Genomic DNA, 56790 nt, shown 5'->3' on the forward strand with positions numbered 1-56790 from the left:
CGCTCCCCCGGGGCTCCGCGGTATCTGTTCTAAATACCCTCCCCCCTGGCGCCGCCGCGCGGGGTGCGGTGGGGGTGGGGCCGCGCGTCGCGCCGGGGGGGGGGCGTCGACCTGGCTCGGGCGGTGTCATTTCAAGCCGAGGCCGGTGCCCTGCGCCCGAGGAAACCCGACAATTACCGCCAGCCCAGGTTGGCAATCCTCCAGCGCAATCGTTGCACCATGCAAATCGGCGATGGCCCGTACCAGGCTCAAGCCCAGCCCGCTGCCGGGCGTGGTGCGCCTGGAGTCCAGCCGGTAGAGCCGCTGGAACACTTTTTCGCGCTCCTGCGCCGGGATGCCAGGGCCGTTGTCGGCGACCTCAGCCACGATGCGGTCGCCTTGCCGCCGCACCGATAGAAGGATTGCCGTGCCATCGGGGCAATGCCGCAGCGCGTTCTCAACCAGATTGGCAAACAATTGCGTCAGCAGGTCGCGGTCGCCGTGGACCAGGCATGGGGTGCCGTAGACGATCGTGGCCGACAGCGACTTGCCGTCATCCTCGGCGACACCGGCGTAGATTTCGGCAATGGCATCGATGACGCCGGTGAGGTCGAGATCGACAAAGCGCGCCTTGCGAGCGCCGGCCTCGATCTGGGCAATACGCAACAGCGCATCGAAAGTATCGTTGATCTGCAGGCTTTCCCCACGTGCCTCCGCCAGCTCATCGGCAACGGCCTCACCCCGCGCGGTCCTGTCGGCCGCAGCTTCCAAAATCATCTGCAGCCGGTTGAGCGGCGTCTTCAGATCATGCGCGATGTCGGCGCTGACCTGGCGCATGCCGTCCACCAGCGCCGCCAGCCGCTCCAGCGCGGCGTTGACCTGGCGCGAGACGCCGTCAATGTCGTCGCCATTGCCGAGCAGTGGAATGCGGGCGTCGAGCCGGCCGTTGGAGACATCGTCCATGGTGGCGGCTATGCCGTCGAGGCGGCGCTGCACGCGCGACGCCAGCAGGGCGCCGCCGGCCACCCCAAGGCCCGAAATGATCAGGGTGGCCCAGCCGAAGTTCATCAAAACGATGCGTTCCAGCTCCTCGGTTTCGGAAAGCGAAAAGGCAATTGTCAGGCTGTTGGGCCCGACCGAACCGGTCCAGGCGCGGTACATAGTGCCCGGCGCCACGCCTGGCAGGGAAGCGGCAAAATCCGAAAAGTCATCGGGGAGGTCGGCCGCGGTGAAATTGCCGGCCAGGCGATTGCCGTTGCTGTCGGTCAGCGAAAACAGCTGCTCCTTCTCGGGGCTGGCTGCCGCATGGCTGTCGACCGACAGGACCAGATCCTCCTGGTCGCTTTGCGCATAGGTGACCGCGACGACCGAATAGGTCTCCTTGATCGTCTCGTCCAGCCGCTCGGCAAGGTCGGCGCTCATCAGCTGGTAGACGATGGCGCCGGACAGGATGAAGGCAAGCACGAACAGCAAGGCAAAGGTCAGCGCCAGCCGGAACGGCGTGCTGCGCAACAAGCTCGGCCGCTCTTCAGTCATGCAAGCTGTAGCCGTTGTTGCGCACGGTGTGGATCAGCTGGACCTCGAACGGCCTGTCGATCTTGGCGCGCAGCCGGCTGATATGGGTTTCGACGACGCTGGTCCTGGGGTCGAAGTGAAAATCCCAGACCTGTTCCAGAAGCATGGTGCGGGTGATGACGCGGCCCTCGCCGCGCATCAGCACTTCGAGCAGGCTGAATTCGCGCGGCTGCAGGTCGATCGCCTGGCCCTGCCTGGTGACGCGGCGCTGGATCAGGTCCATTTCGAGGTCTGCGATGCGCAGCGTCGTCTTCTGCTCCTGCACCGCAGGGCGGCGGCCGAGCGCGTTGATGCGGGCGAGCAGTTCGGAAAAGGCGAAGGGCTTGACGAGATAGTCGTCGCCGCCGGCCTCGAGCCCTTCAACCCTGTCGTCGACGCCGCCGACCGAGGTCAGAAAGATCGCCGGCGTGCGCACGCCCGCCGCCCGCACCGCCTTGATCATCGACAGGCCGTCGAGGCCGGGCAGCATGCGGTCGACGACGATCACGTCATAGGCGTCGCGTGTCGCGGCAAACAGCGCCTCATGCCCGTCGCGCAGCAGATCGCAGACATGCCCGGCTTCGCTCAGGCCCTTGACGACATAGTCTGCGGTCCTGGGGTCATCCTCAACAAGGAGAAGTCGCATCTCTGTTCCGGTCTGTTGCCGAGGCTTTGCCAGAGCGGCATGCTAGCACCGGCGGCGGTCCGTTCCTAGAATATCCGCCGGCGCCTGGTCGCTCGTGGTCGTTGCACATGTCCATAAGTGTCATCCGACCGGATCGCGCGCAGGGACAAGCATCCTGCGCAGCACGGCGTCTTTCAGAATAAAATGATGGAAGAGTGCCGCACCGGCATGAATGCAGATCAGAACGATGAATACCGGCTTTGCCCAAGTATGGACATCGCCCAAGGCAATCGTGGTGGTTTGCAGACGGACGCCCAAATTGTCGACCAGATTGTCGGTGATCAAGGTGCCGACGACGCTGATCAGCACCACCGCCAGCCAATAGGCATGGCACATAACGCTTCTGCGCGAATTGCAGCGCCAGCGCGACGACAAGGATGCCGGTCATGATCAGCGAGGTGACGGTCAGTCCGAAGCCAAGATTGACGGCCAGATAGTCGGCCGCCGTCTCGCTAGTGGGTGGCGAGACACCGGCGCTATGAGCCCTGCCGGGGTGCAGGAACTATGATGAGCTACGCTCCCCCCAAGCCGGCAGCGAAGGCGTTCGACCAGCACAAGCGCCTGCTCGTCATACAAGTGGCGGCAGCCCTCGCCGTCATGCTGTTGCTGTTCACCAAACCCTTTCTCGTCGAAGGCTCGGACGGGCACGAATACATTGAGGCGCTGGGCATCGGCTTCGTGCTGGTCTGCTTCCTTGGCCGTCTGTGGAGCATTCTCTGTGTCGGCGGAAGGAAGAACGACGAGCTGGTCACCATCGGCCCGTTCTCGATGAGCGGGAACCCGCTCTACTTCTTTTCCACGGTCGGCGCGGCGGGCGTCGGGTTGATGTACGGCTCGGTGCTGGTGGCGGCGGCGCTGGCTCTGGTGAGCTACCTGGTGTCCCGGGTGACGGTGCGCAAGGAAGCCGAGTTCCTGTTTGGAAAGTTCGGCCCCGCCTACAGCGTCTATGCCGAACGCACGCCGCCTTTCTGGCCGAACCCGCTGCTGTTTCACGATCAAGCCGAACGCCGGTTCTCGACAAAGGCGTTGCGGCGGACATTCACGGACGGGCTCTATTTCCTGGCGCTGTTCCCGGCCATCGAGACGATTGAGCAGTTGCGGATCAGCGGCATGCTGCCGGTGTTTTTCACCCTCTACTGACCGGAGCGCCGTGCCGCGCGGCGCACGCTGTAGAGCAGGATGACGAGGCAGCCGGGCAGAAGCAGGACGCCGCCGGCAAGCGGCGGCAACGCCAGCAGCTTCACTGCCGCGGCAATCGCTACGATCAACAGCAGCGCCAGCGTCGCAAGGCTGCCGTCGTCGATGAACATGCCGACGAGCTCCTTTAGAATGAGGCGGACGACGTTCATCGAGCAACTCCTTGTTCAGCCTTGGGGTAGCTGGCGCGCAACCAGCGCACCATGGCGAAGCACGCGACGGCGATGATTGCGAAGATGGCCAGCAGCGCCAGATCGGCGCCCGGCCAGTCGGTGCCCAGGCCTTCGCCGGTCCAGAAAATGCCGAAGCTTGTCAACATCAGGCCGACGGCGAATTTGAGCGCGTTTTCCGGCACCCGCGCCAGCGGCCTGTGCACCGCAAGGCCGATGATCGTTACCAGGACGAAGGCCGCCAACGCGCCAAGGCTGGCATAGAAGGTCTGTGCATGCGCGGCGCCGACGGCAATGACGATGAACACCACCTCGACACCTTCGAGCAGCACCGCCTTGAAGGCCGCGAGCCCGGCCAGATAATCGGCGCGGCGGTCATTGGCCTGCTGCTGCAAAGCGGCGGTTTCCTTTGAAAAGGCCGCGTCCTCGTCATGCAGGGCGATGACGGCGACACTGCGCAAAATGGCCTTTCTCAACCAGCGCATGCCAAACAGGACCAGGAGCACGCCGACGACGAACTGCAGCACCGCAATGGGAATCAGCGCCAGCAGCGGTCCGAAGGCCAGCACCAGAGCCGCCAGCACCGCCAGCGCCAGCGCCGCGCCTGTCAGCGCTGGCCGCCAGCTGCGGGTGACGCCGACCGCCAGCACGATGGTGAAGGCCTCGACCACTTCGACGAAGGAGGCAAGGAACGAGGCGGTCACGGTGGAAAGTATGGGCGTCAGGCCGTTCATGAAGGTTTCCTGTCTGCGGGAATCACTAGCCTGAGAAGGATACAGCGCTCCGGCGGAAGGGAGAACGCGCCGGCATCGTCGCCATGGTCTATCTGTTGCGTCAACATCGGTGGCCCGGTCGCCGGCGTCGCTACGAGCTGCTCGGCGTCGGCGACAATTTCAAGCCGATCGTGCTAGGCCTTGTCATTGTGCTCGCCGTCATTCTGGAAGCCTATCGGGAAAAGCTGTTGAGGGTGATCCGATAAAGCGCGTCGCGCTTTTTGGTTTTTGTTTTATGGATGTCATTTTCTCAGATCCGCCGGACACTCCGGGCGACATGCACTAGGGGACAAGAAATGACGACGATTGCCGATGTCGCGCGCCATGCCGGAGTGTCGGTCGCAACCGTCTCGCATGTGATGAACCGCACGCGCCATGTCGAGCCTGAGACGGCCGAGCGCGTGCATTCGGCCATCGCCGCCTTGCGCTACAGCCCGAACACGCTGGCGCGCAGCCTGAGGCGCGGCGAGACCAAGACCATCGGCCTGCTGCTGCCGGACAATTCCAACCCGTTCTTCGCCAGCGTGGCGCGCCAGATCGAGGATGCCGGCTTCCTTGCCGGCTATACGGTGATTCTGTGCAACTCCGACGGCAGCGCCGAGAAGGAGGAGCGCTATCTCCAGGTGCTGATGGCCAAGCAGATCGACGGGCTGATCTTTGCCGGCTCGTCCGATCATGCGCGGGTGTTCTCCAGCCTTCTGCCCGGCGTCCCGGCGGTGCTGATCGACCGCGAGATCCATTCGGTCAATGTCGATTCCGTGCTGGTCGATCACGATTATGGCGGCTATCTCGCCGGTCGCTATCTGGCCGGGCTCGGTCACGAGAAGATCGGCGTCATCGGCGGCCCGCGCGATTCCAGCTCCAGCCCCGCCCGCCTGCGCGGCTTCGCCAGGGCGCTGCAGGAAGCCGGCCTCGACCTGCCGCCGGCCTCGGTGGTGGATTCCGACTATCACTTTGCCGGCGGCCGCACTGCGATGGAGCGGCTGATGGCGCAGGCGCCTGGGATCACGGCGCTGTTTGCCTGTAACGATCTGATGGCCATGGGCGCGCTGACGGTGCTGCACGGGCGCGGATTGCGGGTCCCCGACGACATATCGATGATCGGCTTCGACGACATCCCCTATGCCGTCACCACCTGGCCGCCGCTGACGACGATCGCACAGCCGGTCGAGAAGATCGGCACCCGCGCCGTCAGCCTGCTGCTCGAGCGGGTTGCCGAGCCGGCGGCGCATTCGCGCCGCGAAGTGCTCACTCCTGTGCTCGTCCAGCGGGAGAGCTGCGCGCCGTTGCGCGGCTGAAGCCCCTCAGGCGGCGGCCGGCTGCAGCGCTGCCCTGAGCAGCATGCCGAAGAGGTCGCGCGGCTCGTCGGGATCGGCGAGCAGGTCGAGCTCCTCGTAGAGGCCGGTGGCCTGAAGCTGGTCTCTGATATAGCGCAGCGCGGAAAAATCCTCGGTGGCGAAGCCGACGGAATCGAACAAGGTGATCTGTTCGGCCGTCTTGCGGCCTTCCGCCTTGCCGGTCATCACCTGCCACAACTCGGTCACCGGATGGTCGGCGTGGAGCTGCTGGATTTCGCCCTCGATGCGCGTCTGCGGCGGGAACTCGACGAAGATGTCGGAGCGCAAAAGGATGTCGCGGTGCAGTTCCGTCTTGCCGGGGCAGTCGCCACCGACCGCGTTGATGTGCACGCCGGAACCGACCATGTTGTCGGTCAGAATGGTGGCGGACAGCTTGTCGGCGGTCACCGTGGTGATGATGTCGACGCCTTCCACAGCATCCTGGCCGGTGGCGCAGATGGTGATGTCAAAGCCTTTGCCGGCGAGGTTGCGGGCGCATTTTTCCGAAGCCGAGCGGTCGATGTCGTAGAGCCGCAGCCGGTCGATGCCGAGCAGCGCTTTGAAGGCGACAGCCTGGAATTCGGACTGGGCGCCGTTGCCGATGATGGCCATCGAGCGCGCGCCTTTCGGCGCCAGATATTTGGCCGCGACAGCGGAGGTCGCCGCGGTGCGCAGCGCCGTCAGGATCGTCATTTCGGTGAGCAGCATCGGATAGCCGGAGCCGACATCGGCGAGCACGCCGAAGGCGGTGACGGTCTGGCGCCCCTCGCGCATGTTCTTGGGATGGCCGTTGACATATTTGAAGCCGTATAGCCGGCCGTCGCTGGTCGGCATCAGTTCGATGACGCCGTCATGGCTGTGCGATGCGATGCGCGGCGTCTTGTCGAACAGCTCCCAGCGGCGAAAATCCTCCTCGATATAGGCGGCGAGGTCGGTGAGGAACCGCTCGACGCCGATGGTCAGCACCAGCTTCATCATGCGGTCGACGCTGACGAAGGGGACGATGGCAAGGCGGGAAGGCTGGGTCATGCAATGCTTCCGGAATGGCTGCGGGTCGGGCGGTCCATGATGCGCCGGCCCATCAGGCTGGCGGCGAGGTCGACAATCAGCGTGGCGGTGCGGCCGCGCTCGTCGAGGAACGGGTTGAGCTCGACCAGATCGAGGCTGGAGACCAGGCCGCTGTCGGACAGCATCTCCATCACCAGATGCGCCTCGCGGAAGGTGGCGCCGCCGGGCACGGTGGTGCCGACGGCCGGCGCGATGGAGGGGTCGAGGAAGTCGACGTCGAGGCTGACATGCAGCAGGCCGTTTGCCTTTTCGACGATGGCCAGGAAGGCGCGCAGCAAAGGTGCGACGCCGTGCTCGTCAATGGTGCGCATGTCGTGCACGGTAACCCCCGCTTCGCTCAGCGCCCGGCGCTCCGCCGGATCGACGCTGCGCAGGCCCATGACGCAGATGTGGGCAGGGTCGACGGCGACAGGCAGGTCCGGGAAATAACCGTTGAAGCCCGGCCGGCCGCTGGCATAGGCGAGCGGCACGCCGTGCAGATTGCCGCTGACGGTGGTATCGAGCGTGTGGAAATCGGGATGTGCGTCGAGCCACAGCACGAAGAGCGGCCGGCCGCGTTCGGCGGCGCGGCGGGCTATGCCCGACACCGTGCCGGCCGATATCGCGTGGTCGCCGCCAAGGAAGATCGGCATGGCGTTCCGCGAAGCCGCATAGGCGGTCTCGGCTATCGCCGCCGTCCAGGCGGAAATCTCCGGTAGGGCCTTCAGCGCGAGATTGCCATGGACGATTGCGCGCACGGCGGCCGGTTGCACCGCGCCCCAGTCCTCGACCTCGTGGCCGAGTTCCGACAACACCGAGACAAGCCCGGCCGTGCGCAGCGCGCTCGGCCCCATCTCGCATCCCATCCTGCCGGCGCCGTCCTGCACCGGCGCGCCAACGATCCTGCAGCGCATGGTTCTTGTTGTCCTTGTAAATTGATTGGGCGATTGATGCGTCGAATGAACCATCTCGGCCTGGCAGTATGAACAGGCGAAATTGGCATTTCGAGAAGAATGATTTATCATTCCGATAAGTCAGTTTGGTCAAAGTGGATGGAATCATGGACTTGCTCGATGAAAGGCTGGTCACGCTGCTCAGGCATGATGCCCGGCGCAGCATCTCCGATCTCGCGGTCGATCTCGGGGTGTCGCGCGCCACGGTCAGGGCGCGCATGGAGCGGCTGGAAAAAACGGGTGAGATCATCGGCTACACGGTGGTGCTGCGCGCCGACGCGGTCGACCAGCGGATACGCGGCGTGATGATGATCGAGATCGAGGGCCATGCCGCCGACCGCGTGGTCCGGGCGCTCGGCGGCCTCGCCGAGGTTTCGACCATTCACACCACCAATGGCCGCTGGGACCTGGTGGTCGAACTCGGAACGGCGTCGCTCACCGATTTCGACGCGGTGCTTAGGCGGATACGGCTCATCCCGGGGATAACCGGCAGCGAGACAAGTCTGCTGCTGGCAACGCCGAGGACGACAAGGGCAAGGTTGGCGTAGCCGTCCTTCCGGCCGGCGTGTTCACGCAAAGCTTTGTGACGGATCTGGCGAATGGGTCGCCTGGCTGACGAATCTCATTGGGGCCGCAGCTATCCTCCACATGACGGAGCAAGCCGGATGACGCGAGATTGCACCAGCTTGAACGGTGCAAGGACCGGACGCTTGCCACAGGCCAAGGCTGATGGCAGGATAAAAGGCCGCAACGTGCGGCCTCTGGCGGCCGTTGTGTTTCGATGGATTATGAAGCATTTTCCCAAGGTGCGGGTTCTCCTCACAATGTGCGGCAGCCTCGTTTCGCCTTGGTCGCCCTTGATTTTTCGCAATGTGCGCTTTGCCTGCCTCAGGCCGCAGGGCATTTAATTCCACGGGGTCAAGCCTCATGACAGAGATTTGTGCTCGGGCCGTCTATCGTCGGCGAAGACAAGGCATGGCGCCACAATCAGCGCCCCCTGGCATTCGTGACCAGGTGAAGAATGCCGTTGCGTACCTCTCGCCCCCATGTTTCAAAACAGGTCGATAGACCCGCGAGAATGGTTTCGAAGCCTGCGGGGTTGCCCACGGTCCGGCGAGAATTCTAAAAGACGTTCACAATGACACAGCACGCAAAAGACGCACGAATTCTCATGTACAGCCACGACACGTTCGGGCTCGGCCATTTGCAGCGTTGCCGAACGATCGCTCATTCGCTGGTCGGGGATTTCCGCGGACTTCAGGTGCTAATCATTTCGGGCGCCACCATCGCCGGCGCCTTCGACTACCGCGCCCGCGTCGACTTCGTGAAGATTCCCAGCGTCATCAAGCTGCGCAACGGCGAATACACCTCGCTGGAAAAGGACATCGATCTGCACGAGACGCTAAGGATGCGGCAGTCGATTATCCGCCACACGGCCGAGAGCTTCCGGCCGGATATCTTCATCGTTGACAAGGAACCGCTGGGGCTGCGCGGTGAGATCGAGGATACGCTGTCCTACCTCAAGACGCGGGGCACCACGCTCGTGCTTGGCCTGCGCGAGGTGATGGACGCGCCGCATTTGCTCGAAGCGGAGTGGGCACGCAGGGATGTGATGCGTAAGATTGGCCTGTTCTACGACAAGGTCTGGGTCTATGGCCCGCCGGATTTCTACGATCCGTTGACCGGCCTGGACGTGCCGCCGGCGGTCAGGGCAAAGATGAAGTTCGTCGGTTTCCTGCAACGGAGCCTGCAGCAGAACCAGTTGCCCGGCCACCGGCCCGAGGGCGACTATATCCTGGTTACCACCGGTGGCGGCGGTGACGGCGCCGACCTGATCCACAACGTCATCGAGGCCTATCAGCAGGATCCGCGATTGCAGCACCGGGCGCTGATCGTGCTTGGGCCCTACATGCCGGCGCGCAAGCGCAACAAGCTGGTCCGGAAGGGGGCCAAGATCCCCTATGTCAAGATCATCGAATTCGACAACCGGATGGAAGAGCTGATTGCCGGCGCCAAGGCGGTGGTGGCGATGGGCGGTTACAACACCTATTGCGAGATACTGTCTTTCGACAAGCCGGCGCTGATCGTGCCGCGCGTCACGCCGCGCGAGGAACAGCTGATCCGGGCACGGCGCGCAGCCGAACTCGGCCTCATCGAGATGCTTTTGCCCGAGGAGGCCGAGGATGCCCAGCGGTTTGCCGATGCGCTGCAGGTTTTGCCGGGCCGGCCGCGCCCATCGCAGAGCAATGCGCATCTGACGCTGGAAGGGCTGCCTCATATTTCCGAAATCGTCGCGGAACTGCTCGACCGGCGGGCCGGCCATCACCTTTCGGTCATTGAAGGCATGAACTGAGTTGCAACACCGCAAGATCGTCGTGGTTCTGAAGGGCTACCCGCGGCTGTCGGAAACCTTCATCGCGCAGGAGCTGCTCGGTCTGGAGCGTGCGGGGTTCGACCTGATACTTTTCGCGCTCAGGCGGCCGACCGACGCAAAACGTCATCCCGTGCATGACGAGATCAAGGCCCCCGTCCATTATCTGCCGGAATATCTGCACAGAGAGCCGCTGCGCGTGCTTCGGTCGCTGTTTGCCTGTCTGCCGCGGCCTGGCTTCTGGCGCGCGCTCAAATCGCTCGCTGCCGATATCCGCCGCGACTTTACCCGCAATCGCGCGCGGCGCTTCGGGCAAGCGCTGGTGCTGGCGGCCGAATGGCCGCAAGATGCCGGATGGCTGCATGCCCATTTCGCGCACACGCCGGCATCGGTGACGCGCTATGCCAGCCAGCTTCGTGGCTTGCCCTGGAGCTGCTCAGCCCATGCCAAGGACATCTGGACGTCGGCGGACTGGGATCTGGCCGGCAAGCTTTCCTCGGCGCGCTGGACGGTCACGTGCACGAAAACCGGCTTCGACCATCTGAAAAAACTCGCCAACGGCAGTTCGTCCGTGCATCTGAGCTATCATGGGCTCGACCTTGACCGCTTCGGCAGTTTCGGCGAGGCGCGAAAACAGCGTGACGGCTCGGCGCCGGCCGAACCTGTCATCATCCTGAGTGTCGGACGCGCCGTTGAAAAGAAAGGCTATGATACGTTGCTGGAGGCTCTTGCCCTCTTGCCTGGCGATCTGGCGTGGTGTTTCGAGCATATCGGTGGCGGCGAGGAACTGAAACGGCTGAAGGCGCTGGCGCAAAGGCTCGGACTGGAGGGGCGCGTCTCCTGGAAAGGCGCGCTGGCGCAGGAGGAGGTGCTTGAGCACTACCGCAGCGCCGACATCTTCGCTTTGGCCTGCAGGATCACCGCGGATGGCGACCGGGACGGCCTGCCGAATGTTCTGGTGGAGGCGGCCAGCCAGCGGCTTGCCTGCGTGTCGACCGATATTTCCGGCGTGCCGGAGCTTTTATCGTCGGATGAAACCGGGCTGCTGATTCCCTCGGAAAACCCGACTGCCCTGGCACAGGCGCTGGAGCGCCTGATCCGCGATCCCGTCCTGCGCGCCCGCCTCGGCGACGCCGCGGAGCGGCGCGTGCGAAGCAATTTCGACCATGTGGCAGGCATTGGACAGCTCAAGGAACTGTTCGAGCGGGAGTGGCGGGCCGCCGAATGAAGCGGCTGCGCGCTTTCTTCTATGTTCAGCACCTGCTCGGCATCGGCCATCTCGCGCGCGCCAGCCGCATTGCGGCGGCTCTGGTCGATGACGGGTTCGACGTCACCGTCGTGACCGGCGGAGCGCCGATCGCGGGATTTCCGGGATCGGGTGTAAAATCCGTGACCCTGCCGCCTGTCACCTCCGGTGACGAAGGATTTTCCGGACTTGTCGACCTGCAGGGCAAAGCCATCGACGATGATTTCAAGACGCGGCGCTCGGAGATGCTGCTGCAGGCTTTCCGGGATTACAGGCCCGACATCGTCATTATCGAGGCGTTTCCCTTTGGACGCCGGCAGATGCGTTTCGAACTCTTGCCACTGATCGAGGCCATCGAAGCGACATCGCCCAGACCGCTGCTGGCGGCGTCCGTCCGCGACATCCTTCAGGAGCGCGTGAAGCCGAGCCGAAACGAAGAAACGGTCGATATCGTCAACAGGCATTTCGATCTTGTCATGGTCCATGGCGATCCGGCTTTCGCAACCATCGACAAGACATTTCCGCTGGCTGGGGCGATCAGGGCCGAGGTCGCCTACACAGGGCTCGTTGCCGCGCCGCCGGCGCAAGCGGCCTCAGAGCGCTTCGACGTTCTGGTGTCGGTTGGCGGCGGGGCGGCCGGAAAGAGCCTTGTCAGATCCACCGTCGCGGCGGCGCGAAGTGCCGATAACGCCTGGACATGGTGTTTGATCACCGGCCCAAACCTGCCGAAGGACGAGTTTGACGCGATTGCACGCGATGCCTCCCCACGCCTGTCCATCTTCCGGTTCCGCGAGGATTTCGCCAGCCTGCTGACCGGCGCCCGCCTGTCGGTCTCGCAGGCGGGTTACAACACGGTCTGCGATGTCATGCGCGCGGGGTGTCGCTCGCTGCTCGTTCCATTTGCAGCCGGCGGGGAAACCGAGCAGACGCGTCGCGCCCTGATGCTTGAAGAGCTCGGTCTTGCAACGGTGCTGACGGAACAGGACCTGACGCCTGAAGGTCTGGCGCAAGCGATCGAGCAGGCGCTTGCGGGACCGCCGCCAGCCGCGCATCGCCTCGATCTGGAAGGGGCGCGGCGCTCGGCGCAAATCCTGCGCGAGCGCTTCAAACAGTTCCGATCAGCATGAAGCGTGTATAATTTTTTGTCGGCAATTCGCCGGAGAACCTGATCTGCCGCAGCGCCGCCATGGCTTCGAAGGCCGCAAGTGACGCCACGCAGTTGATGTGCGTCGGCTCGCTGAAATAATCGTTCGACTGCAGCAGCACGTTCGTACCCCGCGGAAGCAGGGCAAGCCAGGCGCTGAGATCGGCTATGTGTTCGCAGCTCGTATTGACCACCAGGTCAGGCCCGCCGGCGGCATAGTCGAGTGTGTACATATCTGCCGTCAGCGCTTGAAACCGCTCGCCGGCTTGCCGGTTGAGTGTCCGGGCGACCGCGCCGACTTCGGGATCGATGTCGATGCTGTCGATCGCCGCGATGTCGAAGCGGGCGTCGTTGAAAAGCATCGCCGGCAATACGCCGTACCATCCACCCAGAACCCATATGCGTTCGAACCGGCCGCCGTCGCTTTCGAACAGCCTGTCGAGCGCCCACATCTTGCAGGCGACCTGCTTGTGGTTGAAGGCATTGGCGATATCGGCCTGCGGATGCTTGGCGATGACGCGCGCCAGCCCGGCCACGAGAGGGTGGTCGACGTAGGCGGCAATTCCCCGCGTGAGGTCCAGGGCTTGCTCATGCCCACCCATGCCGGCATTGCGTGGTTGCGTGACATCCATCATATTCGTCTTCTATGTTGGGATTTCCGGCGACACAACGCAATCTTGCCTCTTGCCTGTTCGACTTGCGGACGCGACTGTGCCGCAAGCCGTTTCGCCATTGCCCGGAGGAGGCCGATTGAATTTGTCCGGACCATCGGCGCCCATCCGCCTGGCGCGCAGCTGCCGCTTTGAGCTCGTCGTTGGCGGCGAAGACATGGCCGATACACCATTTGCCAGCAGGTGCCTTTACATTCCGCATCCTTCAAACTGACAATCGCATATGGAAACCAGCCTAGCCCGCTATATCTGGACGCACACCAGGAAGCAGCAGCTCTGGATATTGATGATCGTCGTGCTTTCGATGGTCCCGTATTTCATGTCGTTCGACCTGCCGAAGCTGATCGTCAACGGCCCGATCCAGGGCAAGGGGTTCGAGCAACCGGGCGCGACCCTGCCATTCATGCGGTTGCACTATAACCTGCCGTTCATCGGCGAGGTCCAGTTCTTCTCCGGTTTTCAACTGGACCGCACCTCGACCCTGCTTGCGCTCAGCCTTGTGTTCCTCTTGCTGGTCGTCATCAACGGCTTGTTCAAGCTCTACATCAACACTTACAAGGGCCGGCTCGGCGAACGCATGCTGCGGCGTATTCGTTTCGATCTGGTCGATCGTGTGCTGCGGTTTCCGCCGGTTTACTTCAAGCGGGTGAAATCCGCCGAAGTGGCGACCATGGTGAAGGACGAGGTGGAGCCGCTGGGCGGCTTCATTGGCGATGCCTTCCTGCAGCCGGTGCTGCTCGGCGGCCAGGCGCTGACGGCCATGCTGTTCATCATGGTCCAGAACGTCTGGCTCGGAATGATAGCGGTCGTGATCGTGGCGATCCAGATCGTGCTTATCCCGCGAATGCGGCGGCGGCTGCTCGTGCTCGGGCGCCAGCGGCAGTTGACGGCGCGCGCGCTTTCAGGCCGGGTTGGCGAAATCGTCGACGGCATCGGCGCGGTTCACGTCCACGATACGTCGAACTACGAGCGCGCCGACATAGCAGCCCGGCTCGGGCTCATCTTCAAAATCCGCTTCGATCTTTACCAATGGAAATTCATGGTAAAGTTCCTCAACAATTTTCTCGCGCAGCTCACGCCCTTTCTGTTTTACATGATCGGTGGCTATCTGGTCATCCAGGGGCGGTTGGATGTCGGCCAGCTCGTGGCCGTGATCGGCGCTTACAAGGACTTGCCCGGACCGATGAAGGAACTGATCGACTGGGATCAGGACCGGCAGGATGTCCAGGTCAAATATCAGCAGGTCGTCGAACAGTTCACCGTCGAGAATATCATCGCGCCGGAAATCGGAGCACTGACGGTCGACGATCCCGATCCGATGACCAAGCCGCTGTCGGCGGTCAGCCTGTCGATAGCAGACGATGGCGGCGCAATGCTCCTCAATCGCATCTCGCTCGAGGTCAAGCCGGGTGAGACGGTGGCGCTGGTCAGCACCGCAACAGGGGGAGCGGAGGCGCTTGCGGAAGCCTTTGCGCGGCTGACCTGGCCGGACAGCGGAAGGATCGTTTCGGGCTCCGATGACTTGCTCGATCTCCCCGAAGCCGTGACCGGCCGGCGCATGTCCTACGCTTCGTCGGATGTTTTCCTGTTCCAGGCAAGCCTGCGCGACAATTTGCTCTACGGGTTGAAGCATGCGCCGCTGACATCGGTGACATATGACGGCGCCGCGGCGGACCAGCACCGTTGGAATATCGACGAGGCGCGCCGGTCGGGCAATCCGGATCTCGATATCCGCAGCGATTGGATCAACTATGCCTCCGCCGGCGCCACCGGCCCGCACGACCTCTTCGAAGCCGTGCGCCGGGTGCTCGACGCGGTTCTTCTGTCGCGCGACATTCTGGATCTAGGCTTGCGCTCTTCGGCCGACCTCAAGCGCCACACGAAGCTTGCCGGGCGGATCGTCGAATTGCGTGCGGCGCTGCGAACCCGGTTGGAGGAAGAAGGCCTGAGCGCGCTGGTGGTTCCTTTTGAACCGGGCGCCTACAACAAGGAAGCGACGATCGGCCAGAACCTGCTCTTCGGCGCTGCGGCCGGCCCCGAACTGGCTCACAAGGCACTGGCGTCCAATCCCTATTTTGCTTCCGTGCTGAAGCAAGCCGGCCTCGACCGCACGCTCTACGAAATGGGCATGGAGATCGCCGAACAGGCGATCGAGCTGTTTGCCGACCTGCCGCCCGAACACCAGTTCTTCCAGCAGCTCGCCTTCATGAGCGCCGAGGAGATACCCGCCTACGAAACCTTGCTGCAACGGCTCAAGAATCGCCCCTACGATGCGGTTTCGGAGAACGACCGCGCCATGATGGTCACGTTGAGCTTTGCCTATATCGAGCCCCGGCATCGCTTCGGCCTCTTGACCGACGAGCTGATGAGCAAGATCATCGCTGCACGCAACCAGTTCTATGAAAACCTGCCGGCCGAGCTGGAGAAAGCTGTCGAACGGTTTGACCCTGCCAAATACATCGCCGCGGCCACCGTCATGGACAACGTCCTGTTCGGGCGTGTCGGCAACAACCATCCCGACGCGCCGGACCGCATTCGCTCCATCGTCTATGATATTCTTGACGAACTGGGGCTTTATGCCGAGCTTCTGGATGTCGGCCTGGACTTCAACGTCGGCGCCGCCGGCAGGCGGCTGACCGGCGGACAGCGACAGAAGCTCGATGTTGCCCGCGCCTTGCTCAAGCGTCCCGATTTCCTCATTCTCAATCGGCCGCTGTCGGCGCTCGACCAGCGCGTGCAGGACAAAGTGTTGCGGAATGTGCTCGACGAAGCCAGACGCGACGGCCATTCGCCGGCAATTGTGTGGGTGGTGACGAATCCGGCAATGGCGACGATGTTCGACCGGGTTGTGGTCTTTGACTCAGGCCAATTGGTGGAAGACGGAACACACGAGACACTCTTGGCGGGAAACGGTATCTTCAAGGAACTTGTGTCATAGTCTGGCAAACGCGAATTCAGGAAGGTTTGCGACAATGCTGCTCAAGGATGAAGTTGGAATGCTGCAACGCGTTCCCTTGTTCTCTGGCATCGAGCCGACAAAGCTCAAGCTGCTCGCGTTCACGTCCGATCGCGTGAACTACAGTGCCGGCCAGATTCTTTTCCGGCAGGGCGACGAGGCAGACGCCGCCTATGTCATCCTTTCTGGCAGCGCGGATATTCTGGTCGATTCCGACAATGGGCCGATCAAAGTTGCCGAATTGCTGCCAAATTCGATCGTTGGCGAGATTGCCATATTGTGCAACAGCTCCCGTACTGCCACCGTCAAAGCGGCAAGTGAGCTGGAGGCCTTGAGAATCCGCAAGGACCATTTCCTGAGGCTTATGAAGGAGTTTCCCGAAATGACCATCGAGATATTGCGGGTTCTTGCCGATAGGCTAAGCAGTACGACCGCGGACCTGATCGACGCACGAACGGCCGAGAGCGATTCACAGTTGCACTGAAGCGGCGAGCCGCTCTGTTTCTTTGTTTGGATGCAGTTTCCGGAACCGTGTCACACCTTTCCTGGAACGACTCTGGCAGCAGTTGGTTGGCTACGATGGGCGAAAGGGTGCATGGACGACGATTTCTTCCTTGTCAGGTTTTGGGGCGTGCGCGGCAGCATTGCGGTGTCGGGGCCAGAATTTGCTCGCTATGGCGGCAACACGATCTGCATCGAGATGCAATGCGGCAATCATACGCTTCTGTTCGACGCGGGCTCCGGCCTGCGGCCTGCCGGCAGGACGCTTCGAGCGTCGGGCGTCACCGATTTCGACCTGTTTTTTACCCATTGCCATTACGATCACATCATCGGGCTGCCGGCTTTCAAGCCTATTTATGAACGAGGCATCAAAGTTACGCTTTGGTCCGGGCATCTCGCTGGACGCATGACGACGCGGCAGATGGTCGATGAATTCATTCGGCCGCCATGGTTTCCGGTGACACTCGGTGTCTGCAAGGCGAGCCTCGACTGCCGCGATTTCGCATCCGGAGACCTGCTTCGGCCACGCGAAGGAGTTGTTGTACGAACCGGTAGTCTTACCCATCCGGGCGGCTGCATCGGCTACCGGGTCGAATGGGGGGGCCGCGTCGTGGCGGTCATCACAGACACCGAGCACGAGCCGGGCAAACTCGACCAGGCGGTGCTCGGCCTGATCAGAGATGCCGACCTCGTCATTTACGACTGCACCTACACCGAGGAGGAAATGGAGCGCTACCGCGGCAACGGGCACTCGACATGGCAACAGGGCGTCAAGCTCTGCGAGGCGGCCGGCGCGCGCGGGCTTGCGCTGTTTCACCACGATCCGGCACGCACCGACGATGAGCTGGACGAGATGGAGAAACTGGCCAAGGACAGGTTTGCCGGCGCTTTTGCGGCGCGGGATGGCCAGACGCTCACATTTCCAGTCTTGCACAAAAAGCGCTGAGCTATTTTCCGGCGCTGCGTTCGGTCAATGTGCTGATCGGAAGCCATGCGCAGGCTTCGGTCCGCGCGGTGATCGTGAACAGCCGTTCGAGGAAAAGCCATGCCGATTCATCATGGACGAGATGGTGGGTGAGCAGGCCGACCGGTTCGCCGCCGTCGAATGCACGCTGCAATTGCGCGACGATGGCCTGAACCAACAGACCATGATCGCGGCAGCCGCGCGTGCCATGCCAATCCATGATGTCGACATTGCTGTTGATGACCGCCAAGGAAGCCGGCCTTGGCGGCCCGAACACCGACAATGCCGCAAATCCTATCGATCCGAGGTCGGGTACCAGGCCGGCGTCGATCCGGTTCCAGGGCGGCACCAGCATCGGAACCGCACGTGCGCCGTGCAGGCCGGTTACACGCGACAGCCCGCCGGCCAGCTCATCCAGCACCACCTCGCGTGGCCGATGCGCGCCGAGCTCCTGCTTTTTTTGACCCTCGGGCGCATGATTTCGGTGCGCCCAGCCATGAATGGCGACCGTGGCATGCGGCGCGGCGTCAAGCCGGACGACAAGCTTCCCGTCGGTCTGGGCCGGAATGACGGCCAGAGTGACCGGAACCGCGAAGTCACCGGTGAGGTCGAGCAACCGATCGAGCGCCGGCGTAGGATCCACGGCGTCATCGTCGCGCAGCCAGAACTCTGCCTTGCGGCCCGCCCGTTGCCGGTGCGCCAGCTCGTCCACCAGGGGCTGCCAAATCGGGTCGGATGTCATGACAACGGGATCATCTTGAGAAGTTCCGCCAGACGGGCCTTTGCAGCACCGAGAGAGCGTTCTTCGAGAACGAAACGTCTGGCCTCTGCAGCCATGATGGTTCTTTCGTCATTGTTGGCCAGAAGCCTTGCAATTGCGGAAGCGAACGCCGCTACATCGCCTGGCGGGGTGAGAAACCCGGTCTGGCCATGCCGCACGACCTCCGGCACGCCGGCAACGTCCTGAGCCACCACCGGAAGGCCGGCGGCCTGTGCTTCAAGATAGGCAATGCCATAGGCCTCGCCGTAACCCGGCCAGACGTAGATTCCCCCGCGATAGAGGACATCCGGCACGGCGACCGGCTCAATCGCGCCAAGCCATTCGATACGGTCGGCGGGCAAGCCGGCGAATTGCGCCTTTACCTCGTCACGGGCAGGTCCGTCCCCGACGACCGACAGCGTCCAGGGGAGGTGGCCGATCAACCCGAGCGCCTGCGCCAGCATGCGATAGCTCAAGACCTTGTCGCCCGGGCGCATCATGGCGACGGTCACGAGGCGCGTCGGATAATCCAGTACCGGCATTTCGTAGAATGCCGATGTGTCGATGAAGGGTGAAAGCATACCGAGAGCGGCGTGGGGAACAGCATCCGCCAGCCCCTGGCGATCCCTTTGCGTGAAGCAGATGTTCAGCGCCGCCTGCTCTATGGCTCGCGCCACCAATGCCTGGCTATCGGCCCACGAACCGGCGTTGCGCCGTTCGGAATAGGAGGCTTCGGCCGTCACATAGGGGACGGCAAAGGCCAACGCCAGCTCGGGCCCGATCAGGTCGGGCGCCTTGTAGTAGGGATGATAGGAGAACCAGAGATCGGGCTTGCCGTCGCGGTCCCAAAGCCTTGTCAGTCGCGCGGCTTCGTCCCGGGCCTCGATCATGAGCGCATCGAAACTTTTCGGTTCCGGCTGGCGTAGATAGAAGCGCAACTCCGATGCCAGTTCGACGCTATGCCCGCCATGCTGCAGCGCCTGGACCAGCATCCGTGCCATCTGGCGGTCGCCGGAGACAACGGGATGATTGGGCGACTTCAGCGGGGCGTAGAAGGCAATTCGCATCGCGCGATCCTATCATCGCAAAGCCTGCCCAAGTCAATTTCGAGGCATGATCGACTTCACCTTCAAGCGTTGGAATGTGCTATCTGATGCTTATGGAAACAGCTGTCGCGTCCGACCCGTTCGTCGCTTCTTTGCCGGTCTTCGCAAAGTTCGAAAGCGTTGCCGATATCGACAACTATCGGCCTCTCCCCGATGGCTGGGCGCTGGCCACCGCCGACATCGTCGGCTCGACCAAGGCGATCGAAGCCGGGCGCTACAAAACCGTCAATATGGCCGGCGCCAGCGTCATTTCGGCGCTGCTCAATGCACTGGGCCGGCAAGATCTTCCCTTCGTCTTCGGCGGCGACGGCGCGCTCGTGGCGTTTCCCGGCTCGGCGCTGGAGATCGCCCGTAACGCGCTGGCTTCTGTCCAGAGATGGGTGGCGGACGAACTGGACCTGACCTTGCGTGCCGCAATCGTGCCGATAAAGGACATAAGAGCGCAAGGCCTCGACGTTCGCGTGGCGAGGTTCCAGGCCTCTGAAGCAGCCTTCTATGCCATGTTCGCCGGCGGCGGCGGCAGTTGGGCGGAAGCCGAAATGAAAGCCGGGCGCTACCGCGTCGACCCCGCCCCGGCCGGCGCGCGGCCGGATCTGACCGGCCTCTCCTGCCGCTGGAACCCGATCGAAGCCCGGCATGGCGAAATTGTCTCGATCATAGCCGTGCCCGGGGCATCGCGCGACTTGCGTGGTTTCCAGTTTCTGGCTTCCGACATCATCACCCTTGCCGGCAGGCAGGAGCGCGATGGCCACCCGGTGCCGGTGGACGGTCCGGCCTACAGTCTCTTGCCCGCCGGTCTCGATGTCGAGGCACGGGCCACGGCGCCGCCGGGGCGGCGGTGGCTGGCCAAGCTGTGGGTGATCTTCCTGATGACGCTTACGGCCGTCACCGACAAATTGGGCTGGACGATCGGCGGTTTCGATCCGAAGGTCTACAAGCGCGAGGTGGCCAGCAATTCGGATTTCCGCAAGTTCGACGACGGCTTGAAGATGACCATCGACGTCGACGCGGATGTGTTGCAGCGGATCGAGAACCGGCTGAAAAAAGCGGAAGAGGCCGGCATCTGCAACTATGGCCTGCACCGCCAGAAGTCGGCCTTGATGACATGCCTCGTCATCTCGCCGCTGCAGCGCGATCATGTTCACTTCATCGATGGCGCCGCCGGCGGCTATGCAATGGCTGCCGCAAGCCTGAAGGCGAAGGCGCCGGTCTGATGACGGCTTGGGGAATCGATTTTCCGCAATGCGCCGCGGCCATGGTTCTTGGGACCCGGCGAGCCCAACGGTGCCTGAGCCGACCAATTATTTGCGCGATGTCAGGATCGGGATTGCACTTCGCCGGCAGCCTCGCCACATAGTGTTGCAGGTGATTTGTGCGGTCGACGTCTGCTTGCTTCCTGCAAGGACAGTCATTCGGGATATTCTTCGCCGGCTTCTGCCCCCGAAGCCGGCTTCATTGACTTCGAGAATTTTGCGGATCAAAGGAGATGGCTCGTCTTCGACGGGTTTCGAGATAGCATGAGCACAGCGCAAGCAGAAATTTCCAACATTCTCATGGATAAGGTTGCCGATTGGCTGACCCAATCGGCGCTGGCGGGCGACGACCTGGAAACATTGGTCAAGGGTTTTTGTGAACGGCTGGCTGCTGCCGGCCTGCCGCTGAAGCGGGTGCATTTGAGCTTTTCGATGCTGCATCCGCTTTATGACGCGCTCGGTTTCACCTGGATTCGCGGCCAAGGCCTGGAAGTGGAAGGCTTCCGGAGTGAGAACGGCGTCCATTCCGACAGATTCCTAACCAGCCCATACTACCATCTGCTCAGCAACAAGCTCGACCATCTGCGGCGCCGGCTCGACCCGTCGGTGCGGTCGGAGTTTCCTGTTTTCGATGAGCTCAGGCTTATGGGCGTCACCGATTACATGGCTTTCGTCCATCCCTTCAACGGCGATACAAGTCAGGGCATGTTGGGGTCCTGGTCCACCGACAGTGCTTCAGGCTTCAGCGACAGCATGATTTCGGCGCTGCTGCGGATCCAGAACCATCTCGCCATAGCAAGCAAGATGGCGGTGCTCACCAAGCTTGCCGACAACATGATGACCACGTATCTCGGCGGTGACGCCGGCAGGCGCGTGCTGGACGGCCAGATCAAGCGCGGCGAGGGCGACACAATCCGGGCCGCGCTGGTGATGGGCGATATGCGCGGGTCGACAAGGCTCGCCGAAACCTCCGGCCGCGAAGTCTATATCGATACGCTGAACCAGTTTTTCGATGCCATCGCAGCACCATTCAATCGCAAAGGCGGGCAGATCATGAGTTTCCTGGGGGATGGATTCATTGCCGTCTACCCCTGCGAAAGGCACCGCGCGCAGTCAGAGATCGCCTGCCAGGCTGCTCTTGCGGCTGCGCACAAGGCCAGCATGCGCATGATGGAGCTCAATCTGCGCAGAAAAGAGCAAGGACTGGGCGACATAAAATTTGGTATCGGCCTGCATGTCGGCAATGTGATGTTCGGCAATGTCGGGCTTACCGACCGACTCACATTCTCGGTCTTCGGCTCGGCTGTAAACGAGGTCCAGCGTCTCCAGACCCTGACCAAGAAATATCCGCACAGCGTTCTCGCCAGCAAGGACTTCGCCGGCTATTGCGGGGCCAACAGTTGGCTGACGCTCGGCGAGGAGGAACTGGCGGGCAGCAAGCAGAAGCTGACGGTGCTTTCACCCGATCTGTCGGGTGCTCTCGCACTCGATGAAGACGCTGCGCTGCAGCCGTTTCACGATCGGATATCGGACGCCGAGCAGGTCATGCTGCTTCATCGCGATGCCGCGCGGCTGTCGGCGGGCGACCGGAGGAAGCTCCAGTAGTCACCACCATCCGATCTGGACGCCCTGGTATGCTGTCCGGCCGCCGGTCGCCGGGGAATTCGTTTCGAATCCAAGTTGCTCTGCGCTGACAATGCGCTAGTCTTGCTTTTTTGGGGCCGGTCGGGAGGCGCCAGATTGGGGCTGGTGTGGGAATGGATGCAGGCGTTGATCTGCTGCGGATCGAGGATGTTGGCATCTCTTTTGCCATTGTCGGGGGACCGTTGCATGCCGTCAGGCGGGCAAATCTTCGCGTCCTGCCCGGCAAGGTCACCGCACTTGTCGGTGAGTCCGGTTCCGGAAAATCGGTTCTCAGCCAGGCCGTGATGGGCATCTTGCCGAACACGGCCCATGTTCGCGGCCGTATCCTGTTTTCCGATCCCAAAAAGCCCGGCACGACGCAGGATATCCTGCAGATGCCGCGCGACGGACCCGAAATCCGGGCGTTGAGAGGCAGCCGCATCGGCAAGATCTTTCAGGAGCCGATGACATCGCTGTCGCCGCTGCACACGATCGGCAACCAGGTCAGCGAATCCCTGCAGATTCATACGCACATGGATCGGACGGAGCGCAAGGCACGGACCGAGGAAATGCTCGGCCTCGTCGGGTTCCCCAATCCCAAGCGCGCCTACGACATGTATCCGTTCGAACTTTCGGGAGGATTGCGGCAACGCGCCATGATCGCCATGGCGCTTATCTGCCGGCCCGCTCTGTTGATCGCCGATGAGCCGACGACGGCGTTGGACGTCACCATCCAGGCGCAAATCCTGCAATTGCTGCGCGGGCTTCAGACCAAGCTCAACATGGCAATGCTGCTGATCACGCACGACCTCGGGGTGGTTGCCAATGTCGCCGACGAGGTGGTGGTCATGTACCATGGCGAGATCATGGAAGCGGGCCCTGTGGAGGCAATATTCCGCCGGCCAGGCCACCCTTACCTGAAGGGCCTCATGGCAGCCGTCCCGCATTTCGACCTGAAGCCTGGCGAAAGGCTGAAGGCGCTCCGCGAGGTGCCGGTGAATGTCGGGACCCTGCTGGGCAAGCAGACGGCGCCGGAAGCGAAGGGGCCGGACGACATTCTGCTGTCGGTCAGGGATCTGAAAAAGGTCTACACCATCCGCAACTCCGGATGGTTCAGCGGGAGCCATCAGACCTCTGTTCGCGCCGTGGACGGCGTCAGCTTCGACATCAGGCGAGGTGAGTGCCTGGGCCTGGTTGGCGAAAGCGGCTGCGGCAAAACCACCGTCAGCAAGATCCTGATGCGGGCCGTCACCCCTACCGGCGGCTCCGTGATCTTCAACGGCCGCGACGGACCGATCGACGTCCTGGAAGCCGAGGGAGACGCCCTGCGCTTGCTGCGGGCGAAACTCCAGATGGTTTTCCAGGATCCGGTCTCGTCGCTTTCGCCTCGCATGACCGTGGAAAACATCTTGAGCGAGCCGCTGGAAATCCATCAACGTGGCAATGCCGCGTCCCGGCTAGCCACAGTCAAGAGCCTGATGCAGGCAATCGGGCTCGATCCGCGCTTCATCCAGCGTTATCCCCACAGCTTCTCCGGCGGGCAGCGTCAGCGTATCGGCATTGCGCGCGCCTTGGCGCTGGGGCCTGAACTGCTGATCTGCGACGAGCCGGTTTCGGCGCTCGATGTCTCCGTGCAGGCGCAGATCCTGAACCTTCTGAAGGACCTGCAGAAGGAACTGGGCCTGACATACCTGTTCATATCCCACAATCTGGCGGTGGTGGACTACATGGCGGACCGCATCGCGGTGATGTGCGGCGGGCGTATCGTCGAGCTTGCACCGCGCGAAATTCTGCTCAGGAAACCGATCCACCCCTACACGCGCTCGCTGCTCGCCGCAGTCCCTTTCCCCGATCTCGACCGGCCCATGGATTTCAAGACGCTGAAGCTCGGCGGCGCTTCCGACACCAGCGCATGGGGCCCGCAATTCCGCGACGAGGGCGAAGAGGATATGCTGTCGCCGCTCGATCTCGGCGGCGGCCATCTCGTGCTGGCCCGACGTTCGGCCGATGTCAGCGAGTTACGCCATTGATCAGCCGCCGCATTGTCCTTGGTCTCATGGCTTCGGCATTTCTGCCGGGCACGGCGCGCGCCGGCGATCTGGAGCCGGATTTTCTTCAGCCGCAGCTGAAAGCCAGGGCTCTGCCGCCGCTCGCGGAGCGCCTGCCCAAGAGCCCGCGCGCGTTGAACCTCGCGGCGATGGGCCGGCAGCCCGGCCAGTATGGCGGCACGCTGCGTACGATCATCGGCAGCCAGAAAGATATCCGGATGATGACGATCTACGGGTATTCCCGGCTGGTCGGCTATGACGAGAAGCTTAACTTTCAAGCCGACATTCTCGAAAGTTTCGACGTAAAGGACGATCGCGTCTTCACGTTCAAGATTCGTGAAGGCCATAAATGGTCAGACGGCAGCCTGCTGACGCCGGAGGATTTTCGTTATTGCTGGGAAGATGTCTGGCTGAACGATGAGCTTTCGCAAGGGGGGCTCGCCCCTGCCCTGCTGGCGGACGGCAAGCCGCCACGTTTCGAGATCGTCGATCCGTTGACGGTCCGCTACAGTTGGGACGCGCCCAATCCCGACTTCCTGCCCAAGCTTGCCGCTGCTTCGCCGACACCGCTTGTGTTGCCGGCCGCCTATCTCAAGCAGTTCCACAAGAAATATCAGGATCCATTCCGGCTCGCCGGCCTGATGAAGGAGAACCGGACCGCGAAATGGACGCTCCTGCATATCCGCATGTCGCGGCAGTATCGCCCGGAGAACCCGGATCTGCCGACGCTCGACCCCTGGCAGAACCGGACCAAGCCGCCGGCCGACCAGTTCATCTTCGAGCGCAACCCGTTCTTTCATCGAACAGACGAGAACGGCCGGCAACTGCCCTATGTCGACCGGATCATCATGAATGTCAGCTCGTCGGCGATCATCTCCGCCAAGACCGGTGCGGGCGAGAGCGACCTGCAATGCATGGGAATCGACTTCAGCGATTACTCCTTCCTGAAGGACGCGGAGAAGCGCTACCCGGTGAAGATGCATCTGTGGAAACGCACACAGGGTTCGCGGCTGGCGCTCATGCCCAATCTGAATTGTGCCGACCCGGTGTGGCGTGGCCTTTTGCGTGACGTGCGCGTGCGCCGCGCCCTTTCGCTCGCTGTGGACCGGCGCGAGATCAACATGGCCGTCTTCTACGGATTGGCGCAGGAAAGCGCCGATACGGTCTTGCCGGAGAGCCCGCTCTACCGGCCGGAATTCGCGAAAGCCTGGGTCGCCCACGATCCCGACCAGGCCAATGCACTGCTTGACGAGGTCGGGCTTCAGGCCCGTGACGATGACGGCCTGCGGCTACTTCCCGATGGACGCCCGGCGCAGATCATCGTGGAAACGGCCGGCGAAAGCACGCTGGAAACCGATGCGCTCGAACTCATCACCGATCACTGGCGCAAGATCGGCATCGCTTTGTTCATCCGGACTTCGCAGCGCGACATCTTCCGCAGCCGTGCGCTTGGCGGCCAGATCCTGATGTCGATGTCGTCGGGCATCGACAATGGCGTGCCGACCGCCGACATGAATCCATACCAGCTGGCCCCCACCATCGACGACCAGCTGCAATGGCCGCTCTGGGGCGCTTACTATCTGTCGCATGGCAAGATGGGTGAGGCGCCCGATGTTCCTGAAGTGGTCGAGTTGATGGCTTTGCTCAAGCGCTGGAACGGATCGACCCAATCCAGCGAGCGCGCCGAAATCTGGAACTCGATGCTGTCGATCTACACCGATCAGGTGTTCTCTATCGGTACGGTGAACGAAACACTTCAGCCAATTCTGGTATCGTCGCGGCTGCGCAACCTGCCTGACAAAGCACTCTACGGCTACGACCCGACCTCCTATTTCGGTGTCTATTTGCTGGACACATTCTGGCTTGGAGGCTCCTGAGCGTGCTTCGATATCTTGTCTGGCGCATCGCCGTGATGGTTCCAACGCTGCTGGTCATATCGGCGCTGGTGTTCACCATCATCGAACTTCCACCGGGCGACTATTTCGACAGCTATGTCGCCGAGCTTCGGGCCCAGGGCGAAGCGGTGGATTCCGACCGCATCCAGATAATGCGCAAGGAATATGGTTTCGACCAGCCGCCGGTCATTCGCTACTTCTACTGGGTGGGCGGGATGCTGCACGGCGATTTCGGCTATTCCTTCGAATATGAGCTGCCGGTTCGCGACGTCGTCGGCGACCGAATGTGGCTGACCGTGCTGGTTTCCTTCGTCACGATCATCTTCACCTGGCTCATCGCCTTTCCGATCGGCATGTACTCCGCCACGCATCAATACAGCTGGGGCGACTACGGCCTGACTTTCTTCGGCCTTCTCGGCCTTGCCATTCCGAATTTCATGCTGGCGCTGATCCTGATGTATTTCGCCAACATCTGGTTCGGCACGTCCATCGGCCACCTCATGGACCAGCAATATCTCGGCGAGCCGATGAGCTGGGCCAAGGCGAAGTCGATCCTCGCCCATCTCTGGATCCCGGTCCTGATCATCGGCACCGGCGGCACGGCGAGCATGATCCGGCGGCTGCGCGCCAATCTGCTCGACGAACTGCACAAGCAATATGTCGTTACGGCGCGCGCCAAGGGCCTGCATCCGTTCAAGGCGCTGGTCAAATATCCGCTGCGCATGGCGCTCAATTTCTTCATTTCCGACATCGGCTCGATCCTGCCGGCCATCATCTCCGGCGCTGAGATCACGGCTATCGTTTTGTCTTTGGAAACGACCGGGCCGATGCTGATCAAGGCGCTGCAAAGCCAGGATATGTATCTGGCAGGGTCATTCCTGATGTTCCTCGCCTTCCTGACGGTTATCGGCGTGCTGATTTCCGACCTGGCGCTGGCACTGCTTGATCCACGAATTCGTTTGCAGGGTGGCAGCACCAAATGAAGCAGGACTCGCCGCTGCCCGCTCCGGGTGCTCCACTGCAACACTACATTTCCGGCGCGCCCTTCGACCTGCAGTCGGTCGAGGCGATGACGCCGGAGCAATCGAAGGTCTTTCAGGCATCGCAGTTGCGGCTGATGTGGTGGAAATTCCGCAAACACCGGCTTGCGCTTATATCCGGCATATTCCTGGCAGTGCTGTATTCCGGGATACTTATCTGCGAGTTCCTGGCGCCCTATAATCTGCACTCGCGCAACATGGACTACATCTATGCGCCGCCGCAGCACGTGCACCTGTTCCACAATGGCGAGTTCGTCGGGCCGTTCGTCTATGGCCGCCAGATGACGCTGGATATGGACACGCTCAAGCGGAACTACATCGAGAACCACGACGACGTTCAGCGGCTCCGTTTCTTCTGCCAGGGCGACACTTATCGGTTCTGGGGCCTGATCGCAGGTGACAGGCATTTTGTCTGTCCTGCCGAGAACGGCCAACTCTTTCTGGCCGGCACCGACAGGCTGGGGCGCGACGTGCTCTCACGCATGATCTATGGCGCACGCATTTCACTGACTATCGGCCTCGTCGGCATCAGTTTCAGCTTCCTGCTCGGCATCGTCATCGGCGGGCTGGCCGGCTATCACGGCGGTATCTTCGACCTGATCGTCCAACGGATAATCGAAGTCCTGCAATCGATTCCCAGCATTCCGCTATGGCTGGCCCTGGCGGCGATCATGCCGATAACCTGGAGTCCGATCCTGATCTATTTCGGCATCACCGTCATCCTCGGGCTGCTCGACTGGACCGGACTGGCGCGGGCCGTGCGTTCAAAGCTTCTGGCCTTGCGCGAGGAGGATTACGTTCTGGCGGCGCAGTTGATGGGCGCCGGAAGCAGCCGCATCATCAGGCGGCATCTCATTCCCGGCTTCATGTCGCATCTGATCGCGACGGCGACGCTCTCCATCCCTGGCATGATCCTGGGCGAAACGGCGCTGAGCTTCCTCGGGCTCGGCCTGAGGGCGCCGATAACCAGCTGGGGCATCCTGCTCACCGAGGCGCGCAGCGTCAGCGTGATCGCGTTCTATCCATGGCTGCTTTTGCCGATGCTGCCGGTCATCCTCGTTATCATGGCGTTCAACTTCCTCGGCGACGGCTTGCGGGACGCCGCAGACCCCTACAAGTGATATCGCTGTTCCACCGCGCGGCCTGCCGAACACTCCACCCGGTATGACGCTTGTCGGCGGCCGGTTGCGTTATTGCAGGGTTCGTCGTTCGCCTTTATATGCAGCAAGCCTCGATCGGGGCTGCTGGTTCAGGACACACAATCGCATATGAGTCGCCTCGATAATTTCATCAGCAGGATGACCGCGCAGCGCGACATTCTCAATCGAATCTGCCCCGAGGTGGCGAAGATGGAGGGGCTTGTGCTTGAGCTCGGCCTCGGCAATGGCCGGACATTCCACCATCTGCGCGAGCTTCTGCCCGGGCGCCGGATCGTGGTGTTCGACCGCGAAGTTGGCGCGCACACTAGCTCAATTCCCGAAGCTGAAAACCTCGTGCTCGGCGAAATACGCGAGACGGGCCGCAAGTTCATTGGCATCGAAGCCGCCCTTGTTCATGCCGACATTGGCACCGGCTATGACGATCGCGATGCAGTGACCGCTACCTGGCTTCCCGATCTGATTGCGAGCCTGCTTCGCGTCGGCGGCTTCGCGGTCAGTGGCACGCCGCTCGATCACCCGCTGCTGCAACACCTCCCGGCGCCCACTTCGGAGCCCGCCGACCGTTATTTCCTCTGCAAGCGCGTGTGAGCGGTAGAGAACTCTTCAGGGGATCGTATAAACCGCAATCTCCCGCTCGATGCCGCGCAGCGAGACCTCGTGCGGCACGGGCGTCAGCGCGTTCCTGTGCAACAGATCGGCGGTGAGATTATCGTCGACCACCGCACGCGTGGCGAAGATCGCCTGTGCGTTGGCGAGGTTCTGGACCCGCGAAGCAATGTTGACCGTCTGGCCGAAATAATCCTGCCGCTCGTTCATGGACACGGCTATGCAGGGGCCGGCATGAACACCGATCTTGAGCAGAAGGTCCTCGCGCCCGCTTTTGTCATTGAGCGCCCGCATGGCGTCGCGCATCCGCAGCGCCGCGGCAATCGCACGGTCAGGCGTCGCGAAGGTCGCCATCACCGCATCGCCGATCGTCTTCACAACCGCGCCTGCCTCCGCCGCGACGATCTCGTGCAGAACCTGGAAATGCTCGCGCACGAGATCGAAGGCTGAAAGATCGCCCACCCGCTCGTAAAGCTCGGTCGATCCGCGCAGATCGGTGAACAGGAAGGTCAGGCTGGTGATCTTCAGGCGCTGGTTGATATCGAGCGTATCCGTGCGATAGAGATCCCGGAACGTCTGGTTGGTGAGCAGGCGCTTGGCGGTCACGAAGGGCCGGCGCTTGCCCAGGAAATCATGCAATACCGGGCAGGCGATGAAGACCGTCGGCAGCACGCGCGTGTCGGTCCTGTTTTCCAGCGAAATGCGCAATGGGCCGGGTTGCATCTCCAGCGTCTGGCTCTGGACATGGTCGCGGTCGAAGGCCAGAGAGAGGTTTCGCCGCTCTTTTGCCGGTTCGCCCTTCGCGTCGATGAACTGGGCCGAATGCGTGACCGGCTCGAAGATGATGATGAATTGGGGCGGAAGCTGGATGTGCAGAACCGCCTTTTCACCGGGCGCAAGCTCGATATCTTCCAGCGAGAACGCTTCCATCTTTTCCGCCAGATCCTCGTCCGGCAGATCGGCCCCGGACGCCCAGTAGATCTGGCGGTAATATTCCACCAACGGCAGTTCGTGTGGATTGTGGGCGGCAATCCTGCGCACGCGGGGACTGACGGTGAATGTCACCTCGACCATCTCGTCGAGGGTCGGCGAATAGCCCTGGGAGCACAGCGCGCAGGTGTATTCGTCCTTCTGCATGGTTTTCAGCGTGGCGTTGGTGTCGAGCACGCCGCCACAGCCGGGGCACAGAACATTCCAGGAAATGTCGAAGATGCCCACCCGCGCTGCATGGAGAAAGGCGCTTATGGTGCGTTCCTCGTCGAGGCCATGCTTGCTGGCGAAGGCCAGCGCATTGATGCGGCAAAGTTCGCGGTCCTTGCCCTCGGCGATGGTTTGCCGGATTGCGTCGATTGCCTGCGGATCGACATCGGTCGATTGCCGCAGAAGCGAGAACAGATCCTGAGCTTCGGTCATCGTGCAGGCTCCGGAAATTGCGCCGCTAGAGCATGATGCCGAAAGGTGTGAAGCGGTTTTCGGACGACATCATGCTCTTCCTGATTCAGAGGCGGATTCAGATTTCAGGTCGGACAGACCTGAAATCATCCGGCTCTAGGCGTGTTGGCCGGACCGATCTTCGACCCGAACGCTCCATCATACTGCTAAACGGACCGGACGGCCATTCGAATGGACAAGCCTGGTGACAGGTCAATTTCCATTTGTTGAATTCCAAACTATGATAGCCCATGGGGCATTCATCTCTGGGGTTTTCTCCATGCCGACACGCGACAACCCGCCATTTCCGGCGGCCCTGCGCCTTTTCTCGGCGGGGGTCATCATCGTCCTGATCGTCGGGGCCGGCCTGTTTTTCGCGCCTGCGCTGGTCAAGCCGCGCTGGCCCTGGGCCGTCACGCCGTTCAATGCCCGCTTCCTCGGCGGCTTCTACACCGCCGAAATGGCAGTGATGGCGGCGCTGCTGGTCTGGAATCGCTGGTCGCCCGGCAGGCTCGTGCTGGTCATGGCCTTCATCTTCACCGTCATCGTGTCGGCGGCTTCGTTCATCAATCTCGGTTATTTCAACTTCGAGCGCAAAGCCCCCTGCCTCTGGTTTCTGGTCTATCTTGCGTCAGCCGCGGTATCCGGGCTGTTCCTGTGGCGGGCAAGGGCCCGCCCTTCTGCAAAAGGCGTGATCTTGAACCCCGCATGGCGCGCCTACCTACCGGTGGAAATGACGATCCTCGGGGCCTACGGCGTCGGCCTTTTGCTGTTTCCCCTGACATTCGGTGGCTTCTGGCCATGGCCGATCGATGCTTTTCACGCCCAGGTCTACAGCGCCATCTTCCTCGCGGGTGCAGGCGGCACCTATCTCGTCTGGAGAAGTGCGCCGCGTGAGGAATTGCTGGTGCTCGGCCTGGCGCAGTTTCTGGTTGGCCTGCTTGCCGTCCTTGGCCTCGTCATCACCGACGCCGCCGTGCACCGGATCGACTGGACGGCGGCCGGGACATTGTGCTGGCTCGCCCTTTTCGGCTGGATCGGCGTCAGCGGTATCCTCAAACTCTACGCCGCCCCCCGGCATTTTGCCGCGCAATCGGCATAGGTCGCAGAGACGGCTGGATTTTCAGGTGACGTCCGGTGCATCGTTCCGGGCATATTGCCTCTGTCCTTTGTTCTGACGCAATTCCGGACGGAAAACCGCTCACACTTTTCCTGGAATTGCTGTAGCCGGAAAAGCCATGACCAGCACGCCACCCCTAGAGAAAATCCAGCCGCAGCTCCGGGCCGTCCGGCCAAGCGATGCCGAGGCGCTTTGCGCTATCTTCAATATGCCGGGCTTCCGCTGGGGCACGCTCAGGATGCCGTTCGAGATGGTGGAGCAGGTGGAGCGGCGCATCGCCAAGTCCGGCCCGGAAACCACCTGGATCGTTGCCGAGTTGGACGGCAAGGTTGTCGGCCACGGCAGCCTGGTCGCGCAGGGTTCGCCGCGCCGCTCGCATATCGGCGAGATCAATATCGGCCTCGACGATGGCTTTGTCGGCAGAGGCATCGGCTCTGCCATCCTTGGCGAGCTGCTCGACGTGGCCGACAATTGGCGCGCCCTGAAGCGGGTCGAATTGAGCGTCTATGCCGACAACGAACCGGCCATCCGTCTCTACACAAGCCACGGCTTCGAGGTCGAAGGCCGGCATGTGAAGGCCGGTTTTACCGACGGGCAGTACCACGACCTCCTGAGCATGGCCCGGCTGCGGTTCTGATGACCACCGTCCCTGCCCTTGCCCCTCCGGTGGACATTTTGGCCGTGCTGTCGCTGCTCTGCCCGGAGGTCGTGCGTGACATCGAGCAGAACTGGAATGCACCGGTTTCCGATTATGCCCGCCATCTGTGGCGGCCGGTGGCAAGGCCTGGATCGGCCCCGTCGATTGCTGCCCGCTCGATCCTGCGCGACGTCCTGCAGCAGCGCCTCGGTGCGATCATGCAGCCTGAAGCGATCGGCAAGGCCCTCAACGAATTCGACCACAGACCGGTTATCCAGTCCGGCCTGCACTGCCTGCTTCTGATGGATCGCATCACCTTCGATGCCCTGCTGCTTGCCTGGCTCGGCGCGGTCGAAAACAGGCTGTCGGCTTTTTTCGGCTTCATGGGAACGACCATGACCATGGAGACAACCGGCCGGGAGGGGCCGGGATGGCTCGATGTCGGCGACGACAAGGTCAATTTGTTTGGCATGGGGCGCCACAAACTGTGCCGCAAAAGCGCCTGCGCGGCCGGTCCCGTCGCCCTCAACGGGCGCGCGCTCGAAACGGTGGGCAATGAGACGGATGCCAGAAGCTGGCTGGGCACGCTGCTTGCCAGCCAGGACAAGGTGTTTGCAACCGCCGCCGATGCGCTGACAGAACTCAACGAGGATCTGGTCGCCGATTGGGATCGTTCCGGCATGGCTCGGCCGGTTTTCATCGATGATAGGCTGGCCGCGACTGTCGTGTCGCGGCATCTGGAAGATGAAGGCAGCCTTCTTTCCAGGCTGCTCCTCGAGCCCGCAAGGCGCCGGCGTCTCGACCATGCCTTGCAAGAAGCCGCATCGGGCCCATTTGGCAGGTTCCTGCCCAATGCCACGGACTATTTCTGGGGCATCCGCGAGCAGCGCGTGCGCAAGCTCGTCCTCGAGAACGGGCGGCTGATCGAGCCTGACAGGCCGCATGGTCTTTCCATCCCGTTCGAGCGGCCGCATCTCCAGCAGGCACTGCTGGACGGCCTGCTTTTGCCGGACTTGTTCCTGATGTTCCTTGCCCTTGCCATATTGCCGCGCGTGCGGGTTGTGGGCGGCCTGAGACAGATTGGCTATGTCGCGCTTTTCCACTCGATCCTGCTGGCTGCGCTTGATGAAAACGCGCCAGAAGAGCGCGATCTGGCCGCCGAGCTGCAGGTTCGGGAAAATGCCTGGGGCATGCGGGTCATCGATGAAAAGATCTCGGTCCGCGAGCAGCTTGCCGGACTGCCGGAAGGGGCGCTGTTCCCGGACCTGCTGCGGCAATACCGGTTGCGGACATTTGCCGAGACGACCGATGACCTGAAACCGGTTCGCGAAAACGCCCGATGGCGCAAGATCGGCCGGGCCTCGGGCCTCTGATCCGGCCGGGCTTTAGCCCGTCATTGCACCACGCCGGCCTTGCGGAGCCCCTCTACCATCAGTTCGAAATCGGCAGGGTTCTTGTAAGGCAAGACCTTGCGACGGTGTTCCAGCGAATAGGCGGGATTGACGCGAAGCAGGTCCTGCCATGCCGTATGGGCCTCCTCCAAACGGCCCAGATGGCCGTAGCATGCGGCCAGAAGCGCACGCGAGACGTCGGTGACAGCGTTGCGAGCCAGCCGTTGCAGCAAGAGGTCGACGGCCTCTTCGTACCTTCCCAGTTGAAACGATGTCAAAGCCTGGAAGTGCAGAAGCACATCCGGAAAGTATGGATTCAAGGTCTTTCCCCGGGCGAAACTCTCTAGCGCCTCCGCGGGTCTACCCGAATAATACAGCGCCTCGCCGCGGGCGACGTGCGCTTCGGCGAAGTTCGGATTGAGGGCTATCGCGCGCTCGACCTCGCCGATGGCTTCATCGTGCCGCCGTGTGTAAAGCTTGGCCGATGCCAGCGCCCAGTGCGCCCAGGGATCGCTGTCATCCAGCGTTACCGCTCGCGTTGCTGCCTCTTCCGCTTGCGCCATCGAGTCCGACGCACCCCACCTGTTGAGGTAATCGAGCCCGTACGTGAGGGCTAGGAAAGCGTGGGCAGAGGCAAATTTCGGGTCCAGTTCGATGGCCCGCTGCAAGAGCTCGCGGGCCGCGACGTTCGTGTCCTTCGTCAGCCGGTGCCACAGCTCCCGGCCCCGCAGGAAACAGTCATACGCCTCCGGGTTGCGCTGGTGTTCGGGCGCCAGCCGCAGACGGTCATCCTCGGTCAGATTGAGCGCCAGCGCACCGACGATGTGCTGCGTCACGTCATCCTGCACGGCGAATATGTCAGTCAGATCGCGATCGAACCGCTCCGCCCAAAGATGGCCGCCTGAGATTGCATCGATGAGCTGCGCGGTGATGCGTACCTTGTTCCCCGACTTGCGTACGCTGCCTTCAAGGACATAGCGCACGCCGAGCTTCGTGCCGACATCCTGCACATGGACGTTCTGGCCCTTGAAGATGAACGACGAATTGCGAGCGATGACGAAGAGCTGTGACAGTTTGGACAGCGCCGTGATGATGTCTTCGGAGATGCCGTCGGCGAAGTAGTCCTGTTCGGCATCACCGCTCATATTGGCGAACGGCAGCACGGCGATCGACAGTTTCGGCGGCGCTGCCGCAGCCGGAGGGCTCGTCGGGGTTTGCGAGGTCACGGCCACCTTGGCCCCGGCGCCGACCTGCAGCGAATACACCCGGATCGGCTCGGCGATGTTCTTGAGCTGTGTGCTGCCGAGATCGCTGACCGAGAGGTCAAGCCTGGCCTTGACGTGGCGATAGGCATCCTCGGACAGGCAGATGGCGCCGGGCGCCGCAACGCCCTCCAGACGCGAGGCGATGTTGACGCCGTCACCCATCAGGTCGCCATCGCTCTCTTCGACCACGTCGCCCAGATGGATGCCTATCCTGAACTCGATGCGGCGCTCCTGCGGTACGCCGGCATTGCGCTCAACCATACCGTTTTGAATCTCAACGGCGCAGCGCACGGCATCGACCACACTGCGAAACTCAACCAGTGCCCCATCTCCGGTACGCTTGATAACCCGCCCGTGGTGCACTGCAATGATCGGATCGATCAGGTCGCTGCGCAGTGCCCGCAACCGCGCCAAGGTACGATCTTCGTCCGCGCTCGCGAGCCGGCTGTATCCGACCACATCTGCAGCCAGGATTGCGGCCAGCTTACGGTTCTCGCTCATGGGTCGCCTCCTCATCTCCATCATAGCAGGAAGACGGCGGGACGAGGAAATTTTCGCAAATCACGGCCACGCAGCCGCCCGTATCGGCAGTGCTCCACCGCCGAACCCAGACCGATGCCCATTTGCGCTGCCGCTTGCCGGTTGACGACTATCGGTTCATCCTTGTGAATACCCCGGCCGTGACGAGCGTGGCGAGATCACGCGTCATGGCCCAAGGTCAAAGAGATAGAGCATGATGTCGTCCGAAAACCGCTTCACACTCTTCGGCATCATGCTCTGGTGAGGTGTCCATGAACTGCTCGGGCTGCGGTTTCGAGATCGAGGGCGGTTACGCCTTCTGTCCGAAGTGTGGCCGCCGCCAGCCCGTGCCATGCGCCAGTTGCGGCTACGCCTGCGCACCTGATTTCGAGTTCTGTCCTAAATGTGGGGCAAGCGTCGGTGCGTCCGCAAAAGCAGCCGAACGGCCTGCTCCGACACCAAGCCGCACCATTGCGCAGCCCTCTCGAGCTCCATCGCCGAACATCGAAAGCGAAGAGGGGCCGCATTCCGTCTCCGACGCCGATCGACGAACGGTAACGGTGCTGTTCGCCGATCTCTGCGGCTTCACGACACTCAGCGAGCAGCTCGACCCCGAGGTCATGCAGGCGCTGCAGAACGAACTGTTCAAGGAATTGACGGCGGCCGTGCAAGGCTTTGGTGGTGTCGTCGACAAATTCATCGGCGACGCTCTGCTCGCCTTATTCGGTGCGCCGGTCGCGCATGAGGACGATCCGGAACGTGCGCTTCGAGCCGCTCTCGACATGATCGCCCGGACGGCGCGGCTCGGTGAAAGCACCCGCCACTCCGGCTCGCCGCTGCTGCTCCACATAGGCATAAACACGGGTCCGGTCGTTACTGGCGGATTGGGCATCGGCACCGCCAAATCCTATTCGGTGACCGGCGACACGGTGAATACGGCGCAACGCCTGCAATCGCTGGCTGCACCGGGTGAGGTGCTGGTGGGCGAACTCACGCACAGGCTGACCCGGCATGCCTTCTCGTACGAGTCGCTGGGCGATGTCGTCTTTCGCGGCAAGGCTGGCAGTGTGCTCGTCCACCGACTGGATGCACCGCTTGCGGCGCCGCGTGCAGCGCGCGGGCTCGAGGCGCTCGGCCTCAGTGCGCCCATAATAGGTCGTGATGCGGAGCTCAACAGAATGCTGGCGAGCCTTGACTTGGCGTGCGGCGGCTCGGCCCAGCTTGTCCGCCTCGTCGGCGAAGCCGGTATCGGGAAGTCGCGGTTGGTGAAGGAGTTCGTCGCCCGCCTCGGCGACGAGGATCGTTTTCGCAACGTCGCCGTGCGGCAGGCCACGTGCTCACCGCTGGGTGAACAATCATTTGGCGCCCTGGGTGCAGTGGTGCGCAGCGCTGCCGGGATGATGCAAAACGACAATGGGGACGAAATGCGGGGCAAGCTCGCAGCCTTGCTTGCCGATCTCGGCCTGCAGGGCGAGGAGGCGAAGCGGCTGATGCCTTTGCTCTACCATGTGCTTGGCCTCGGCGACCCCGATGCCACCTTGCAGCATGTCGAGCCCGAGCAGCTGCGGCGGCAAATTCTCTACGCGGTCCGCACAATCATGGAACGGCGGCTTGCGTTGTCGCCGCTGTTGATTGTCGTCGAAGACCTGCACTGGGCCGACTCCGTCTCGCTCGAGGCACTGCGTTTCGTGATGGACAGACTGGAACGCACGCGGCTGATGTTGCTGGTCACGCATCGTCCGGCGTCGGACAACGACCAACTCGACTCAAGTCGGGTCAGCCACACAGCGCTCAGGCTTTCGCCGCTCGACAGCGATGACGGACGCCGCCTGGTGGCGGCGCTTTTCGGCGAGAGCTGGGTAAACGCCGCAGGAGGGCTTCTCGACCAGATCCTCGAGCGCGCGGGCGGCAACCCGCTTTTCTTGGAGGAGATCGTTCGCGGCCTTATCGATCGCGGTGTATTGGTGCGCGAGGGCCAGCAATGGCGGACCGTGGCAGGCGAAGTCGCAACCGGCATCCCCGCCACGATCCAGGCAATGTTGCTTGCTCGCGTCGACCGGCTGCCGCAAGAGGTGCGCCGGTTGGCCCAGGAAGCCGCGGTAATCGGCCCGCGCTTCGATGCCACGCTTCTGAAAGCCGTGGCAGCCGACCCCGGCCGACTGGAAGCGGGCTGCGAACTGCTTTGCGATGCGGAAATCATCGAGGAAGTTGCCGGATCAGGCTCGGTCTCGTCGCAAAGCTACCGCTTTACGCAAACATTGCTGCAGGACGTGATCTACCAGAATCTGCTCCTGCAACGCCGGACCGACATCCACCGCCGGGTAGGTGCCGCCCTGGAGCAACTGTGCGGCGACAAGCCGGAACGGTTCGAGGATCTGGCCGTGCTCGGTCATCATTTCGCTCAGAGCGCCGAGCGGGAGAGGGGCGCGCATTACCTGCAGGCGGCGGGAGATCGCGCTCGCATGATATACGCCAATGACGACGCCCTTCGTTTCTACGAGCGAGCACTGACTGCGTTGGGCGCGATCGGGCAAACACCGCTCAAACTGGCAATTGCAGAGCGCATTGCCGATTTGAGCGGCCCGGCAGGCCGCCGCGAGATTGCACACCGCCACTACGAGGCGGTGCTGCAGGCCTATCGCGAGTCAGCCGATCGTGTCGCGGCGGCGCGCGTTTTGCGCAAGATCGGTCGGCTGTTTTGGGACGTGGGCAAGCGGGACGACGCGGAATCGCGCTACGCTGAAGCGGCAGCGCTCCTCGATGGAGCGGATGCCCCGATCGAGCAGGCGCATCTCTGGCAAGAACGTGGCCGACAGGCGTTCCGCAGCGGAGATCACACTCTCGCGGCAAAATGGGCAGACGCGGCGCTGGATTGCGTACGCTCTCTGACAACGGAACATGTCTCCGATGATGCCACCCTCGTGACCGCCGAGGCACTTAATACCAAGGCTGTTGCGCTGGCTCGCCTTGGGCGAAACCATGAAGCCGTGCGTGAGGTTGAGCGCAGCATTGAATTGGCCGAAGCCGCCGGTCTGCTGGGCGCGGCCTGCCGCGGCTACACCAATCTCGGGGTGCTCTACACGACCATCGATCCGGCGAAGGCGATGGAGGTCTGTCGGCGCGGTCTTGAAGTGGCGCGACGTATTGGCGATTTGGGTTTCCAGGCGCGCCTCCTCGCCAATCTGGCGGTAGCTTGTTGTACTTTCACGGATCGCTGTCCAACGGAGGGCGTGCCTGCTGCCGAGAAGGCCATCGAGATTGACCGGGCGCTCGACCAGCGCGAGCACCTGCCAGTGCCGTTGATCGTGCTTGGGCAGATCCACCAGTGCAACGGCCATCCGGAACTGGCGATCGGCTTGTTCCACGAAGCACTGGAGGTAGCCCGCGAAACGGGCGAGCCCCAACTGCTGTTTCCGTGCTATGATGGACTCGCAACGCTTAATCTCGACCTCGACAATCTGGCCGAGGCCGAACGCTACTTTTCCCTGGCGCAGGGTATATGCGCCCAGCACGGGCTCGACCCGGAAGCGCTTGTGGTGCTGCCTTTTCTCGACTAGCCGGGATAGGGGGTTGGACATGTCCGCGCCTAGTGGATTGATACCGCTTCAACCGGGCGACCGGGCGCCGAACCTGATACTCGACGCCATTACCCAGGAAGGCAAGATTGCGCTTGACGACTTTCGCGGGCAAAAACCGGTGCTGGTCGGCCTGTTTCGAGGTCTGCATTGTGCGTTTTGCCGGCGCCACATCGCCGCTCAGGCGCGTCTCGATCCGGAGCTGCGCGAAAAGGGCGTGGAGAGCCTGACGGTGGTCAACACGCCGATCGAACGGGCGCGGCTCTATTTCCGCTACCATCCAATGCCGAACCTGCTTGCGGCGTCGGACCCGGAACGCGCTTCACATCGTGCTTTTGGACTGCCCAATCTCGAATTCACCGAGAACGAGACGAACTGGCCGTACAAGGTCGCGATGGCAGCGGCACAGGACATGCGGGTCGACATACCTGGCGAATTGCCCGGTCCCATGGATCCGATGACAGCCGCCGCAATCCTCGACAAGAAGGACCACTACGAACTGACCGAAGCCGACGAGCAGATGATGGCCACGGGACACGGACAACTGGTTGGTCAGTTCCTGCTGGACCGGCAGGGGATCGTCCGCTGGAGCTTCACGGAGGTCCCGGAGGGTGGGCGATACATGTTTGGCGCCCCAAACCCGAAGGAGCTGATGTCAGCCGTGTCGCAAGTCGCCCAATAATGAACTGACAAGTTCACCGTTTATCCGAGCACGGCCTCGACAGTGGCGACAAAGTCATCGAGCGAGCGGTCGCCGCGAATCTCGATGCGCGGAAGGTCGATGAGATCGCTATGGAGGTCCGCCGGCCCGTGCCTGCGGCCGAAGCCTACTCGATAGCCGCACTCCCTAGCCAGCCGGCCAAGCCGTCGGTCGGTGACGGAGAAGGGGGCCGCGAACGCCCTGGTTGGCCGGCCGGTCCAGCGTTCGATGAACAGACGAGAGCGCAGGAGCTCGGCGGCCAGGTCAGCGCTCGACAGACCATCTATGGCGCGATGCGTCGCCATGTGGCTGCCGAAGAAGGCGCCTTCGGCAGCGAGGCGTCGCACCGTCCCGGCGCCCATAAGCGGCGTCGGCGGACCGATGTCGGTGTCCCACTTTGCACTTTCGCCCACCAGGTCCGTCACCAGGAACACTTCCGCGTTCAGGTCGTTGGCGCGCAAGATCGGCCAGGCATGGTCGGCGAAGTTCTGGAAGCCGTCATCGAAAGTGATGAGCACCGGGCGGCCGACGAAAGGCTGACGGTTGGCGATGGATGCTTCCAGCTGCTCGGAGCCAATGGCGTGAAAGCCATTGGCGCGCAGCCATCCCATCTGGCTGGCGAATGCGGCGGGCGTGAGCCGAAAGCGAGCGAGCGCGGCCGGACCTTCATCGGCAACGCCGTGATACATGAGGACAGGGATATGCTGGCGCTGCTCGTTACGTGCGACGTCGCGGCGCAAGGCTCGCGCCCCACCCCAGACGATATTTCGCGCGACGCCGATTTCGATGGGCGCGCGGATCGGCACATGATCGATCACCGGGTCCGTCGCCACATCGCCCGGCGATAGGCGGCGGAAGCGGTCTATGCGGTAGAGCTCGGTCTGGATCGATTGCTCGAGCACCAGGCCTTCGGTCGCTGCCAGCGTCTCGGAGATCGCCTGGGCACCGAATGTGTTCCAGTCGAAGCCCGTCTTTTCGACATTGTCACGCAGCACGAATGCGTGTGCGCTGATGAAACTACCGCCAGGCGCCAACGCCTCGGCAAATTTCTTGGCGATGCGCCGCAACTCGGCGAGATCGTCCAGATAGTAGAGCACCTCCGAACAGAAGATCAGATCCATCTCACCCGGCAGCGTGTCGGCAGCGAAATCGAGTACGCCGAACTCGACATTCGCCTGATTGTTGCATCGGGCGCGGGCTCGCTCGATGGCTATGGCGGAGATGTCGGTTGCGGTCAGATGGCCCACGCGCGGCGCCAGCTGCCGCGTGAAATGGCCCTCCGCACAGGCCAGCTCAAGCGCCCGGCCGATGGGACCGGCAGGCAGGATCTCGATCTGCCGCTCATATTTTTCCTGCTCATAGAGCGAGCTGTAGTTCCAGGGATCCTCGGTCGCGAAATAGCTGTTCCAGAACGCCGTGCGATCCTTGTCGTGCTTGTCCGCGACCCGTGCGCGGCGCGGCGTAACAGGCTCTGACGGTTCAGCGCTCGACCGAACCAGGTCATGCGCCTGTGCGGCCAATTGCGCGAGTTTGCCGAAGTGGCTGTCCTGATCGGGCTCGCTTCCCGCCATGGCAAACGATACCTCGGCTGCAGGCGTGTTTGACGTGGTCGCGCCGGCGCCCTTTTGCGGTGCAGGCGATCCTCCCGCAAGCCGCTCAGCAGGCACTACATCCAGGATCAATTCAATCCAATGATCGCTCGTCACCGTCCCGAGTGCACCGAACTGCACGACAGCCTCGATCCGGCCATCCAGCATCAGATGGGCATAGATCTGATCGATGCCTTCCGGCAGTTCGGTCGCGGTCGGATTGCGAGCGTCGACGCCAATTCCGAGCGTTCGCGCCAGCCTGCGCGGCGTGGCAAGATCGTCGGGTTCGAGAAGCATTTGCTCAAGCTGGTACTGGACGCGGCGAGCCGCTGCGGGATTGTCCCAGATCTTGCCGAGTTCGATGATCAACGCGGTGGTTGCGCTGCCGAACCTCGCCCATCCGGCAGCCAATTGCGCCGGCACCGACAGGCTTCCTGCCATGAGGCCATCGAAGATTACCTTGGCAATCTCATGCGCCCACTTGCGTCCCGCCGGGAGTGCGCGCAGGGGCTGCGGGTCGATCAAGCGCGAGCCTGAGCCGCATTCGGACGCGGCGTTCCGCAACGCCAGCCAAGCAAGCGCTTCAGATGCGGTGCCGCCTTTCGCCGAAATTGAACCCGAGGGATTGTGCGCCACGCCGTCTTACCTGCGCCTGGTTCTGAGGGAGAACAAGTGTCCCGCAACGCGCTTACATCGCCGGTCTGGAAAAAGCAAAAGGCGCCCCGAAAGGCGCCTCTTCATCGCTTGATTCCCCTAGAGGAAACTGGAGCGGGTGAAGCGATTCGAACGCTCGACCCCAACCTTGGCAAGGTTGTGCTCTACCCCTGAGCTACACCCGCTCACACGGCCCTTTGGCCGCAAGCCGGGCCTATATGGCTGAAGAGCGCGGCGATTGCAACAGGGAAATGACGGGCTTTTTGGTCGCGCCAAATCGCTTGGCGGAACCTTGTCGGCCACGCGGGTGGTTCATCGACTTCCCGCATGACGGTCTTGTCTCGGCGGCATCATTGGCCGTAAACGGCTTTGCCGCGCGCCGATACAGGGGAAGACCACCAATGCCGAAGACCGAAGCCGAGCTTTTCGCCTTTCTTGCCGATCTCGGCATATCAGTGTCGACCGTGCGCCATCCGCCGCTCTATACGGTGGCCGATTCGCAGTCGCTGCGCGGCGAGATACCGGGCGGGCACACGAAAAATCTGTTTCTCAAGGACAAGAAGGACAATTTCTTCCTGGTCAGCGTCGGCGAGGAGGCGGTCGTCGACCTGAAGCAGATCCACACGATGATCGGCGCCGCCGGCCGGGTGTCGTTCGGCAAGCCGGAGATGCTGATGGAGCTGCTCGGTGTCATTCCGGGCGCGGTCACCGTGTTCGGGCTGATCAACGACACCGAAAGACGGGTCAAGGTGGTGCTCGACCAGGATTTGATGGCACATGCGACAGTCAACGCGCATCCGCTGACCAATGAGGCGACGACGTCGATCGCGTCCGCCGACCTCATCAGATTCGTCGAGGCAACCGGACATGATGCTGCTATCTTGAAAGTCTCGGCTTGATCGCCACATGGATGGCGAAAACTGACCTCTAGTTAAGGACGTCGCGCTGCTCCGCTGGGCGCGACCGGAAGGGCGACGACATGAGCGACAACAACAATCCGTTTGGCGGCCAATTCGGCGGCAATTCTGGCCAGTACACCACGTCCGTGCAATATGGCGGCGCCGAGCCGGCCAAGTCGGCACTTGGCCCGACACCCGGCGCAGCACCTGCCGCTGGCGAGCTGATCAAGGACACCACGACCGCCACTTTCGCCGCCGACGTCATCCAGGAATCGCGCAAACAGCCGGTACTGGTCGATTTCTGGGCGCCGTGGTGCGGGCCCTGCAAGCAGCTCACGCCGCTTCTGGAAAAGGCGATCAAGGCCGCCGGCGGCAAGGTCAAGCTGGTCAAGATGAACATTGACGATCATCCCTCGATCGCCGGCCAGCTCGGCATCCAATCGATCCCGGCGGTCATCGCCTTCAAGGACGGCCAGCCTGTCGACGGCTTCATGGGCGCCATCCCCGAGAGCCAGATCGCCGAGTTCATCACTAAGGTCGGCGGCAAGGGCAATGGCGCGCCGCCCGTCGCCGAAGCACTGGCCGCGGCGGCGGAAGCGCATGCGGCGGGCGATGCGCAGACCGCAGCCGACATTTACGACGCCATCCTGGCGCAGGCGCCGGAGACGATCGAGGCGATTGCCGGGCTGGGCGAGCTTCTGTTCGAGGCCGGCGACAGCGACGGCGCCGAGGCGCTGCTGGCAACGGCGCCGGAGGCCAAGAAGAATGCGCCGGCACTTGCCGCGCTGCGTGCCAAGATGACGCTGGCTGCGGAAGCGGCAGCACTTGGCAATCCAGCTGAATTCGAGCAGCGACTGGCCGCCAATCCCGGCGACCACCAGGCGCGTTTCGACCTCGCCATGATCCAGAACGCCAAGGGCGAGCGCCATGCGGCGGCCGACAATCTTCTGGCGATTATAAAAGCCGACCGGACGTGGAACGAGGACGGCGCCAGGGCGCAGTTGCTGAAACTGTTCGAGGCCTGGGGCATGACCGACGAGGCGACGCTGGCGGCACGGCGCAAATTGTCGTCGCTGCTGTTTTCCTGAGCCGTTTGCCGGCCAAATTGCCGGGGCGTGGCTGTCGGGCCTTGCGGTCGGCGGCCGCCGCGCCAGATTAGGCCGATAACATCGCGCCCGAAGCGGGTCGGAGGAGTGAAGGTGCAGGTCGGAAACGCATTTTACCGGGTCGGCAAGGATCTGCCGGCAACCATTCCGGTGTTTCCGCTTGCCGGCGCGCTGCTGCTGCCGGGCGGGCGCATGCCGCTCAACATCTTCGAGCCGCGCTATCTGCAGATGGTGGATGAGGCGATCGCCGGCGCGCGGCTGATCGGCATCGTCCAGCCCAGCCTCAATGGCGCGTTGCGCGCCGACGGCGAGCCGGAACTGTGCAATGTCGGCTGCGCCGGGCGCATCATCTCGATGGCCGAGAGCGGCGACGGCCGCTATCTGGTTTCGCTGCAGGGCGTCTGCCGTTTCCGCATCACCAGCGAATTGCCGGTGAAGACGCCGTTCCGGCAATGCAAGCTGGCGCCGTTCCTCACCGATCTCGCCGAAGACCAGGCGGCAAGCGAGGTCGACCGGCCGGCGCTGTTGAAAGCGTTTCGCGCCTATCTGCAGGCCAACGATCTCGAAGCCGATTGGGAAAGCGTCAGCCGCGCCGAGAACACCATGCTGGTCAATGCGCTGTCGATGATGGCGCCCTACGGACCGGCCGAGAAACAGGCGCTGCTGGAGGCGCCCGACCTGAAAGCCCGCGCGGAGACGCTGATCGCGATCACCGAAATGGCGCTGGCGCGCGAGAATGAGGACTTTGGCTCCAGCCTGCAATAAGGGCTGAGCCGATGGCTGAAGGGGGATCCAATGGCTGCGGATGGGCGTGACGGCAAGTCGGTCAATGTCGATCCAAAATTGCTGGAGCTGCTGGCCTGCCCGCTGACCAAGGGGCCGCTGGCCTGGGACCCGGTGCGCGGCGAGTTGATCTCGCGGCTTGCCAAGCTCGCTTATCCCGTGCGCGACGGCATCCCGATCATGCTGCCCTCGGAGGCGCGGACGATTTCGGCGGAAGACGTGCTGTCGCCGCCGCGATTGGGTGGGCCGGGCTGAGGGACCAGGGGTGGTTCAAACGGACCTCAGCCTAAGAAGCCATTCTGTTGGCGATCCTTCGCGCCCCCCTCTGCCCTTGCCGGCATTAATGTCATGGGCTCCCGACCGCCCTGCACTTGCCTACTGAAAATTCCGCCCCTTGGGCATGACCCTTTCAGCTTTGTCCGAGAGGGTGGCAATGTCGGGCCGGGCAGCCGGCGTCATCTCTTCCAGCAGCACCGTCAGCCACGGCGTCAAATCCTCGATCTTCTCGGCGACGATGTGGATGACGTCGGATTCCGACTGCAGCTTGCCGGTGACCTTGACGAAGCGCGCGCCCATGACGATGGGCCGGAAACGGGTAAAGGTCCGCTCCCAGAAAATGACGTTGGCGACGGCCTTGTCGTCTTCCAGCGTCAGGAAGATCGCATTGCCCTTGCCGGGCCGCTGCCGCACCAGCACCAGGCCGGCGACCGAGACCCGCCTGCCGTCGCGCACCGAGCCGAGATTGGCATTGGGAATGACGCCGGCGCGGTCGAGCCGCTCGCGCAGGAAGGCGACCGGATGCGCCTTCAGCGACAGGCCGAGCGCGCGGTAGTCGTGGATGACGTGCTCGCCGAGCGGCATTGTCGGCAGTTTTGTCTCGGGCTCGAGTTCGCGCAGCCGGATCGCCGGCTGGTCGAACAGCGGCAGCCGTTCGGCGGCGCTCTTGCCATCCAGCGCGCGCACCGCCCACAAGGCTTCACGACGATCGAGGCCGAGTGAGCGGAAGGCGTCAGCCTGCGCCAGTCTTTCGATTTCGCCGACATCGAGGCCCGAGCGCAGCCAGACATCCCTGACGCTTGTATAGCCGGCGCCGCGCCGCGCGGTGAAAGCTTCCATACGCTTCTCGGCCAAGCCCTTGATCTGACGGAAGCCAAGCCGGACGGCGTACCGGGTCTTGATGACACCGCGCATTTCGGCATGGCGCCCCAGGATGCGGCCCGGATCGAATTGGGCTTTCTCCAGGGTGCAGTCCCAGTCGGAAAAATTGACGTCGACGTCGCGGATATCGACGCCATGGTCGCGCGCGTCGCGCACCAGCTGGGCCGGCTGGTAAAACCCCATCGGCTGCGAATTCAGGATCGCGGCGCAGAACACGTCGGGATAAAAGGTCTTGAACCAGCAGGAGGCATAGACGAGCAAAGCGAAGGAGGCGGCGTGGCTTTCGGGAAAGCCGTATTCGCCGAAGCCTTCGATCTGCTTGAAGCAGCGCTCGGCGAAGTCCTTGGTGTATCCCTTGCCGACCATGCCGTCGATCATGCGCTGGCGGTAATTGCCGATGGTGCCGGTGCGCTTGAAGGTGGCCATGGCGCGGCGTAGTTCGTCGGCTTCGCCGGGTTTGAAACCACCGGCGACGATTGCAATATTCATCGCCTGTTCCTGAAACAGCGGCACGCCGAGTGTCTTCTTGAGAATAGCCTCCAGCTCTGGCTTTTGATATTCAGCCGCTTCCTTGCCCTGCCGACGGCGCAGATAGGGGTGCACCATGTCGCCCTGGATCGGGCCGGGCCGCACGATCGCCACCTCGATGACCAGGTCGTAGAATTCGCGCGGGCGTAGACGCGGCAGCATCGACATCTGCGCGCGCGATTCGATCTGGAAGACGCCGAGCGTGTCGGCGCGGCAGATCATGTCGTACACGTCGTTCTCTTCCGGCGGCAGGGTGGCCAGCACATAGGGTCGGCCGTAATCATCCCGGGTCTTCGGATAATGGTCGGTGAGCAAGGTGAAGGCGCGCTTCAGGCAGGTCAGCATGCCAAGCGCCAGAATATCCACCTTCAGGATCTTCACCGCGTCGAGATCGTCCTTATCCCACTCGACCATCTTGCGCGCCTCCATCGCCGTCTTGACGATGGGGACGATCTCGTCGAGCCGGTCGCGGGTAATGACGAAGCCGCCGACATGCTGCGACAGATGCCGGGGAAAGCCCATGATCTCGTTGGCGTGGGCGATCACGTGACGGGTCGAGGTCTCGTTGCGGTCGAGGCCGCCGGCATGCGCCTCCTTCTCGCCGAGCTCCGAGGTCGACCAGCCCCAGATCGAACTGGAGAGCGCAATGCGGACATCGTCCGACAGGCCCATGGCCTTGGCCACCTCGCGCAGCGCCGAGCGGCCGCGATAGCTGATGACGGCGGCAGCCAGCGCGGTGCGCTTGGCGCTGTATTTGGAGTAGATATACTGGATCACCTCCTCACGCCGCTCATGCTCGAAATCGACGTCGATGTCGGGCGGCTCGTTGCGCTCCTCGGAAATGAAGCGCTCGAACAACGTGTCGATGCGCTCGGGGCCGACCTCGGTGATGCCGATGCAGTAGCAGACGATCGAGTTGGCGGCCGAGCCTCTGCCCTGGCACAGAATGCCCTCATTGCGGGCGAACTGGACGATGTCGTAAACGGTCAGGAAATAGCGCGCATAATTCAGACGCTCGATCAGAGCGAGCTCTTCACTGATGCGCTGCAAGACGGAAGCGGGGACGCCCGCCGGATAGCGCGTGGCGGCCCCCTCCCTGGCCAGACGCTCTAGCTCGGCCTGCGGCCCAAGCCCTGATTGCGTCGGCTCGTCGGGATAATTGTACTGGAGGTCGCTGAGCGAGAAGGTCAGTTCGCCGGCAAAGCGCAGCGTCTCGGCCAGCGCCCGTGGATGGCGGCGGAAGAGACGGGCCATTTCCAGCGGCGGCTTCAGATGGCGCTCGGCGTTGGCCGTCAGCTCCAGCCCGACCTCGGCGACCGGCAAATTGAGGCGGATGGCGGTGAGCACATCTTGCAGCGAGCGGCGCTCGGCGCTGTGATAAAGCACGTCGTTGGTCGCCATCAGCGGCACGCCGGCGATGTCCGCCATGCCCGCCGCCTGCTCGATGCGGAAACGGTCATTGCCGCGATAATCCGGCGCCATGCCTAGCCGCAAATTAGCGCCGAAACGGTCTTTCAGTTGACGGACCAATGCCAGGGGATCGTCGGCATTCGCCGAGAGATCCGGCAGCACCGCCAGCGACAGCAGGTCGCCCCATTCGAGCAGGTCGCTGCGCTGGAGAAGGGTCGCGCCCTTCTCGTTTTCATCGCGCAAATTGGCTTGCGTCAGCATGCGGCAGAGATGGCCCCAGCCCTTGCGGTTCTGCGGATAGGCGAGAATGTTCGGCGTGCCGTCGCCGAACACCAGGCGGCAACCGGGGTGATAGGCGAGCTTCTCGACCTTGGCCTGCTGCCAGGCGCGCACGACGCCGGCCACCGTGTTGCGGTCTGCCAGTCCGATCGAGGAAAAGCCGAGGAATTTGGCCGCCACCACCAGCTCCTCCGGCTTGGAGGCGCCGCGCAGGAAGGAGAAGTTCGACTGGATGCCGAATTCCGCATAGGGGATGACGGTCAGCGCGTTCATGCGAAGACCCCATGCATGAACCAGCGCGGCGGCACCTGCGGGTTGCCATAGAGGCCTTGCCGGTAGAGCCAGTAGCGGCGGCCGTCGGCATCCTCGATCCGGAAATAGTCACGCGTCGATGTGAGCGGATCGCTTGACGTTTCACGCCACCATTCCGGCGCGATGCGTTCCGGCCCCTCGGCGCGCGCGACCCGGTAGAGCGCGCGGCGCCAGCGGAAATTCATCGGCGGACCCTCAGGCATTTCGGTGGCCGGCACCTCGATCGGCTCGGGCGAACGGAACAGCCGGATCGGCCGTTCCGGCGGGAAGATGGTTGCGCGCGGCGCGTCTTTCGAGCCCGGCTTCCTGAGCGGTGTTTTGCGTTGTGGCGCTTCCGAGAACGGGATGGTGGCGATGGCGCGCTCCGGCAGATGGCTCTCGAGGGCGACCGGTTTCAGCACCGCACTGTCGCCGAGCCTGGCGCGGATGCGGTCGGCAAAGAGTGCCATGTCGGCGCCGTCATCCTCGGTCTCGCCGGTCAAATCGGCCTGCTGCATGTCGAAGCCGGCGGCCGCCAGCACCGAAAGCCGCACCAGGTCGAAGCCGTAGCCGGCATCGATGTCCTGTTCGAGCGCGGCCAGCCGCTCATGGAACAGGCGCTGGATAAGCTTGGGTTCGCGCAACGGTCGCGAGGTACCGACAGCGATGCGGCTGACAGCGCCGTCGACGCGAAACAAAAGCAGCGCCAGCATCCTTGCGCCCTCGCCGCGGCGTTCGAGATCGGCCTTCAGCGTCACCGCCAGCAAGAGCACCAGCCGTTCGATCTCGGCGGTCAGCACGACCGGCTCGGCCAGGTGGCGTTCGACCGAAAGCGGGGCCACGGGCAGGCGCGGCGATACCGCCTCGTCGAGGCGGCCGAGCGCCTGGTCGAGCCGCAACAGCAAGGTCGCGCCGAAGCGACGGGCGAGCGGCGCGCGCGGCGCTGCCATGACCGCGCCGGCGGTCCGCAGGCCGACGCTTTCCAAGCTGGCGCGGATATCGGCCTCGATGCGCAGTGCCGCCAGCGGCAAGGGGGTGAGCAGCGCTTCCTCCTCGCCGGAGACAACGATGCGGTTGCCGCAGAAGCGCGCCGCCGCCCAGGCTGCACCCGGCGTCGCGGCCAACCCGGCGCGGACATCGAAACCCTGCTGGAAAAACCGCGCAAGGATGTCGTCCAGCATGGCGCGCTCGCCGCCGAACAGATGCGTGCAGCCGGTGACGTCGAGATAAAGGCCATCAGTACCGTCGAGCGCCACCAGCGGCGTATAGCGATCGCACCAGTCGGCGAGGCCTTCGAGCAGCCGGCGATCGGCGTCCGGATCGGCCTCGACGATGTCGATCGAGGGATGCATGGCGCGCGCATCGGCAATGCCCATGCCAGGCTTCAGATGCAGCGCCTCAGCCCGCTCGTCGAGGGCCGATATGCGCTGGGCGTTGCGGTCGCGATGGCTGATCACGAGCGGTGGGTGAGATGGCGGCAGATGATCCGAAGGCCGGGAACGCCACGACCGTCCCAGGCGCTGGCGCAGGATCCGTTCTGCCGCCAGATGCGGGAACCACAGCGACAGAATTCTCTGCCCGTTTTTCGCGGGGCTTTCTTTCTTCGAATGCGTGTTCATCGGGGTTCCACTCCAGTGTGAATTGTCCAGGCAGAGCGGTGCGGCTCTTGCCGATGCTGACGGTGAAGGCAGGCCGGCCGATCGAGCCGGCGAGCGACCCGGCGATCGTCCGGCGGCTCGCCGCTGGTGCAGCCGACACGATGAGGCGCACCGGGGCGGCGGTCGGCTCGGCTTCGCCGGCCTGGCGCAGCAGGAACACCGGCCGGCCGGCGTTTTGGGCGCGCGCGTGCAGCCGGCGCGTCGCGGTGAGGTCGAGCCGCTGCGGGCTGCCACGGATTTCGAGGATGATTGCGGCGAGCGCCGTCATCTTCGCGGCCTCCTCGGCTACCCACAGCGCATCGGTGAGTTTCGGCGCCTCGGAAAACAGCAACTGCTCCGGTGCGATACCGAACATGCCCTGCACTCCCCTGGCATAGGGAAAGCCGGCCTCGCGAAAAATCTCCGACGTGCCGATCCACAGCACGGGCAAGGGCTGGCCCTTGAGGATCAGGCTGACCAGCGACAGCACAAAGCCGGCGACGGCCCCGGCATTGCGGGTCTCAAGGCCGTGGATTTCGCTCAAGGCGGCTTTCGGCAGGCCGCCGCTGAGGGCCGCATCGAGGCGTTCGACGCCGGTGGGCAGGAAAGCATCCGGCGAAGCCACGGCAAGCCCGCGCCGGATGATGGTGACATCGGAAGCGGGTTCAGGCGCGGCGTGGAGACAGCCCTCAGCACGCGCACGAGGCCGCTCGCTGGCCGGCGCAGCCAGGCGCTCGGGCAGCGTTCCCTCGATCTTCGCGATCTGGCGGCGCAGGGCAAAAACAGTCTCCCGCGCCACGGCTGATGTCGCCATGACGGTCAATTTCTCTCACAATTGTTCCTGTTATGTTCCTATAGATTCCAGAGGGTGCCGGAAGAGTCAAGCGGAGTCAGAAGGAATTTATTCCTTGATCAAAGGTGGCGAGGCCAACCTTGGACTTTGGTCGCAGTCATTCGGTGCAAAGAAACAGTCATTGGCCAGGGACCCGTCCATTTGCCGAGTCCGGAGGGAAAGCCTATATGCCGGGATCAAAGGACAAAGCATGGCCCGCATCTACAAGACCCGCACCTGGCACGATGAACTCTCGCCTTCGATCGAGGAGATCGAGTTTCTGGCGCTGGAGGCGTACGCACATCTGCCGGACGATTTTCGCAAGCTGACCGGCGAGATCGTCATCATGATCGCCGAATTCCCGACCGACGAGATCATGGACGATCTGTCGCTGGAGACGCCGTTCGACCTGCTCGGCCTGTTCGAGGGCCGCGGCATCGCCGAGCGCTGGAACCCGCAGACCGGCGAAGGCCCGAACCGCATCACCCTCTACCGCCGCGCCATCCTCGACTACTGGGCCGAGAACGAAGAGACGCTGGGCGACATCGTCACCCATGTGCTGATCCACGAGATCGGTCACCATTTCGGCCTGTCGGACGACGATATGGAAAAGCTTGAAGAGGCGGCGGAGTAAGGCTGTGCGATATTCAGGTGGCGAGCCTGCTTGTGAAATTATACAAGTTTTGATATAAAGCCTGTATGCCGACCAAGCGACTGGAGTTTCTTGGAGATTCTCTTGCCAAGCTCCGGGCTTTTCCAGAGGCGGTGCGCAAGGAAACGGGCGTTCAACTGCACAAGGTTCAACTCGGATTTGAGCCAAGCGATTGGAAGCCGATGACGACGATAGGCCTAGGCGTACGGGAAATCCGTGTCCGAGACGATGCTGGCGCGATCCGGGTGCTTTACGTCGCCAGCATAGGTGACGCCGTCTTTGTCTTGCACGCCTTCCAGAAGAAGACGCAACAGACGGCGAAACGAGACCTGGCTCTTGCCGCATCGCGGTTCAGGCAAATTCAGTGAGACATGCTCATGGAACGTCAAAGCTTTGGAAATGTCTGGGATGCGCTGGAAGACACCCCGGCTCAGTCCGCCAACATGACTATGCGCTCCAATTTGCTGATCGCGATCGAACAGCGGGTGCGGAGTTGGGACGTTACCCAAGCCGAAGCAGCCAACCGGCTCGGGATTACCCAGCCACGCCTTAGCGATCTTCTGCGGGGCAGGATCGCGAATTTTAGTCTGGACACCTTGATCAATCTGGCCACACAGGCCGGACTTACAGTGCGTCTTGATATTGCCGAGGCAGCCTAGCGCTGTCTTAGACAACAGGCTGGCAAAGCTCGCCTACCAATCACTCAGCTTCGTATCCGGCCCGTATTCCTGGCCGTCGATATCCTTCACCACCGCCTGGCCGCAGCGCATCGATTTGGTCTTCTTGTCGTAGGCGTAGGTCGGCGAGCCGTACAGGTGCCAGCCCTTGTTCAGCGCCGCGGTCACCTTGTGGCAGAAGGTTGAATCGTCGGGGGCGGACAAAAAGCGGTAAAGTCTCATGGGTCAGATCCTGTCGTGAGTTCGTCTTTTCGGGGCGGATCATGCGCCGATGGCGGCGGCCTTCGCCAGCAATTTCTCGGCCTGCGCCAGGTGCAGCCGCTCGACCATCCTGCCGTTCAAAGCAATCACGCCCTTGCCGGCATTTTCTGGCAAGGCGAAGGCATCCTTCACCGCGCGCGCCTCGGCCAGAGCTTCGGGCGCGGGAGCAAAGGCTCGGTTGGCGGTTTCGATCTGGGCGGGGTGGATCAGCGTCTTGCCATCGAACCCCATGGCAGCGTCTTCCGTGCATTCGCGCGCAAACGCGTCGAGGTCGCGAAAATCGTTGGAGACGCCGTCGAGCATGTCGATGCCGCCGGCCCGCGCCGCCAGCACCATCTGCATCAGCCAAGGCACGAGGTAGCGCCGATCAGGCGTCGCCAGAATGCCGGTTTCCTTGACCAGATCGTTCGTTCCGGCCACGAAACAAGCTAGGCGCGAGGCCGGGTCGCGGCCGAGTTCGGCAATGGCGCCGATGTTGAGCATGGCCTTGGGCGTCTCGATCATCGCCCAGAGCTTGACGCTGTCGGGGGCAAAATTATCGTCGAGCACGTCGCCGACTTCGAGGATATCGCGCGGCGTGGCGACCTTGGACAACAGGATGCCGTCGGGCTCGAATTTTGCCGCGGCGAGCAGGTCTTCAGTGCCCCATTCGCTGGACAGCGCGTTGACGCGCACGATCATTTCGCAGCGGCGCCCATGCTGATTGGCAACTGGTCGGCTGGCGAAAATGCCGGCCAATTTGTCCCGCGCGGCGACCTTGTCGGCGGGCGCAACGGCGTCCTCGAGGTCGATGATCACCGCATCGCAGGCCAGCGTCGCGATTTTGGCCAGCGCCTTGTCGTTGGAGGCGGGGACGTAAAGCACCGAGCGGCGCGGGCGGTAAGGTTCGCTTGTCATGGCCGATCTATGCCGCGTGTGGGCGGGGGAGGCAAGCGTCCGACCGGTACCTGATGACGAGCCAACCGCGAAAGCTTGCGCTGCCCCGCCCGTCCCGCAGCAGTTGCGGAAGGGGGGCCTTTCCTCTCCCCCGTCGATCGGGGGAGAGGTGTCGAGCGAAGCTCGACGGAGTGAGGATCGACGGAGTGGATGTCGACCCTTGGGGCGCAAGGCGAGGCGATGTTTGCACCGAATGCCCTTCCTGTGTCCGTTCGCGGCGATTGCCAGGTGGTTCCCCCACTCCGTCTCGGCTTCGCCGAGCCACCTCTCCCCCCTCCGGAGGGAGAGGAAAGGAGCCTGGCTGGGACAGCGCCAACGTCCGGAAAGATTGGGGGGGAGCACCCCGGCCGTAAGCGCAGGTCCTGCACGAAAACTGCACATCCCTGCGGAAAACCTCCTCCGCTCCGCCCCGCCGTTTCCATGCGAGCCCGTGACAACAGCGGCATGCAACAGCGAAACGCTCACCTTTGGTCCTTGCCCTATCGCCTGCGCAGCGAAAGCTGGTGGCTGGTCGATCCGCCTCGCACGGAGGCCGGCCTTTGCCTGGAGGCAAGCCTGCTCCCTTTTATCCGCCCACCGGCCGAGCGGACCCAGCCCATCAGGAAAATCCGCGCATGACATCGTTTGCAAGCTTTTCCAGCCGCTTCGGCATCACCGTCCTGCTCGTGGCGCTGGCGGATTTTTTCTTTTACGGCCAGCCCGCCGGGATCACGGTGCTGCTGTTTGCCATCCTGATCGCCGGCGCGGTCGTCGTCGTGCATCCGTCCGCCCTGAACTCCATGAGGCCGTGGCTCAAGCCGGCAGCCCTGTTCGTCGCGTTGCTGCCGCTGGCTGAAAATGTCAGCGTGCTGTCGGTCGCGATCGCGCTTTTGGCGTTGATCGTGTTTGCGCTGTCCCTGTCCGGGCGGCTACGGCACGGCATCGCCCGCATTGCCGGCCAGGTCGCGCTGTTCCTGCTGGCGGCGCCGCTACGCCTTATCCGTGAATTTCCAATGGCGCCGCACGGTGCGCCGGCTTGGCGGCCGCCGCATCCGCCTGGCGTCCATCACCGTCTGGGTCATGCCGGTGACGCTGGGCGCGGTGTTCCTGCTTTTGTTCGGCGCCGCCAACCCGGTTATCGAATACTGGCTGTCGCTGATCGACCTGATGAAGCTGCTCGATCTCATCCAGCTGGCGCGGATCGTCTTCTGGCTGCTCGTGCTCGCCGGCGTCTGGGCTTTCCTGCGGCCTCGCCTGCCGCGTTTCCTGCGCCGCCTTCCACCTTTGACGCCGTCTGCAGCCGTGACCGCGCCGGCCGTGCAAAAATCCACAACGATCGAGGCCGTCGTCTTCGGCAAGGCCGCGATCCTGCGCGCGCTGATCGTCTTCAACGCCTTGTTTGCGCTGCAGACGGGGCTCGACGCAGCCTATCTCTGGGGTGGGGTCGCCCTGCCGGACGGGTTGAGCTATGCCGCCTATGCGCATCGCGGTGCCTATCCGCTGATCGCCACGGCGCTGCTGGCCGCCGGCTTCGTGCTGGCGGCGCTGCGGCCGGGCAGCGAAACCTCAGGCGATCCGCTGATCCGCCGGCTGGTCTATGCCTGGGTGACGCAGAACATCGTGCTGGTCATCTCGTCGATTCTCAGGCTCGATCTCTATATCGGCGTCTATGCACTGACCTACTGGCGCATCGCCGCCTTCGTCTGGATGGGGTTGGTGGCGTCAGGGCTTGCATTGATCATTGCCCGCATCGCGCTTGGAAAATCCAACGAATGGCTGCTCTCCGCCAATCTTGCGACGTTATCGGCGACGCTTTATGCCTGCTGCTTCATCAACTTCGCCGCAACGATCGCCAATTTCAATGTCGACCATTCCCTTGAAATGACCGGCGACGGCACGCCTATCGATACCGAATATCTGCGCTCGCTCGGCGCTGCCGCCATGCCGGCGCTGGACCGCCTCTACATGCACCAATTCGGAAACCAAACCACCTATCTGGCCGATCAAATGATGATCGACGACACTATCGCCGAGCAGAGGCAGTGGCGCGCCTGGAGCTTTCGCGGCTGGAGGCTCGTGCAGGTTCTCGACAAGAGAGGTCCGCTCGTGCTTCCTCCACCTACCCAGCCCTCGCAACCTTCAGTGCCGGACCGTTAGATCCATGCCGCATCAGATCCTGGTCGCCGACGACGATCCGCACATACGCGAGATCATCTGCTTTGCGCTGGAAAAGGCCGGGATGAAGACGCAAGCCGTGTCCGACGGCGCCGCGGCCCTGCAGGCGATCGAGCGCCGCGTGCCCGATCTCGTCGTGCTCGACATCGGCATGCCGGAGATGGACGGGCTGGAAGTCTGCCGGCGGCTGAGGCAGCGCTCCGATGTGCCGGTACTGTTCCTGTCGGCGCGAGACGAGGAGATCGACCGCATCCTCGGGCTGGAAATGGGCGGCGACGACTATGTGACCAAGCCGTTCAGCCCGCGCGAGCTGGTGGCGCGCGTCAACGTCATCCTGCGCCGCGCCCGCCCGGTGGCCCCGGACCCCGCCGGTGACAAGAACTTTGCGCATGGCAAGCTCAGCCTGGTGCCGGCCAGCCACGGCGCCAGTTTCGACGGCAAGGCGCTGGCGCTGACGGCGATCGAGTTCTCGATCCTCAGGGGATTTCTGGCGCGGCCGGCGCATGTGCTGGGCCGCGACCTGGTGGTCGCCAGCGCCTATGCCGCCAACATCCACGTCGCCGACCGTACCGTCGATAGCCACATCCGCAACATCCGCGCCAAGCTGGCGGCGGCGGGCTGTCTCGACGCCATTGAAACCGTGCATGGTGTCGGTTTCCGGCTCGGCCGATGCGGCGCCTGAGCGACGCCAAATGGATCGGCACCAAATGGCGGCCAAGGCTGGCCACGGTGGTTCTCGCCATCCTCATCATGGTGCTGGCGCTGCCGCTGGTCGGCCTGTTCTTCTTCCGGCTTTATGAAAACCAGCTGATCCGCCAGACCGAGGGCGAGTTGATCGCGCAAGGCGCCATCATCGCCGCCATCTATGCACAGAATATCAGTGACGCCGCCATTGCCCCGGAGAAGCTAGGGGTGCCGATGCAGGCTGACAGCGGCGATGCCAGCCGCGGCGACGACTCGCCTTACCAGCCGATCGAGCCGAGCCTCGATCTCGCTTCCGACTACCTGCTGCCGACCCGACCCGCCGGCATCGCCGCGGCCATCGATCCAGCCTTCGCGGCGATCGGCGCCAGCCTGTCCGGCATTCTCGACACGACGCAAAAAACCACGCTGGCCGGCTTCCGGCTGCTCGATCCGCGCGGCGTTGTCATTGCAGGGCGCGACGAGGTCGGACTATCGCTGGCCAATGTCGAAGAGGTGCGCACCGCCCTTGCCGGCCACTACGCCAGCGTGTTGAGACAAAGAATTCCCGACCAGCCGCCACCGC

The 56790-nt window shown here is 63.0% G+C and carries 49 protein-coding genes, 1 tRNA gene and 2 pseudogenes (1 of these 52 only partly in view); 32 read left to right on the plus strand and 20 right to left on the minus strand.

Going from position 1 to position 56790, the window contains the following annotated elements:
* Positions 1–126: 126 nt before the first annotated feature.
* From NKH35_RS14735 to NKH35_RS14745, 3 genes and pseudogenes are all read right to left on the minus strand, one after another.
* Positions 127–1515, minus strand: coding sequence for a HAMP domain-containing sensor histidine kinase (locus NKH35_RS14735; protein WP_352915105.1), 1389 nt, complete (start codon positions 1513–1515; stop codon positions 127–129).
* Positions 1508–2179 (minus strand): winged helix-turn-helix domain-containing protein, encoded by a 672-nt coding sequence (locus tag NKH35_RS14740; protein ID WP_352915108.1) that lies wholly within the window; start codon positions 2177–2179, stop codon positions 1508–1510. Before NKH35_RS14740 ends, NKH35_RS14735 begins: the two co-directional genes overlap by 8 nt.
* A gap of 120 nt (positions 2180–2299) precedes the next feature.
* Positions 2300–2669 (minus strand): annotated as a pseudogene (locus NKH35_RS14745) (hypothetical protein); the annotation flags it as partial.
* A 56-nt stretch (positions 2670–2725) separates the two neighbouring features.
* Here NKH35_RS14745 and NKH35_RS14750 point away from each other — a divergent pair.
* Positions 2726–3358: a methyltransferase family protein gene (locus NKH35_RS14750; RefSeq protein WP_352915111.1), complete on the plus strand. Its 633-nt coding sequence runs from the start codon at positions 2726–2728 to the stop codon at positions 3356–3358.
* Here NKH35_RS14750 and NKH35_RS14755 read toward each other — a convergent pair.
* Together NKH35_RS14755 and NKH35_RS14760 are read right to left on the minus strand one after the other, a co-directional pair.
* Positions 3352–3567, minus strand: a complete 216-nt coding sequence (locus NKH35_RS14755) for a hypothetical protein (RefSeq protein WP_023672157.1) — start codon at positions 3565–3567, stop codon at positions 3352–3354. The genes NKH35_RS14750 and NKH35_RS14755 overlap by 7 nt on opposite strands.
* A complete protein-coding gene (locus NKH35_RS14760) occupies positions 3564–4319 on the minus strand; it encodes a COG4280 domain-containing protein (protein WP_352915114.1) in 756 nt (251 codons plus the stop codon). Before NKH35_RS14760 ends, NKH35_RS14755 begins: the two co-directional genes overlap by 4 nt.
* Before the next feature lie 83 nt (positions 4320–4402).
* On the opposite strand from NKH35_RS14760, the gene NKH35_RS14765 reads away from it, so the two are divergent.
* Both NKH35_RS14765 and NKH35_RS14770 read left to right on the plus strand, forming a co-directional pair.
* Positions 4403–4564 (plus strand): hypothetical protein, encoded by a 162-nt coding sequence (locus tag NKH35_RS14765; protein WP_502906980.1) that lies wholly within the window; start codon positions 4403–4405, stop codon positions 4562–4564.
* A gap of 90 nt (positions 4565–4654) precedes the next feature.
* A complete protein-coding gene (locus NKH35_RS14770; RefSeq protein WP_352915117.1) occupies positions 4655–5656 on the plus strand; it encodes a LacI family DNA-binding transcriptional regulator in 1002 nt (333 codons plus the stop codon).
* Positions 5657–5662: 6 nt separating this feature from the next.
* Here NKH35_RS14770 and ocd read toward each other — a convergent pair whose 3' ends face one another.
* Positions 5663–6724: an ornithine cyclodeaminase gene (ocd, locus tag NKH35_RS14775; protein ID WP_352826407.1), complete on the minus strand. Its 1062-nt coding sequence runs from the start codon at positions 6722–6724 to the stop codon at positions 5663–5665.
* Positions 6721–7656: an arginase gene (rocF, locus tag NKH35_RS14780; RefSeq protein WP_023672153.1), complete on the minus strand. Its 936-nt coding sequence runs from the start codon at positions 7654–7656 to the stop codon at positions 6721–6723. The genes ocd and rocF overlap by 4 nt, the downstream gene beginning before the upstream one ends.
* 146 nt (positions 7657–7802) lie before the next feature.
* On the opposite strand from rocF, the gene NKH35_RS14785 reads away from it, so the two are divergent.
* The 4 genes from NKH35_RS14785 to NKH35_RS14800 all read left to right on the plus strand — a co-directional run bounded on the left by NKH35_RS14785 (position 7803) and on the right by NKH35_RS14800 (position 12439).
* On the plus strand, positions 7803–8243 hold the full coding sequence (locus tag NKH35_RS14785; protein WP_023685065.1) for an Lrp/AsnC family transcriptional regulator: 441 nt from the start codon (positions 7803–7805) through the stop codon (positions 8241–8243).
* A 590-nt stretch (positions 8244–8833) separates the two neighbouring features.
* Complete coding sequence (locus NKH35_RS14790; protein ID WP_023752843.1) at positions 8834–10048, plus strand: glycosyltransferase family protein; 1215 nt, start codon at positions 8834–8836, stop codon at positions 10046–10048.
* Position 10049: 1 nt separating this feature from the next.
* The gene (locus NKH35_RS14795; RefSeq protein WP_023698114.1) at positions 10050–11294 is read left to right on the plus strand and encodes a glycosyltransferase; all 1245 of its coding nucleotides are present in this window, start codon (positions 10050–10052) and stop codon (positions 11292–11294) included.
* Positions 11291–12439, plus strand: coding sequence for a glycosyltransferase family protein (locus NKH35_RS14800; protein ID WP_023698115.1), 1149 nt, complete (start codon positions 11291–11293; stop codon positions 12437–12439). Before NKH35_RS14795 ends, NKH35_RS14800 begins: the two co-directional genes overlap by 4 nt.
* On the opposite strand, the gene NKH35_RS14805 is transcribed toward NKH35_RS14800, so the two are convergent.
* A complete protein-coding gene (locus NKH35_RS14805) occupies positions 12417–13088 on the minus strand; it encodes a class I SAM-dependent methyltransferase (RefSeq protein WP_081731080.1) in 672 nt (223 codons plus the stop codon). The two genes, NKH35_RS14800 and NKH35_RS14805, sit on opposite strands and share 23 nt — an antisense overlap.
* Positions 13089–13350: 262 nt before the next feature.
* Between NKH35_RS14805 and NKH35_RS14810 the strand changes: the two genes are divergently transcribed.
* The 3 genes from NKH35_RS14810 (at position 13351) to NKH35_RS14820 (ending at position 17530) form a co-directional block, all read left to right on the plus strand.
* A complete protein-coding gene (locus tag NKH35_RS14810; protein ID WP_023732839.1) occupies positions 13351–16065 on the plus strand; it encodes an ABC transporter transmembrane domain-containing protein in 2715 nt (904 codons plus the stop codon).
* Between the two features lie 34 nt (positions 16066–16099).
* Positions 16100–16567: a cyclic nucleotide-binding domain-containing protein gene (locus tag NKH35_RS14815; protein ID WP_023672144.1), complete on the plus strand. Its 468-nt coding sequence runs from the start codon at positions 16100–16102 to the stop codon at positions 16565–16567.
* A gap of 111 nt (positions 16568–16678) precedes the next feature.
* Positions 16679–17530, plus strand: coding sequence for an MBL fold metallo-hydrolase (locus tag NKH35_RS14820; RefSeq protein WP_023687624.1), 852 nt, complete (start codon positions 16679–16681; stop codon positions 17528–17530).
* Position 17531: 1 nt separating this feature from the next.
* On the opposite strand, the gene NKH35_RS14825 is transcribed toward NKH35_RS14820, so the two are convergent.
* Together NKH35_RS14825 and NKH35_RS14830 are read right to left on the minus strand one after the other, a co-directional pair.
* Positions 17532–18290: a polysaccharide deacetylase family protein gene (locus NKH35_RS14825; protein ID WP_023687625.1), complete on the minus strand. Its 759-nt coding sequence runs from the start codon at positions 18288–18290 to the stop codon at positions 17532–17534.
* The gene (locus tag NKH35_RS14830) at positions 18287–19375 is read right to left on the minus strand and encodes a glycosyltransferase family 4 protein (RefSeq protein WP_023732840.1); all 1089 of its coding nucleotides are present in this window, start codon (positions 19373–19375) and stop codon (positions 18287–18289) included. The genes NKH35_RS14825 and NKH35_RS14830 overlap by 4 nt, the downstream gene beginning before the upstream one ends.
* 74 nt (positions 19376–19449) lie before the next feature.
* On the opposite strand from NKH35_RS14830, the gene NKH35_RS14835 reads away from it, so the two are divergent.
* The 7 genes from NKH35_RS14835 (at position 19450) to NKH35_RS14865 (ending at position 29021) form a co-directional block, all read left to right on the plus strand.
* A complete protein-coding gene (locus tag NKH35_RS14835) occupies positions 19450–20628 on the plus strand; it encodes a DUF3095 domain-containing protein (RefSeq protein ID WP_352915123.1) in 1179 nt (392 codons plus the stop codon).
* Positions 20629–20931: 303 nt separating this feature from the next.
* The gene (locus tag NKH35_RS14840) at positions 20932–22272 is read left to right on the plus strand and encodes an adenylate/guanylate cyclase domain-containing protein (RefSeq protein ID WP_023672139.1); all 1341 of its coding nucleotides are present in this window, start codon (positions 20932–20934) and stop codon (positions 22270–22272) included.
* Positions 22273–22424: 152 nt separating this feature from the next.
* The gene (locus NKH35_RS14845; protein WP_023672138.1) at positions 22425–24320 is read left to right on the plus strand and encodes an ABC transporter ATP-binding protein; all 1896 of its coding nucleotides are present in this window, start codon (positions 22425–22427) and stop codon (positions 24318–24320) included.
* Positions 24317–26215 carry an ABC transporter substrate-binding protein gene (locus tag NKH35_RS14850; RefSeq protein ID WP_023715726.1) on the plus strand — a complete coding sequence of 633 codons (1899 nt, stop codon included), beginning with the start codon at positions 24317–24319 and terminating at the stop codon, positions 26213–26215. The genes NKH35_RS14845 and NKH35_RS14850 overlap by 4 nt, the downstream gene beginning before the upstream one ends.
* 2 nt (positions 26216–26217) lie before the next feature.
* A complete protein-coding gene (locus NKH35_RS14855) occupies positions 26218–27216 on the plus strand; it encodes an ABC transporter permease (RefSeq protein WP_352915126.1) in 999 nt (332 codons plus the stop codon).
* Positions 27213–28394, plus strand: a complete 1182-nt coding sequence (locus NKH35_RS14860; RefSeq protein WP_352915129.1) for an ABC transporter permease — start codon at positions 27213–27215, stop codon at positions 28392–28394. The genes NKH35_RS14855 and NKH35_RS14860 overlap by 4 nt, the downstream gene beginning before the upstream one ends.
* A gap of 147 nt (positions 28395–28541) precedes the next feature.
* Entirely contained in the window at positions 28542–29021 is a 480-nt protein-coding gene (locus NKH35_RS14865) for a class I SAM-dependent methyltransferase (RefSeq protein WP_023672134.1), read from the plus strand.
* A gap of 15 nt (positions 29022–29036) precedes the next feature.
* On the opposite strand, the gene NKH35_RS14870 is transcribed toward NKH35_RS14865, so the two are convergent.
* Positions 29037–30452 (minus strand): adenylate/guanylate cyclase domain-containing protein, encoded by a 1416-nt coding sequence (locus NKH35_RS14870; protein ID WP_023698120.1) that lies wholly within the window; start codon positions 30450–30452, stop codon positions 29037–29039.
* A 298-nt stretch (positions 30453–30750) separates the two neighbouring features.
* On the opposite strand from NKH35_RS14870, the gene NKH35_RS14875 reads away from it, so the two are divergent.
* From NKH35_RS14875 to NKH35_RS14885, 3 genes are all read left to right on the plus strand, one after another.
* Complete coding sequence (locus NKH35_RS14875; protein WP_352915132.1) at positions 30751–31572, plus strand: hypothetical protein; 822 nt, start codon at positions 30751–30753, stop codon at positions 31570–31572.
* 136 nt (positions 31573–31708) lie between these two features.
* Positions 31709–32227, plus strand: a complete 519-nt coding sequence (locus NKH35_RS14880) for a GNAT family N-acetyltransferase (RefSeq protein ID WP_352915134.1) — start codon at positions 31709–31711, stop codon at positions 32225–32227.
* Positions 32227–33600: a hypothetical protein gene (locus NKH35_RS14885; RefSeq protein WP_031195611.1), complete on the plus strand. Its 1374-nt coding sequence runs from the start codon at positions 32227–32229 to the stop codon at positions 33598–33600. The genes NKH35_RS14880 and NKH35_RS14885 overlap by 1 nt, the downstream gene beginning before the upstream one ends.
* A 20-nt stretch (positions 33601–33620) precedes the next feature.
* Here the strand turns inward: NKH35_RS14885 and NKH35_RS14890 are convergent, their stop codons facing one another.
* Entirely contained in the window at positions 33621–35384 is a 1764-nt protein-coding gene (locus NKH35_RS14890) for an adenylate/guanylate cyclase domain-containing protein (RefSeq protein WP_352915138.1), read from the minus strand.
* A 290-nt stretch (positions 35385–35674) separates the two neighbouring features.
* Here NKH35_RS14890 and NKH35_RS14895 point away from each other — a divergent pair, with 290 nt between their 5' ends.
* Positions 35675–38959, plus strand: coding sequence for an adenylate/guanylate cyclase domain-containing protein (locus NKH35_RS14895; RefSeq protein ID WP_352915140.1), 3285 nt, complete (start codon positions 35675–35677; stop codon positions 38957–38959).
* Positions 38960–38978: 19 nt separating this feature from the next.
* Positions 38979–39659: a redoxin domain-containing protein gene (locus NKH35_RS14900; RefSeq protein WP_023672127.1), complete on the plus strand. Its 681-nt coding sequence runs from the start codon at positions 38979–38981 to the stop codon at positions 39657–39659.
* Between the two features lie 20 nt (positions 39660–39679).
* Here the strand turns inward: NKH35_RS14900 and NKH35_RS14905 are convergent, their stop codons facing one another.
* Positions 39680–41902: an SAM-dependent methyltransferase gene (locus NKH35_RS14905; protein WP_352915143.1), complete on the minus strand. Its 2223-nt coding sequence runs from the start codon at positions 41900–41902 to the stop codon at positions 39680–39682.
* A gap of 128 nt (positions 41903–42030) precedes the next feature.
* A tRNA-Gly gene (locus tag NKH35_RS14910) sits at positions 42031–42105 on the minus strand.
* Between the two features lie 216 nt (positions 42106–42321).
* Between NKH35_RS14910 and NKH35_RS14915 the strand changes: the two genes are divergently transcribed.
* The 4 genes from NKH35_RS14915 to NKH35_RS14930 all read left to right on the plus strand — a co-directional run bounded on the left by NKH35_RS14915 (position 42322) and on the right by NKH35_RS14930 (position 44963).
* A complete protein-coding gene (locus NKH35_RS14915; RefSeq protein ID WP_023754927.1) occupies positions 42322–42819 on the plus strand; it encodes a prolyl-tRNA synthetase associated domain-containing protein in 498 nt (165 codons plus the stop codon).
* A gap of 80 nt (positions 42820–42899) precedes the next feature.
* On the plus strand, positions 42900–43907 hold the full coding sequence (gene trxA, locus NKH35_RS14920; protein WP_023698125.1) for a thioredoxin: 1008 nt from the start codon (positions 42900–42902) through the stop codon (positions 43905–43907).
* Between the two features lie 111 nt (positions 43908–44018).
* Positions 44019–44690, plus strand: a complete 672-nt coding sequence (locus tag NKH35_RS14925; protein WP_023685086.1) for an LON peptidase substrate-binding domain-containing protein — start codon at positions 44019–44021, stop codon at positions 44688–44690.
* 30 nt (positions 44691–44720) lie between these two features.
* Entirely contained in the window at positions 44721–44963 is a 243-nt protein-coding gene (locus NKH35_RS14930; protein ID WP_023672122.1) for a Trm112 family protein, read from the plus strand.
* Between the two features lie 120 nt (positions 44964–45083).
* On the opposite strand, the gene NKH35_RS14935 is transcribed toward NKH35_RS14930, so the two are convergent.
* The 3 genes from NKH35_RS14935 to NKH35_RS14945 are packed head-to-tail and all read right to left on the minus strand — an operon-like array spanning position 45084 to position 50825.
* The gene (locus NKH35_RS14935; RefSeq protein WP_023732846.1) at positions 45084–48356 is read right to left on the minus strand and encodes an error-prone DNA polymerase; all 3273 of its coding nucleotides are present in this window, start codon (positions 48354–48356) and stop codon (positions 45084–45086) included.
* Positions 48353–49831: a DUF6504 family protein gene (locus NKH35_RS14940; RefSeq protein WP_023732847.1), complete on the minus strand. Its 1479-nt coding sequence runs from the start codon at positions 49829–49831 to the stop codon at positions 48353–48355. The genes NKH35_RS14935 and NKH35_RS14940 overlap by 4 nt, the downstream gene beginning before the upstream one ends.
* Positions 49773–50825 carry an ImuA family protein gene (locus NKH35_RS14945; protein WP_023732848.1) on the minus strand — a complete coding sequence of 351 codons (1053 nt, stop codon included), beginning with the start codon at positions 50823–50825 and terminating at the stop codon, positions 49773–49775. The genes NKH35_RS14940 and NKH35_RS14945 overlap by 59 nt, the downstream gene beginning before the upstream one ends.
* Before the next feature lie 229 nt (positions 50826–51054).
* Here NKH35_RS14945 and NKH35_RS14950 point away from each other — a divergent pair, with 229 nt between their 5' ends.
* From NKH35_RS14950 to NKH35_RS14960, 3 genes are all read left to right on the plus strand, one after another.
* Positions 51055–51477 carry a metallopeptidase family protein gene (locus NKH35_RS14950; protein ID WP_023673918.1) on the plus strand — a complete coding sequence of 141 codons (423 nt, stop codon included), beginning with the start codon at positions 51055–51057 and terminating at the stop codon, positions 51475–51477.
* A gap of 65 nt (positions 51478–51542) precedes the next feature.
* Positions 51543–51863: a type II toxin-antitoxin system RelE/ParE family toxin gene (locus tag NKH35_RS14955; RefSeq protein WP_023732849.1), complete on the plus strand. Its 321-nt coding sequence runs from the start codon at positions 51543–51545 to the stop codon at positions 51861–51863.
* Positions 51864–51872: 9 nt separating this feature from the next.
* Entirely contained in the window at positions 51873–52154 is a 282-nt protein-coding gene (locus NKH35_RS14960) for a helix-turn-helix domain-containing protein (protein WP_023732850.1), read from the plus strand.
* Between the two features lie 33 nt (positions 52155–52187).
* Here the strand turns inward: NKH35_RS14960 and NKH35_RS14965 are convergent, their stop codons facing one another.
* The 3 genes from NKH35_RS14965 to NKH35_RS14975 form a co-directional block, all read right to left on the minus strand.
* Positions 52188–52394, minus strand: coding sequence for a DUF1737 domain-containing protein (locus NKH35_RS14965; RefSeq protein WP_023673921.1), 207 nt, complete (start codon positions 52392–52394; stop codon positions 52188–52190).
* A gap of 39 nt (positions 52395–52433) precedes the next feature.
* The gene (locus NKH35_RS14970; protein ID WP_023732851.1) at positions 52434–53330 is read right to left on the minus strand and encodes an HpcH/HpaI aldolase/citrate lyase family protein; all 897 of its coding nucleotides are present in this window, start codon (positions 53328–53330) and stop codon (positions 52434–52436) included.
* Between the two features lie 518 nt (positions 53331–53848).
* A complete protein-coding gene (locus tag NKH35_RS14975; protein ID WP_352915150.1) occupies positions 53849–54130 on the minus strand; it encodes a hypothetical protein in 282 nt (93 codons plus the stop codon).
* On the opposite strand from NKH35_RS14975, the pseudogene NKH35_RS14980 reads away from it, so the two are divergent.
* The 3 genes and pseudogenes from NKH35_RS14980 to NKH35_RS14990 form a co-directional block, all read left to right on the plus strand.
* Positions 54035–55505, plus strand: a pseudogene (locus NKH35_RS14980) (DUF4153 domain-containing protein). The gene NKH35_RS14975 and the pseudogene NKH35_RS14980 sit on opposite strands and share 96 nt — an antisense overlap.
* Positions 55506–55509: 4 nt before the next feature.
* On the plus strand, positions 55510–56205 hold the full coding sequence (locus NKH35_RS14985; RefSeq protein ID WP_023671682.1) for a response regulator transcription factor: 696 nt from the start codon (positions 55510–55512) through the stop codon (positions 56203–56205).
* Positions 56193–56790, plus strand: the beginning of a protein-coding gene (locus tag NKH35_RS14990) for a HAMP domain-containing sensor histidine kinase (RefSeq protein WP_023732853.1). Its footprint extends 998 nt past the window's final position; the window shows 598 of its 1596 coding nt (coding positions 1–598); the start codon lies at positions 56193–56195; its stop codon lies off the right edge, out of view. Before NKH35_RS14985 ends, NKH35_RS14990 begins: the two co-directional genes overlap by 13 nt.

It is taken from the genome of Mesorhizobium sp. M1143, from assembly GCF_040318435.1.
Taxonomy (GTDB): Bacteria; Pseudomonadota; Alphaproteobacteria; order Rhizobiales; family Rhizobiaceae; genus Mesorhizobium.

What these genes read in the sequence shown, in the direction of transcription:
- NKH35_RS14735 (WP_352915105.1), bottom strand. Translation starts at nt 1,515, where the DNA reads ATGACTGAAGAGCGGCCGAGCTTGTTGCGCAGCACGCCGTTCCGGCTG.
- NKH35_RS14740 (WP_352915108.1), bottom strand. Translation starts at nt 2,179, where the DNA reads ATGCGACTTCTCCTTGTTGAGGATGACCCCAGGACCGCAGACTATGTC.
- NKH35_RS14750 (WP_352915111.1), top strand. Translation starts at nt 2,726, where the DNA reads ATGAGCTACGCTCCCCCCAAGCCGGCAGCGAAGGCGTTCGACCAGCAC.
- NKH35_RS14755 (WP_023672157.1), bottom strand. Translation starts at nt 3,567, where the DNA reads ATGAACGTCGTCCGCCTCATTCTAAAGGAGCTCGTCGGCATGTTCATC.
- NKH35_RS14760 (WP_352915114.1), bottom strand. Translation starts at nt 4,319, where the DNA reads ATGAACGGCCTGACGCCCATACTTTCCACCGTGACCGCCTCGTTCCTT.
- NKH35_RS14765 (WP_502906980.1), top strand. Translation starts at nt 4,403, where the DNA reads ATGGTCTATCTGTTGCGTCAACATCGGTGGCCCGGTCGCCGGCGTCGC.
- NKH35_RS14770 (WP_352915117.1), top strand. Translation starts at nt 4,655, where the DNA reads ATGACGACGATTGCCGATGTCGCGCGCCATGCCGGAGTGTCGGTCGCA.
- ocd (WP_352826407.1), bottom strand. Translation starts at nt 6,724, where the DNA reads ATGACCCAGCCTTCCCGCCTTGCCATCGTCCCCTTCGTCAGCGTCGAC.
- rocF (WP_023672153.1), bottom strand. Translation starts at nt 7,656, where the DNA reads ATGCGCTGCAGGATCGTTGGCGCGCCGGTGCAGGACGGCGCCGGCAGG.
- NKH35_RS14785 (WP_023685065.1), top strand. Translation starts at nt 7,803, where the DNA reads ATGGACTTGCTCGATGAAAGGCTGGTCACGCTGCTCAGGCATGATGCC.
- NKH35_RS14790 (WP_023752843.1), top strand. Translation starts at nt 8,834, where the DNA reads ATGACACAGCACGCAAAAGACGCACGAATTCTCATGTACAGCCACGAC.
- NKH35_RS14800 (WP_023698115.1), top strand. Translation starts at nt 11,291, where the DNA reads ATGAAGCGGCTGCGCGCTTTCTTCTATGTTCAGCACCTGCTCGGCATC.
- NKH35_RS14805 (WP_081731080.1), bottom strand. Translation starts at nt 13,088, where the DNA reads ATGGATGTCACGCAACCACGCAATGCCGGCATGGGTGGGCATGAGCAA.
- NKH35_RS14810 (WP_023732839.1), top strand. Translation starts at nt 13,351, where the DNA reads ATGGAAACCAGCCTAGCCCGCTATATCTGGACGCACACCAGGAAGCAG.
- NKH35_RS14815 (WP_023672144.1), top strand. Translation starts at nt 16,100, where the DNA reads ATGCTGCTCAAGGATGAAGTTGGAATGCTGCAACGCGTTCCCTTGTTC.
- NKH35_RS14820 (WP_023687624.1), top strand. Translation starts at nt 16,679, where the DNA reads ATGGACGACGATTTCTTCCTTGTCAGGTTTTGGGGCGTGCGCGGCAGC.
- NKH35_RS14825 (WP_023687625.1), bottom strand. Translation starts at nt 18,290, where the DNA reads ATGACATCCGACCCGATTTGGCAGCCCCTGGTGGACGAGCTGGCGCAC.
- NKH35_RS14830 (WP_023732840.1), bottom strand. Translation starts at nt 19,375, where the DNA reads ATGCGAATTGCCTTCTACGCCCCGCTGAAGTCGCCCAATCATCCCGTT.
- NKH35_RS14835 (WP_352915123.1), top strand. Translation starts at nt 19,450, where the DNA reads ATGTGCTATCTGATGCTTATGGAAACAGCTGTCGCGTCCGACCCGTTC.
- NKH35_RS14840 (WP_023672139.1), top strand. Translation starts at nt 20,932, where the DNA reads ATGAGCACAGCGCAAGCAGAAATTTCCAACATTCTCATGGATAAGGTT.
- NKH35_RS14845 (WP_023672138.1), top strand. Translation starts at nt 22,425, where the DNA reads ATGGATGCAGGCGTTGATCTGCTGCGGATCGAGGATGTTGGCATCTCT.
- NKH35_RS14860 (WP_352915129.1), top strand. Translation starts at nt 27,213, where the DNA reads ATGAAGCAGGACTCGCCGCTGCCCGCTCCGGGTGCTCCACTGCAACAC.
- NKH35_RS14865 (WP_023672134.1), top strand. Translation starts at nt 28,542, where the DNA reads ATGAGTCGCCTCGATAATTTCATCAGCAGGATGACCGCGCAGCGCGAC.
- NKH35_RS14870 (WP_023698120.1), bottom strand. Translation starts at nt 30,452, where the DNA reads ATGACCGAAGCTCAGGATCTGTTCTCGCTTCTGCGGCAATCGACCGAT.
- NKH35_RS14875 (WP_352915132.1), top strand. Translation starts at nt 30,751, where the DNA reads ATGCCGACACGCGACAACCCGCCATTTCCGGCGGCCCTGCGCCTTTTC.
- NKH35_RS14880 (WP_352915134.1), top strand. Translation starts at nt 31,709, where the DNA reads ATGACCAGCACGCCACCCCTAGAGAAAATCCAGCCGCAGCTCCGGGCC.
- NKH35_RS14885 (WP_031195611.1), top strand. Translation starts at nt 32,227, where the DNA reads ATGACCACCGTCCCTGCCCTTGCCCCTCCGGTGGACATTTTGGCCGTG.
- NKH35_RS14890 (WP_352915138.1), bottom strand. Translation starts at nt 35,384, where the DNA reads ATGAGCGAGAACCGTAAGCTGGCCGCAATCCTGGCTGCAGATGTGGTC.
- NKH35_RS14895 (WP_352915140.1), top strand. Translation starts at nt 35,675, where the DNA reads ATGAACTGCTCGGGCTGCGGTTTCGAGATCGAGGGCGGTTACGCCTTC.
- NKH35_RS14900 (WP_023672127.1), top strand. Translation starts at nt 38,979, where the DNA reads ATGTCCGCGCCTAGTGGATTGATACCGCTTCAACCGGGCGACCGGGCG.
- NKH35_RS14915 (WP_023754927.1), top strand. Translation starts at nt 42,322, where the DNA reads ATGCCGAAGACCGAAGCCGAGCTTTTCGCCTTTCTTGCCGATCTCGGC.
- trxA (WP_023698125.1), top strand. Translation starts at nt 42,900, where the DNA reads ATGAGCGACAACAACAATCCGTTTGGCGGCCAATTCGGCGGCAATTCT.
- NKH35_RS14930 (WP_023672122.1), top strand. Translation starts at nt 44,721, where the DNA reads ATGGCTGCGGATGGGCGTGACGGCAAGTCGGTCAATGTCGATCCAAAA.
- NKH35_RS14935 (WP_023732846.1), bottom strand. Translation starts at nt 48,356, where the DNA reads ATGAACGCGCTGACCGTCATCCCCTATGCGGAATTCGGCATCCAGTCG.
- NKH35_RS14945 (WP_023732848.1), bottom strand. Translation starts at nt 50,825, where the DNA reads ATGGCGACATCAGCCGTGGCGCGGGAGACTGTTTTTGCCCTGCGCCGC.
- NKH35_RS14950 (WP_023673918.1), top strand. Translation starts at nt 51,055, where the DNA reads ATGGCCCGCATCTACAAGACCCGCACCTGGCACGATGAACTCTCGCCT.
- NKH35_RS14955 (WP_023732849.1), top strand. Translation starts at nt 51,543, where the DNA reads ATGCCGACCAAGCGACTGGAGTTTCTTGGAGATTCTCTTGCCAAGCTC.
- NKH35_RS14960 (WP_023732850.1), top strand. Translation starts at nt 51,873, where the DNA reads ATGGAACGTCAAAGCTTTGGAAATGTCTGGGATGCGCTGGAAGACACC.
- NKH35_RS14965 (WP_023673921.1), bottom strand. Translation starts at nt 52,394, where the DNA reads ATGAGACTTTACCGCTTTTTGTCCGCCCCCGACGATTCAACCTTCTGC.
- NKH35_RS14970 (WP_023732851.1), bottom strand. Translation starts at nt 53,330, where the DNA reads ATGACAAGCGAACCTTACCGCCCGCGCCGCTCGGTGCTTTACGTCCCC.
- NKH35_RS14975 (WP_352915150.1), bottom strand. Translation starts at nt 54,130, where the DNA reads ATGCACGACGACGACCGCGCCGGCGATCAGGATGGCAAACAGCAGCAC.
- NKH35_RS14985 (WP_023671682.1), top strand. Translation starts at nt 55,510, where the DNA reads ATGCCGCATCAGATCCTGGTCGCCGACGACGATCCGCACATACGCGAG.